Consider the following 53,260-nt stretch of genomic DNA (forward strand, 5'->3'; position numbering starts at 1 on the left):
CTCGAGCGCCGGGCGCGGTGCGGGTGGGGCGCCGTCCGGCCGCGTTGCGCGGGCGGGTGCCGGGGTCTCGCCAAGGGCGATCTCCCGTTCCTCGGGCGTACCGCGATCGAACTGCAGCACCACCAGGGTGGCCAGGCCCAGCACTGCCAGGCCGCCGAGGGCGCGCCAGCGCCAGGTCGTGTCGTTGGCGGCCGGTCGGGCCTGGGCCGCTGCGATGCGCGCCTGGGTCAGCACGTTCTCGCGCAGGGTCGGGCCGGGCCGCGCGGGGTCGTGCTCGTTGGCTTCGCTGTAGCGTTGCAGCAGGTCGTCGTCGGGCTTCATGCGAACGCCTCCAGGGTCTGGCGCAGGCGCTCGCGCGCGTAGCGCAGCCGGCTCTTGGCGGTCTCGGCGCTGACGCCGGTGGCCTGCGCGATCTCGGCCAGGCTCAGGCCGCCTTCGGCCTGCAGCAGGAAGGCCTCGCGTTGCGGCAGGGGCAGGGCGGCGAGGGCATCCAGCAGGGCCTGGGCCTGCTCGCGCGATTGCAACTGGCGCACCGGGCCGAAGCCCGAATCGGCCGCCAGCGTATCGGCCAGCGCCGCGCCGTCGTCGGTCTCGGCGTCGAGGCTGGCGTGGGCCTTGTGGGTGCGCCAGTGATCCACCACGCGGTGGTGGGCAAGCGTGAAGAGCCAGGTGCGGAACCGCGCGCGCGGTTCGTAGCGCGGGGCCTGGCGGATGAGCGAGAACCAGACGTCCTGCACCAGGTCGTCGGCCAGGGCGCGATCGTGCACGCTGCGCTGCACAAAGCGCCACACCGGCAGGGCGTGGCGGTCGTACAGGGTTTCAAAGGCGCGCGGATCGCCCGCAGCAAAGGCCTGCATCAGGGTTTCATCGGCGGGCACGGCCTCTTCGGACATGCCCGCGATTATGGGAGCCGGTGGGCCATCAGCTCGGGTCGGGCGCGTAGCCGGGGGGCACAGCGCCGGGAAAGGGGTTGGGCCGGGGTGGCACGGCCTGTGTCGGGATGATGCCCATGGCGATCAGGTTGTCGCGGCTGTCGTAGCGGATGCGGATGACCTCGTCGGGCCGGTCGCTGCGGCGCTCGAAGGTGGTGTGGGTGATGGGCGCGCTCTCGCGCGCACCGTGGCCGGTGCCCAGGCGCGGTGCCGGTGCAGCGGGTGCCATGCGGCGCGCGGCCAGCGATTCGGCCCGCTCTCGCGGGGCTTCGCTGTCGGCCTGCGCGTCGGCGGCGGAGCCGTTCTGCACGCTGCTCTGCTCGCGCAGCGAAGGCCACGGCACCACCGCCGGCGGTGGCGGGGGCAGGGGCTTTTCGCGGAACACGGCCACGCCGATCACGCCCACGTGGGCCGGGCGGCCTGTGCGTTCGGCGTAGGACGCGTCAGAGGCCGTGAAGTGGAAGGCCGCGACCTCGGCGTCGCTCTTGCGCCAGCCGGTGATGGCGTGCTGCTGCCAGGGCGAGAGCACGTAGCCGGTCTGTGGCCAGGCGGCCGTTTCGCCCGAGATCACGTTCACGCCGTCCACCGAAACCACGCCGAGCACGCGGCCCGGCGTGGCGTTGCGCACCGACACGGCGTAGCGCGCGCCGGGGCGCCCGGCGACCCAGTGCTCGCCCTGGTGCCGGTACACCGTGAGCGTCTCGCCGCTGTCGCGGTCGATCACCTGGATGTCGGTGAGGCGGCCCACGGCGTGGGCCGCCGGGGCGGTGAAGGCCGCGAGCACGGCGGCCAGTGTCAGGGCAAGGCGGGAGGAGGGAACGGGTTTCATGCGGGCTCCGCAGGCAGTGGATGGAGCCGGGTGAAACGAACGAGCCGCCTCAACAGGGTTGGGGCGGCCCCGGGTTTTGTGTAACGGCGTGCGTCAGCAGCTGTTGCAGGTGGCCAGCGCGCTGCTCACGCGGTTGCGGGTCTGCTCGATGAGGTAGTCCAGGAACACCTGGGTGCGGCGCGGCATGAACTTGCGGCTGGGCAGGGCCGCGTACATGGTGAGGCGGTCGGTGATCCAGGGGTTGAGCACGCGCACCAGGTCGCCGCTTTCGATCATCGGCGCGGCCAGTTCAATGGTGGTGGCGGTGATGCCTGCCCCGTCGAGGGCAGCGTGCATCAGGGTGTCGGTGTGGTTGGCCCACAGCACCGGTTGCACCTCGACGTCGACGAAGCGCGACTCGTCCGTCTCGTGCAACAGGCGCCAACCCAGCGTGCGACCGGCCGAGGGTTTGAAGCGCAGGCAGTCGTGCTGCGTCAGGTCTTCCGGGCGCACGGGCGTGCCCTTGCGCTTGAGATAGGCGGGCGAGGCCAGCAGCACGGTGACGCTGGAGAGCACCTTGCGCGCGATCACGTTGGCGTCGAACGAGGTCTGCGCGCCCATGAGCGTGATGTCGTAGTCCTGGATCGGCGGCTCGCGGGGCGAGTCCACATCGATGTCGAGCAGGATCTTGGGGTAGGCCTGCCGGAAGCCGCTGACCAGGGGCGCGAGCACGTGGGTGGCGAGCACGGGCGGCGCCAGCAGGCGCAGCACGCCCGCGAGCTCGCTGGTCTGCGAGCTCACCAGGGCGTTCGCTTCTTCCAGGTCCTGCAGGATCACGCGCACCCGGTCGAGGTAGTTCTCACCCGCGTCGGTGAGCGAGACGCGGCGGGTCGTGCGGTGCAGCAGGCGGGTGCCCAGGTGGTCTTCGAGGTCGGCCACCAGCCGGGTGACCACGGCGGGCGACATGTCCATGGCGCGCGCCGCGGCCGCGAAGCCCCCTTCGTCGATCACTTTCTGGAAGGCGCGCATCGAGGTCAGACGGTCCATGGAGAGGCTCCTTTAAAGGGTTTTCCCGTATGTCAGAACCCATATTATTGCTGAATCAGCAATTCAATAGTGGGTTGAGTGCTGTTTTTCTTCAGGATCAGAAACTTTACAGTTCATCCCATCGATGCACGCAAACCCCTCCGCAGAGGCATCGAAGCCGGTCAGACCGCACAACGGACCGACCGGCATGTTCAACCCTCTTAAGGAACTGTCATGAAAAAGCTGTCTGTTGTTGCCATCGCTCTCTCCACCCTCGTTGCCGGCCACGTCATGGCCGCTGACGCCTCCGTCGCCAAGACCCGCGAACAGGTTCGCGCCGAAGTGATCGCCGCCCAGCGCAGCGGTGACCTGGTCGCCGACGGCCAGACCGGTGCCAAGTTCAACCAGGTGTTCCCCGCCCAGTACGCCCAGCCTGTGGCCGTGCAAGGCAAGACCCGCGCCGAAGTGAAGGCCGAGTTGGCCGAAGCCATCCGCACGGGCGACATCGTGGCCGACGGCGCCACCGGCGCCAAGGCCAACGAACTGGCCCCCGCCCAGTACGCCGCTGCCCGCGCTGACAAGTCGGCCAACAGCGTCGCTGTGGGCAAGACCCGCGCTGAAGTGAAGGCCGAGCTGGCCGAAGCCATCCGCACGGGTGACATCGTGGCCGACGGCGCCACCGGTGCCAAGGCCAACGAACTGTTCCCCGCCCAGTACGAAGCCCAGCCCGTGCTGGCCGGCAAGAGCCGCGACGAAGTCCGCGCCGAGCTGGTCCAGTCGCGCCGCGCCAACGGCGGCTAAGTTGTCGATGCGGCGCTGAACATCACGCGCACGCTCAGACCGCCCGGGGGGCTGCTGGCCAAGGTCAGCAGCCCCCCGTTCTGTTGGGCGATCTGCGACACGATCGCCAGGCCCAGGCCGCTGCCGGTGGCCTCGTTTTGCGGGTTCAGGCGCACGAAGCGCTCCAGCACCCGCTGACGGTCGGACTCGGCAATGCCGGGGCCGTTGTCGTTGACGAACAGGCTCACGCGCCCGTCCTCCTGTTCCACGCGCAGGTCCACCCGGCTGCCGGGCGGGGTGTGGCGCAGGGCGTTGTCCACCAGGTTGTCGAGCAGCACGCGCAGGTCTTGCGCATCGGCCTGCACCGTCGCCACCGTGCTGGCGTCCAGCCCGAGGTCGATGCCGCGTGCCTCGGCCCGGGCCGAGAACGCGGCCACCACCTCGGCCGCCAGCTGATCCAGGCGCACCGGCTCTGGCCGGTGCTCGCGGCCATCCGCCTCCAGCCGCGCCATCTGCAGCAGCTGCGCCACCAGGTGCGTGCTGCGCGCGATGCCCCGGTCCAGCTCGTCCAGCGCGGCGTCGCGCTCGCTCTCCGGCGAGCGGCGCGCCAGCTGGGCCTGCAGCTTGACGGCGGCCAGCGGCGTGTTGAGCTCATGGGCGGCGTCGGCCAACACCTGCCGCTGGCGCGTGAGCAGCCGCGCCACGCGCTCCAGCAACTGGTTGAGCGCCTGTCCCAGGGGGGCGACCTCCTCGGGAAGGCCTTGCGTGGCGATCGGTTGCAGGTCTTTTTCGTCGCGCCGCCGGATGTCCTGGCCGAGCGCCTCCAAGGGGGCCAGCGCGCGGTTGACGGCGACGCGGATCAGCAGGCCGAGCAGCAGCACCAGCACCGCCACCGGCACCAGCAGCCAGGGCGCCATCTGGGCGAAGCTGCTGGCGCGGTCGCTGGCGGTCTTGGCGATCTGCACGATTTCCTCGTCGTCCACCAGCGTGTAGACGCGCCAGGCTTCGCCCGACCACTCGACGTTGTGAAAACCGGGCTCCTGCAAGGGTGGGCCAATGCCTTCGACCGAGGCGTACAGCAGCTCGCGGTCGGTGTTCCAGATCTGGCTGATGAAGCGGCCCAGGTCGTCCGTGACCCAGGGCGGCGGGTTGTCCTGCGGGGCATGCCGGGCCGCGGGCCGCGGAGCGGCGTGCTCAGGCGGCTCCAGGGCCCAGCTGTGGGGGCGCACCCCGTGCCGCACCACCGAATGCGCGATCTGTTCCATGCCGAAATCGCGCACCCGGTTGAAGGCCTGCCAGGCCAGGTGGTAGGTGAAGGCGCTGACCAGCACGCTGGTGACGATCAGCGCCGTGATCTGCCAGAACAGCAGGCGCTGGCGGATCGAGTTCATGCCGTGGCGACCAGCTTGTAGCCCACACCCCGCACGTTCTTGATCCAGGCCGCGCCCAGCTTGCGCCGCAGGTGGTGCACGTGCACCTCCACCGCGTTGCTGGCCACCTCTTCCTGCCAGCCATAGAGGCGGCTTTCCAGTTGCTCGCGCGAGAGCACGGTGCCCGGGTTCTCCATCAGGGCGAGCAGCAGGTCGTATTCGCGCGCGGCCAGGGCGACGGGCTGGTTGTCCAGCAGGGCTTCACGGCGCAGCGGCCGCATGGTCAGGCGGCCGAACTGCAGCTCGGGCTGGGCGCGCCCGCTGCCCCGGCGCGCGAGGGCGTGCACGCGCGCCACCAGCTCGTCGAGATCGAAGGGCTTGGTGAGGTAGTCGTCGGCACCGAGGTTGAGGCCGGCCACCCGGTCGCTCACCGCGTCGCGCGCTGAGACCACCAGCACGGGCACCGGGCGGTTTTCCGAGCGCAACCACTGCAGCAGTTGCAGGCCATCCAGCCCGGGCAGTCCGATGTCGAGCAGCAGCACGGCGTACGCCTGCTCGCGCAAGGCGGCCTGCGTCTGCGGGCCGTCCTGCGTCCAGTCCAGGGAGAAACCGGCCATGCGCAGTCCGCGCTCCATGCTTCGGCCCAGCATGACATCGTCTTCGGCGAGTAGAACCTTCATGGGGGTGTAGTGTCAGCGAAAAGCGCCGGCGCCTCTGGTACAAAGCAAAGCCCGATTCCGGAGATTCCTTTGAGCACATTCCAGCAGGTGATCCTGTTCACCGACACCGATGGCCGCGCGCGTTTTCGCGAAGCCGAGATTCCCCTGTCCGAAGGCTCACCCGCGGCCCGCCTCTCGGCGCTGTTGCCCGCCACGGCCTGCCAGTTGCGCCAGAGCCCTGTGGGTTTTCGCAGCGAGTTCCATTGCACCGGCGACGCGCAATGGCTGTTCGTGCTGCAGGGCTGCATGGAGATCGGCCTGCAGGACGGCAGCTGGCGGGCCTTTGGGCCCGGCCAGCACTTCTACTCGGCCGACACGCTGCCGCCCGGTGCGAGCTTCGACCCCGCGGTGCACGGCCACCGCAGCCGGCAGGTGGGCGACGAGCCGCTGGTGACCCTGTTCGTCAGGGGCTGAGCGGGCGCGCCGTCAGAGGAACCGGTCGAGCAGCCGGCGCGAATGGGCGTCGAGGGCGAAACGGTCGCGCACGCCGAAGCACACGCCCTGGCCGCTCTGGATCAGCAGGGCCTGGCCTTCGAGGCGGCGGATGTCGTCCTCGCTGCGCAGCACAAAACTGGTGGGGCCCCGGTCGGTGCTCACCTGCCAGGTGCTGGGCGTGGAGAAGGTGGACACCGATTCGATGCGCTGGATCATCGGTGTGAATTCGCGTTGCGCCAGCTCGTCCTGCAGCAGTTGTCGCAGTTCGGCGGGCAGGGCGGAGAGCTGCTCCACCCAGACCAGTTCATGGCCGTCGCTGCCCACCAGCGACAGGCCTTCGTCGGGTGCGCCGATTGGAAATGCCCGCACGGGCACCACGCCCACGTGGGCCTCGCCGGCCTCGTCGGTGAGCACGAGGCGGCCGAAGGGATTGCGCTGGAGTTGCCAGGCAGGGTGGGGGGTGTTCATGCGTCCTTGTCCTCGGGCGTGTCGGCATCCAGCAGGGCGGCGGCTTCCTGTTCCTTGCGCGCCTGCGCTTCGTACAGGCGCCAGTAGGCACCGCGCTGGGCCATCAGCTCGTCGTGGGGGCCGATCTCCACCACCTGGCCGCGGTCCATCACCACCAGGCGGTCGGCCTTGCGCAGCGTGGAGAGGCGGTGGGCGATGGCGATGGTGGTGCGGCCCTGCACCAGGTTGTCCAGCGCCTTCTGGATTTCCTTCTCGGTTTCCGTGTCGACGGAGGAGGTGGCCTCGTCCAGGATCAGGATGCGCGGGTCGATCAGCAGCGCGCGCGCGATGCTGATGCGCTGGCGCTCGCCGCCCGAGAGGCCCTGGCCGCGCTCGCCCACCAGCGAGTCGTAGCCCTGCGGCAACCGCAGGATGAACTCGTGCGCGTGCGCGGCGCGCGCGGCGGCCACGATTTCGGTGCGCGTGGCGCCGGGCCGGCCGTAGGCGATGTTCTCGGCGATGGTGCCGAAGAACAGGAAGGGTTCCTGCAGCACCAGGCCGATGTGGCGGCGGAAGTCGGCCACGCCGACGCGGCGGATGTCGGTGCCGTCGATGCGGATGCCGCCCTCGCTCACGTCGTAGAAGCGGCACAGCAGGTTGACCAGCGTGCTCTTGCCCGAGCCGCTGTGGCCGACCAGGCCGATCATCTCGCCGGGGCGGATGTCCAGGCTGAGGTTGCGGATGACGGTGCGGCTGCCGTAGCGGAAGCTCACGTTCTCCATCTGCAGGCCGCCCTGCACGCGGGTCAGGGGCACCGGTTGCGTGGGCTCGGGCACGTTGGAGACGTGGTCGAGGATGTCGAAGATGCGCTTGGCGCCGGAGGCGGCCTTCTGCGTCACCGAGACGATGCGGCTCATCGAGTCGAGCCGGCCGTAGAAGCGCCCGATGTAGGCAATGAAGGCGGTGAGCACGCCCACCGTGATCTCGCTCTGGCTGACCAGCCAGATGCCGAAGGCCCACACCACCAGCAGGCCGATCTCGGTGAGCAGGGTGACGGTGGGGGTGAACAGCGACCAGGTCTTGTTGATGCGGTCGTTGACGGCCAGGTTGTGCTCGTTGGCGCGCCGGAAGCGCCTGGCTTCCCGCGCTTCCTGGGCGAAGGCCTTGACCACGCGGATGCCCGGGATGGTGTCGGCCAGCACGTTGGTGACCTCACCCCAGACGCGGTCGATCTTCTCGAACCCGGTGCGCAGCCGGTCGCGCACGAGGTGGATCATCCAGCCGATGAAGGGCAGGGGCACCAGGGTGGCCAGCGCCAGCCAGGGGTTGATCGAGAACAGGATCACGGCCGTCATGCCGATCATCAGCACGTCGGTGAGGAAGTCCAGCGCGTGCAGGGACAGAAAGACGCTGATGCGGTCGGTTTCGCTGCCGATGCGCGCCATGAGGTCGCCGGTGCGCTTGCTGCTGAAGTAGTCCAGCGAGAGCTCCAGCAGGTGGTCGAAGGTGGTGGTGCGCAGGTCCGAGCTGATGCGCTCGGACACCAGGGCCAGCAGCCAGGTGCGCGCCCAGCCCAGGCTCCAGGCCAGCAGGGCCGAGCCCAGCAGGCCGCCGAGCAGGGCCAGCACCAGGCCGGTGTCGATGGCCTGGCCGTTCTGGAACGGGATCAGCACCCGGTCCATCAGCGGGATGGTCAGGTAGGGCGGTACCAGCGTCGCGGCGGTGGAGGCCAGCGTGAGCAGGAAGCCGGACAGCAGCGTCCACCGGTAGGGCCGGGCGAAGCGCCACAGGCGCAGCAGCACCCAGGTGGAAGGCGGGGGCTGGGGGGCTTCCTGGGCGCATTCCGGGCACTCGTCGCTGTCGGCCGGCAGGCTGGCCTGGCACTGGGGGCAGGTGCGGACGGCTTCCTCGACAACCTGGTCGGGCGCCTGGTCCCGCTGGGCCATCAGGCGCTGGAACTGCTCGACCATGCGCGCGGCGCGGTCCTGCAGGCCCATGGTGAAGCGCCAGATGGCAATACGCCCGTTGGTATCCAGCAGCTCCAGGCTACCGACGCCGGCGTGGTCGCTCAGCCGCAACTCCATACCCGGGTTCAGTATCCACTCCTGGTCCTCAAGCGTGAACTTTTGACGCGTTAACAACAGGGTGTGCGTACGGAAATGTAAATCGCTGTCCAAGTCCAGCGCCAACGCGGCGACAGCGCTATCATCGCCCCCCAGCTGGGTTGATGCGGGCCGCAAGGCGTCCTGTGCAGGGTCGGCTCCTGGGGCTGAGGATTCAGCTGGAAAGTGTGAAAGCATGGTGAAGATGACAGCGTGGCGTCGACCGCGAGAAATGGCATGCTCCCACGGGGGAGCCTTGCATTTTCACCGATGTCGGGCCCTCGATCGTTGATGGCATCGAAGTTCTTCTGAACCCCTGACCGGTCCTACACCAGGTCGCCTGTATCACGCGTCCCGCCGGAGACATGAGCTCGAAACACGACATCACGCTGCTGCGCATCAACTACCTGCGCGGCCCCAACATCTGGACCTACCGTCCGGTCCTCGAAGTCTGGCTGGATCTGGGTGATCTGGAGGACTTCCCTTCCAACAAGCTGCCCGGCCTCACCGAACGCCTGATCGAGTGGCTGCCCGCCCTCGAAGAGCACCATTGCGGCGTGGGTGAACGCGGCGGCTTCATCGAACGCCTGCGCGAAGGCACCTGGGCCGGTCACATCCTCGAACACGTCGTCATCGAGCTGCTCAACCTCGCGGGCATGCCCACGGGCTTCGGCCAGACGCGCGAGACCAGCCAGCGCGGGGTCTACCGCATGGTGTTCCGGGCCCGCGACGAGGCCGTGGCTCGCGCCGCACTCACCGAGGCCCATGCCCTGCTGCTTGCCGCCATCCGCCAGCGCGAGGGGGTGGCCAGTTTCGACGTGCCGGCCGCCGTGGCGCGCCTGGTCGAACAGATCGACCGCAGCTACCTGGGCCCGAGCACCGCATCCATCGTCGCCGCGGCGACAGACCGGGGTATTCCCCACCTGCGCCTGAACGAAGGCAACCTGGTCCAGCTGGGTCTGGGCCGGCGCCAGCGCCGCATCTGGACCGCCGAGACCGACCGCACCAGCGCCATCGCCGGCAACATCGCGCACGACAAGGACCTGACCAAGACGCTGCTGGCTTCCTGCGGCGTGCCCGTGCCCGAGGGGCAGGTGGTCGACAGCCCGCAGGCCGCCTGGGAGGCCGCGCAGGAGATCGGCTTGCCGGTGGTGGTCAAACCTTCCGACGCCAACCACGGCCGCGGCGTGAGCCTGGACCTGTCCGAACGCGCCGACATCGAAAAAGCCTTTTCGGTGGCGGAAACCGAAGGCAGCGAGGTCATGGTCGAGCGTTACGTGCTGGGCGACGAGCACCGGCTGCTCGTCGTGGGCGGCCGCGTGGTCGCGGCGGCGCGCGGCGAAAGCCTGTCGGTGGTGGGCGATGGCCGCTCCACCGTCGAGCAGCTCATCGACAGCCAGCTCAACAGCGACCCGCGCCGGGGCGAGGCCGAAGAATTCCCGCTCGAAACCATCCGCCTGGACCGCGAACCTGTCATGCGCCTGCTGCTGGAGCGCCAGGGCCTGTCGGGCGACGCCGTGCCGGCCGCGGGCCGGCGCGTGATGGTCCAGCGCAACGGCAACGTGGCCATCGACTGCACCGACGAAGTCCACCCCGAGGTGGCGCACGCCGTGACGCTGGCCGCCCGTGTGGTCGGTCTGGACGTGGCTGGTGTGGACCTGGTCGCCCAGGACATTGGCCGCCCGCTGCAGGCGCAGGGGGGCGCGGTGGTCGAAGTGAACGCCGGGCCCGGGCTGCTCATGCACCTCAAGCCGGCCACCGGCCTGTCGCGCCCCGTGGGGCGTGCCATCGTGGACCACCTGTTCGACGAAGGCGGCAACGGCCGCGTGCCCATCGTGGGCGTGGCCAGCTCGCGCCACGGCAATGCCATCGCCCGGCTGGTGGGCTGGCTGTTGCACCTGAGCGGCTACCAGGTCGGCCTGGCTTGCCAGGACGGCCTGTTCCTGGGCAACCGCAAGGTCGACGCCCGGCCCAGCGCCCATTGGGATGCCGGCCAGCGCCTGCTGATGAACCGGGAAATCGACGCGGTGGTGCTGGAGAACGGTCCGGCCGTCATCCTCGACGACGGCCTGGCCTACGACCGCTGCACCGTGGGTGTGGTGACCGATCTCGACGATGTCCAGGGCCTGGAGCGGCACGATGTGCGCAACACCGATCAGCTCTACCGCGTGCTGCGCACCCAGGTGGACGTGGTGCTGCCCGACGGCGTGGCGGTGCTCAACGCCGACGATGCCCGCGTGCTGGAGATGGCCGAGCTGTGCGACGGTGATGTGATCCTTTACGGCATGGACGCCGCCTCGCCCGCGCTGCAGAAACACCGCGAAGCGGGCTCGCGCACCGTGTCGGTGTTTGAAGGCCAGCTGGTGCTGGCCGAGGGCGTGCGCAAGGCGCACCGCGTGCGGCTGGACGCCCCCGTGGTGCAAGGCCTGCTGCAGTCGCTGGGTGCGCACACCCTGATGGCCGTGGCGGCTGCCGCGTGGGCGCTGGCGGTGTCGCCCGAGCTGATGGCTGCCGGTATCGAGACCGCGGGTCTCGACGTCGCTCCCCACCCCGAACGGTCAGAACCGGTTACCCTGGACGCCGCGCGCTGAGCGCCGGTCCTCTTTTCATTCATTCCCAGCTTACGTCATGGACGTTTCTCGCATCCGGCCCCTGCGCGGCCCCAATCTCTGGAGCCGCCACACCTGCATCGAGGCCATCGTCTCTTGCGAACCGCATGAGATGGACCTGCAAGCCCTGCCGGATTTTGAACGGCGGCTGCGCGAGCTCTTCCCTTCCGTGGGGCCCCTGGAGCCGAGCAACCCCCAGGAGCACCTGACCCTGGCCCATGTGCTGGAGGCCACCGCGCTGGCCCTGCAGGCCCAGGCCGGTTGCCCCGTTTCCTTCAGCCGCACGTCGGCCACGCTGGAGCCCGGTGTGTTCCAGGTGGTGGCGCAGTACAGCGAAGAGGTGGTGGGCCGGCTGGCCTTCGACATCGCCCGCGAGCTGCTGGCCGCCGCCGGCGCCACTGAGGCGCAGAGCTTCGACGTCGAGGCCGCCATCGGTCGCCTGCGCGCGCTCGACGAAGACGTGCGCCTGGGCCCCAGCACCGGCTGCATCGTGGACGCCGCCGTGGCGCGCAACATTCCCTACCGCCGCCTCACCACCGGCAGCCTGGTGCAACTGGGCTGGGGCTCGCGCCAGCGCCGCATCTGGGCCGCCGAGGTGGACAGCACCAGCGCCGTGTCGGAGTCGATCGCACAGGACAAGGACCTGACCAAGGCCCTGCTGGGAGCCGCCGGCGTGCCGGTGCCGGAAGGCCGGCCCGTGAAGGATGCCGACGACGCCTGGGTGGCCGCCATGGACATCGGCCTGCCCGTGGTGGTGAAGCCGCAGGACGGCAACCAGGGCAAGGGCGTGACGGTCAACATCGTCTCCCGCGAGCACATGGACATTGCGTTCCGCGCGGCCGCCGAGATCGGCGACGTGATGGTCGAGAAATACCTGCCCGGCAGCGACTTCCGCCTGCTCGTCGTGGGCGACAAGGTGGTGGCCGCCTCGCGGCGCGAGCCGCCGCACGTGATCGGCGACGGCGAGCACACCGTGCGCGAGCTGGTGGACCTGGTCAACGCCGACCCCCGGCGCGGCGATGGGCACGCCACCTCGCTCACCAAGATCCGGTTCGACGACATCGCCCTGGCGCGCCTGGACGTGCAGGGCCTGAAACCCGAATCCGTGCCCGAGATGGGCCGCCGCGTCGTGCTGCGCAACAACGCCAACCTGAGCACCGGCGGCACCGCCACCGACGTCACCGACGACCTGCACCCGGACGTGGCCGCCCGCGCCGTGGCCGCCGCGCAGACGGTGGGCCTGGACATCTGCGGTGTGGACGTGGTCTGCGAAAACGTGCACGTGCCGCTGGAGAAGCAGCACGGCGGCGTGGTCGAGGTCAACGCCGCGCCCGGACTGCGCATGCACCTGTCGCCGTCGTACGGCAAGGGCCGTCCGGTGGGCGAGGCGGTGATCGCGAACATGTTCGAGCCCGGTGACGACGGGCGCATTCCGGTGGTCGCCGTCACCGGCACCAACGGCAAGACCACCACCACGCGGCTGATCGCCCACCTCATGGCCACCAACGGCATGCGCGTGGGCATGACCAACACCGACGGCGTGTACGTGGACGGCCGCCAGATCGACAGCGGCGACTGCTCGGGCCCCAAGAGCGCGCGCAACGTGCTCCTGCACCCTGACGTGGATGCCGCCGTGCTGGAAACGGCCCGGGGCGGCATGCTGCGCGAAGGCCTCGGTTTCGACCAGTGCCAGGTCGCGGTGGTGACCAACGTCGGCACCGGCGACCACCTGGGCCTGAACTACATCACCACCGTCGAGGACCTGGCGGTGCTCAAGCGCGTGATCGTGATGAATGTGGCGCCCACGGGTTATGCCGTGCTCAACGCGGCCGATCCCATCGTCGCGGCCATGGCCGCCAAGTGCACCGGCGGCGTGGTCTTCTTCGCGCAGGACCACGACCACCCCGTGCTCGCCGCGCACCGCGTGCAGGGCAAGCGCACCATCTGCGTCGAAGGCGACCGCATCCTCGTCACCGAGGGCAGCTGGCGGGTGCAGATCCCGCTGCAGGGCGTGCCCATCACGCGCGGCGGCACCATTGGCTTCCAGAAGGACAACGTCATGGCGGCCATCGGCGCGGCCTGGTGTGCCGGCCTGGACTGGGACACCATCGCACGCGGTCTGGCCAGCTTCTCCAACGACGCCGATAACGCGCCCGGCCGCTTCAACGTGATGGACTACCGCGGCGCCACCGTGATCGCCGACTACGGCCACAACCCGGACGCGATGCGGGCCCTGGTCGAGGCGGTGAATGCCATGCCGGCGCGCCGCCGCAGCGTGGTCATCAGCGGCGCGGGCGATCGCCGCGACGAAGACATCCGCGAGCAGACCGCGATCCTCGGCAAGGCCTTCGACGACGTGCTGCTGTTCCAGGACGCCTGCCAGCGCGGGCGCGAGGACGGCGAGGTGCTCACGCTGCTGCGCGAAGGGCTCTCCGGCGCAAGCCGCACGAAGGAAGTGTTCGAGATCCGCGGCGAGTTTGTCGCCATCGATGCCGCGCTCGAGCGGCTCAAGCCCGGCGACCTCTGCCTTGTGCTGGTGGACCAGGTGGAAGAAGCGCTCGCGCACCTGGCGCAGCGCATCCGCGAAGCGGGCGGCTCAGCCGGCTGACAACCGCGGCGGTGCTTCGGGCAGGCGCAGCCGCAGCAGCGCCCGCACGAAGCCGTGGTCGCTGCGGCTGCGGTCGCGGCCCTCGAAGAGGTGGTCGTTGAAGACTTCGACGCGCCGCACGTCGCCGATCGATTCCCGGCTGGTGGCCACGAACTGCTCGCTCACCAGCACCTGGTCCAGCACCTCGGGGTAGCCCTGGTGGATGTGCGAGTAGGCCACGTCGCGGCGCATCGCTGCTTCGCCCTGCACGTCCCAGGCGCTGAACAGCGCATGGTCGAGCGCGCCCTTGTCGTACGCGACCTGCGAGGTCGCTGCGATCAATTGTGTGGTCACGCTGTGCGGGCCGTCGTTCAGATCGCCCATGAGCACCAGTGGCAGGTGCGTGCGGTGCAGCAGTTCGACCACCTTCAGGCGCAGCGCCAGGGCTTCGCTGGCGCGCATGACCAGCGAGCGCAGCGAGGCCAGCGCCTGCACCGCCGGATCGGCCGTGTCTTCGATGCCCACCCCGTTCGCATCCTCCAGGAACTTCGGCCGCTTGCTCTTGAGGTGCGCGGTGATGACGCACACCGGCTGGCCGTGCTTGAGGCGCAGCATCGCGAGCAGCGGCGGGCGCTCGAAGCGGGTGTGCAGGCCCAGGCCGGGCACCTGCACGCGGGCGGCCTCGGGGAAGTCGGCCAGCGACTGCACGGAATCGACCTTCAGGCGCGTGACGATGCCCACCCGGGGTGTGCCTTGCGCACCGGCCTGGCCGGGGCCGTTCTCGGCGCCGGGCACCGCGACGAAGCCGTATTGCAGCCCGCTGCGCGCCACGGCCGCGCGCAGGGCGTTCTCGTCCCACACCTCCTGCACGGCCAGCACGTCGGCGTTGAGCGCCCTGAACCGGTCGCCCAGCCAGCTCACCTTGCGTTCGAATTCGGTCTCGGTGTAGGGGTCTTGCCCCGCGTAGAAAGGGCGGCCCGCCTGAGCCAGGTTGAGCACGTTGCAGGTGGCCACCATGAGGGTGGCGTAACGTGCCGACGCCCCGTTGCCGGCGAAGGCAGACGGGGCGCCGTTGGGGGTGGTGCGGTCATGGGGCATGACCGCACTGTAGTGGGGAAACCGCTTCAGCGGATCCGACCGTAGCTGGTGCGCAGGGGATCGGCCGGGCCGCCGGCGTTGCCGCCGCGCTGACCGCCACCACCACCGCCGCCCTTGCCCTTGCCGCCGCGGTTGCCGGTGCGCATCGCGTCGATGCTGGTGCGCAGCGGATCGGGCTGGCCGCCGGGGTTGGCCGCGCGGGGGCGCGGCTCACGGATGCGCAGGCTGCCCAGATGGGCATTGGGGCCGGGCTGGCGCTCGGCACCGGGTTCGCGCTCCTCGCGCGGGCCCCGGTCTTCACGGAAGCCGCGGTCTTCGCGCGGCGGGCGCTGGCCTTGCTGGCCACCACCGTGGCGTTGGCCCTGGCGCTGGCCGTTGCCACCGCCGCCATTGCCATTGGCGCGCTGGCCACCGCCGTTGCCACGCCGACCTTCGCCGCGCGGGCCGTCGGCCTGGCTGCCGTCACCGGCCGGGCGCTGGCGTTGGCCGCCACCGCCACCGTTGCCACGGCCTTGCGGCTCGTTGGCCTTCTTCTCGCGCACGCGCTGCAGCATCTCGGTGCGCGCGGCCTTGGCGGCGGCCGCCATCACTTCGCGGCTGGGCGGCTTGCCCGCACCGCCCCAGATGGTCTGGCGGCCCATGGCGATCGGCTCGGCCTTCTCGCCGGGTTCGGGCATGAACTCGGGGAAGATCTGCACCGGGATCTGCTGCTTGGTGAAGCGCTCGATCTCCATCATGAAGCCTTCTTCGTCCAGGCTCACGAGGTTGACCGCCTCGCCGCTGTTGCCCGCGCGGCCGGTGCGGCCGATGCGGTGCACGTAGTCTTCGCTGATGTTGGGGATCTCGTAGTTCACGACGTGCGGCAGCTCGTCGATGTCGATGCCGCGCGCGGCGATGTCGGTCGCCACCAGGGCGCGGATCTCGCCGCTCTTGAAGCCGGCCAGCGCCTGGGTGCGGGCACCCTGGCTCTTGTTGCCGTGCAGTGCCATCGCGTGGATGCCGTTCTTGGTGAGGTACTCGGCGACGTTGTTGGCGCCGAACTTGGTGCGCGTGAACACCAGCACCTGGCTCCAGTTGTGCTGGTTGATGATGTGGACCAGCAGCGCCTTCTTCTTGCCGCGGCCCACGGGGTGGATCACCTGCGTGATGCGCTGTACCGTGGTGTTGCGCGGGGTCACCTGGATGTGCAGCGGGTCCTTGAGCAGGGCGCTGGCCAGGTCGCGGATCTCGTCGCTGAAGGTGGCCGAGAACAGCAGGCTCTGCTTTTCCTTGGGCACCAGGGCGAGGATCTTCTTCACGTCGTGGATGAAGCCCATGTCGAGCATGCGGTCGGCTTCGTCCAGCACCAGCATCTGCACGGTGGAGAGGTCGAGGAAGCCTTGCTGCTGCAGGTCGAGCAGGCGGCCGGGCGTGGCCACCAGGATATCGACGCCGCGCTTCATGGCGTTGATCTGCGGGTTCATGCCGACGCCGCCGAAGACGACGGTGGAGGTCAGCGAGAGGTGCTTGCCATAGACGCGCACCGACTCTTCGACCTGGGCGGCGAGTTCGCGGGTGGGCGTGAGCACCAGGGCGCGGATGCCGACGCCGCCGAAGCGGCTCTTGGCGCGCTCGCTGTTGGCGAGGCGGTGCAGCATGGGGAGGGTGAAGGCGGCGGTCTTGCCGGTGCCCGTCTGGGCGCCACCGAGCAGGTCGCGGCCGGCCAGCACGGCGGGGATGGCTTCCACCTGGATCGGGGTGGGGGTTTCGTAACCGTGCTCGCGCACGGCTTGCACGATGGCCGGGGCCAGGTTCAGATCGTCAAAGGTCATGTAGAAGAGGCGCCCGTCCAGGGCGCTGGGGGCATCGGCCACTCCGGATGTCGCGGCCTGTCTGGCTGCGGCGCCCGGTCAGTCTGGGGCAGATGGATTCAGGAAGTCGGTGGCCGCAAGCGGGTTGCGCACACCCCGGCGAAGTGCCGGTGCCGAGCCAACTGAAGTGCCCGACAGGGTCTATTGTCGCACGATAAGGCCCCGGTCGCCGCCAATGGCCGCTCAAAAGCGGTCCCGGCGCCTCTGAGGGGATAATCATGGGTTGCGCGGCCGCCCTGGCTGCAGATTTCTTCAGGCAGAACATCCCAATGGCTCAATACGTCTTTTCCATGAACCGGGTCGGCAAGATCGTGCCGCCCAAGCGCCAGATCCTCAAGGACATCTCGCTGTCGTTCTTCCCGGGCGCCAAGATCGGCGTGCTGGGCACCAACGGTTCGGGCAAGTCCACGCTGCTCAAGATCATGGCCGGCATCGACAAGGAGATCGAGGGCGAAGCGATCCCGATGCCGGGCATCCGCATCGGCTACCTGCCCCAGGAACCCCAGCTCGACCCCGAGCAGAACGTGCGCGAGGCGGTCGAGGCGAGCATGAGCGGCGTGCGCGCCGCGCAGAAGCGGCTGGACGAGGTCTACGCGGCCTATGCCGAGGAAGACGCCGACTTCGACGCCCTGGCCGCCGAGCAGGCGCAGCTCGAAGCCATCATCGCGACCTCGGGCACCGACGGCGAACACCAGCTCGAAATCGCGGCCGACGCGCTGCGCCTGCCGCCCTGGGACGCCAAGATCGGCGTGCTCTCCGGCGGTGAGAAGCGCCGCGTGGCGCTGTGCTGCCTGCTGCTGTCCAAGCCCGACATGCTGTTGCTCGACGAGCCGACCAACCACTTGGACGCCGAATCGGTGGACTGGCTCGAACAGTTCCTACAACGTTTCCCCGGCACCGTGGTGGCCATCACCCACGATCGCTACTTCCTGGACAACGCAGCCGAGTGGATTCTCGAACTCGACCGCGGCCACGGCATCCCTTACAAGGGCAACTACTCCACCTGGCTGGAGCAGAAGGAAGCGCGCCTGGAGCAGGAGCAGCGCACCGAAGACGCCCGCACCAAGGCGATGAAGAAGGAACTGGAGTGGGTGCGCCAGAACCCCAAGGGCCGCCAGGCCAAGAGCAAGGCGCGTCTGGCCCGCTTCGAAGAGCTGAGCGACGTCGAGTACCAGAAGCGCAACGAAACCAACGAGATCTTCATTCCCGTGGCCGAGCGCCTGGGCAATGAGGTGTTCGAGTTCAAGAACGTCAGCAAGTCCTTCGGTGACCGCCTGCTGATCGACAACCTGAGCTTCCAGATCCCCGCGGGCGCCATCGTCGGCATCATCGGCCCCAACGGCGCGGGCAAGTCCACGCTGTTCAAGCTCATCAGCGGCAAGGAACAGCCGGACTCCGGCGAAGTGAAGATCGGCCAGACTGTGAAGATGGCCTTCGTCGACCAGAGCCGCGAAGGCCTGGACGGCGACAAGACCGTGTGGGAAGACATCTCGGGCGGCCTGGACATGATCACTGTGGGCAAGTTCCAGATGCCCAGCCGCGCGTACTGCGGCCGTTTCAACTTCTCCGGCGGCGACCAGCAAAAGCGCGTGGGCAGCCTCTCGGGCGGTGAACGCGGTCGCCTGCACCTGGCCAAGACGCTGGCCGAGGGCGGCAACGTGCTGCTGCTGGACGAACCCTCGAACGACCTGGACGTGGAAACCCTGCGCGCGCTCGAAGACGCGCTGCTCGAGTTCGCCGGTTGCGCGCTGGTCATCAGCCACGATCGCTGGTTCCTCGACCGCATCGCCACCCACATCCTGGCCGCCGAAGGCGACAGCCAGTGGGTGTTCTTCAACGGCAACTACCAGGAGTACGAGGCCGACAAGAAGAAGCGCCTGGGCGAAGAGGGCGCCAAGCCCAAGCGGATGCGCTTCAAAGCCTTGAAGTAAGCCCACCCCCGCGCCGGCCCGATGCTCGGGCCGTCACCCCCTCAAGGGGGCAATGCCTGCGGGCCGGGGGACCCGGACCCGCGGCATTCTGGACTCAACTTCCTCTCGCTCCGACCACCCTCATGGACATCTCATCCGACACCGTTCTCGCCGCCACGCGCCACTGGATCGAGAAGGCCGTCATCGGCCTGAACCTGTGCCCGTTCGCGCGGGCGGTGTACGTGAAGAACCAGGTGCGCATCGTGGTGAGCACGGCGCGGCACCTCGACGCCTTCCTGGACGACCTCGACCGCGAGCTCGACCTGCTGGTGAACACGCCCGCCGAAGAGATCGACACCACGCTGCTGGTGCACCCCACGCTGTTCCCCGATTTCGAGGTGTTCAACGACTTCCTCAACGTGGTGGACGACGTGGTGGCCGAGCACGAGCTGGAAGGTGTGATCCAGGTGGCGCCTTTTCACCCCTTGTTTCAATTCGAGGGCACGGCGCCGGACGACGTCACCAACGCCACCAACCGCGCCCCGTTTCCCATCCTGCACCTGTTGCGCGAAGACAGCGTCGAGCGCGCGATCGAGACCACCGGTGGCGATGCGGACGCCATTGTCGAACGCAACCTGCAGACCCTGCGCGAGCTGGGGTCCGATGGCTGGCGCGCGTTGATGGCTGAACGGTGAGCACCGGGCTTTTCCGGGTTTCTTTTTTGCTATGGTGGTCGTACCTTCCTGCCGATAATGTGCTGAACCCCTTCTGCACATCCGTTCACGAAAGACACCGGCTGCATGGACGCCAGCAACACCCAGGCTTTCGACGCCTGCCTCCGCGAAGCCCTCGCCCAGACCCGCGAATGGGTGCCGCGCTGGCTGGGCAAGCTGCACAGCACCCTCAAAGACCGTGAGCTGTCGGCCGGTCAGCTCAGCGAGAAGCAGGGCATGCTGCAGGCCCGCACCACGCTGGAATCGCACCGAGAGCTGATCGCCACCCGTTTTCTCGCCGCGTTCGCCGAATCGATGGAGAACGCACTGCCCCTGACTGGCACCGGTTCGCGCCGCTCGCCCACCGTGAGTTTCGACGAGCTCGAACTCATGGGTGACGACCAGGTCCAGGAAACCGTCGAGCTGGCCCGCGTGCAGCAGGTCGTCAAGATGGCGGTGGACGAGGAATTGGTCACGCTGACCTCGCGCTTGAACGGCGCCCAGGGCCTCACGGTGGTGAACCCCGAGGCCAACCCCCTGCGGGTCGAAGTGGTCGTGGCCGCGCTGATGACCGCGCTCAAGGGCTTGCACGTGGAAGCGGCCGTGCGCACGCGCTGGCTGCAGGTGGGCGCCATCACGCTGGGTGATGAGCTGCGCAACCTGTATGCCGATCTGAGCCGGCAACTCGATCGCGCGGGCGTGAAGCCGGCCGGCTACGTGGTGACGCAGACCGCGACCTCCCGCAAGGTGGCCGCACCGTCCAGCCAGCGAGACGAGGCGGTCTCGGTGCAGGAGGTGCTGGGCAACGACAACCTGCTCACGCTCGACCATCTTCACCAGCTGCTGGTCGGCAACCTCGATCTGAACGAGAAGTCCAACAGCAAGACGGCGGTGTCGGACAACGTCATGGGCCGCACGCTGGCCAGCGAGGTGGTCGGCCTCATGCTCAAGCGCATCGCGGCCGACGAGCGACTGCTCGCGCCCGTGCGGACCATGGTGCAGGACATGAAGCCCGCGCTGTTGCAACTGGCCCGCAGCGAGCCGCGCTTCTTCGCCGACAAGCAGAACCCCGCGCGCCGCCTGCTCGACGCCATCACCGAGCGCAGTCTGGCCTTCACCAGCGAGATGGACCCGGGCTACAACCCGTTCTCCAACCAGGTGCGCGGCATCGTGCGCACCTTGCTCAAGCCGGGCGAGGACCTCGCCGAGCGCTTTCCCAGCCTGCTGGCCGAGCTGCACCGCTCGCAGGTCGAGGCCGTGGCGCCCGCGCAGGTGCAGGCCCGCGGCCTGGCGGTGCAGACGCTGGTGCGGGTGGAGCAGCGCAACCTGCTGGCCGAGCGCGTGGCGGCCGAGATCCGCGCGCGCAACGATTTCGAGAAGGCGCCCGGTGTGGTGAGGCGTTTCCTCACCGGCCCCTGGTCGCAGGTGGTGGCGCAGGCGCGCCTGGAGGTGTCGGAGTCATCGACGGCGTCGCCGGTCGACTCGCCCGCGCGGCGCTACAGCGACATCCTGCCCGACCTGCTGTGGTCCAGCCAACTCGCGCTGGCCAGCCTGAACCGGCCGCGCCTGGTCAAGGTCATCCCCGGCGTGCTGCGCACCTTGCGCGAAGGCCTGGACGCCATCGACTACCCGCGCGAGCAGACCGAGGCCTTTTTCCAGGCGCTCATGGGCCTGCACGAGGCCGCCTACAAGACCCAGCGCAGCAGCCACGAGCCGCCGGCCGAAGAAGAACAGCCCAGCATCCAGCCGGAGATGGACGACGAGCCCTGGATGCAACGCACCGAGGCGCGCGACTCCTGCCTCATGGACGACGTGCTGCTTGACTCGCAGACTTCCACCCAGCCCGCGTTCCTCGAAACCCGGCCGATGCAGCGGCAGCGCGACTGGGCCGATGTCAAGGCCGAAATGGCGGTCCAGCGCACCTCGGACCTGCCGGTGGGCACCTGGGTCGATGTGCTCCAGGACGGCCAGGCCATGCGCTGGCAGATCACCTGGGCCAGCCCGCACGGCACGCTGTTCCTGTTCACCGGGGCGAACGGCCGCTCACTGTCCATGACCAAGCGCGGGCTCGAACGCCTGCTGGAGCAGGACCGCCTGCGCGTCGTGGCCGACCACGGTGTGGTGGACGAGGCGCTCGACGAAGTGGCCCGTCAGGCCTGGCTCAACAGCGCCATGGCGCAGGACAAAAAAGGCCCCTGAGGCAAGGCCCTCAAGCCTTGCGCAGGAGCTTCTTGCGCACCAGGTGGATGTTGTTGCGCAGCGCGTAGAGCTCGTCGGTGTACGACAGCGGCACCACCACCTTTTCCACCTTGGCTTCCATCGCGTCCAGCTGCTCCAGCAGGTCCTGCGCGCTCTCGCTGTTGCTTTCGCTGCGCTGCTCCACGTCGCGCAGCTCGGCGTACCAGCGGAACACGCGTTTGCGGATTCGGAAGGTGTAGAGCGGCGGCACGATGCGCGAGAGCGGCAGGGCCAGCGCGATGATCAGACCCATGGCCAGCCACATGCGTTCGATCAGGTTGGCCAGCCAGAACGGCAGGTAGCGCTGCAGGAACGGCTGGCTGCCGCCCTTGATGGCGCGTTGCGCTTCGGGGGCGATGGGGACCTCGCTGTGTTCCAGGCTGGGGTATTCGCGCGCCCGGCTGAACCAGCTCGCGCCGCTGTGCAGGCTGGTGGCGGTCTGCGCGAACAGCTGCAGGATGGCCGGGTGCGTGTTCGCCTGCGCCAGCAGGCTGGTGGTGGAGGCGACCAGCCGCACATTGCGCGGCGGGATGTTGTGGGCCAGATCCACCACGCCTTGCGGCATCACGACCGGTGTGAGGTACCCGAAGCGGCGCGAATACGCCTCGCTCTGCGCGAAGTCCAGCAGCTTCACGCCGGGCGTCTGCAGCAGCATCTGCACCATCAGGGACTCGGGCGCCGACGCGAACACCACGGCATCGAGTTCGCCATTGAGGAAGGCCACCGTGGCCGGCGTCTGCTCCAGCTGGCTGAGGTGCATCTCGGCGTCGTTGAGGCGGTTGACTTCGAGCAGCGTGGAGAACAGGCGCGGCACGCCGCTGCCCGGCGTGCCCACGTTCACGCGCCAGCCCTTGAGCTCGGAGAGCTTGCTCACCGTGGCCGTCTTGCGCAGGCGCTTGGCCGCGTCCTCGCGGTAGAACAGCCACAGCGGCTCCACGAACAGGCTCCCCAGGGAGGTGATCGAGTCCTCGTCGTCGTAGCCGATGTCGGCCGTGCCGCCCTGCACGAAACCCAGGTCGGCCTGGCCGGTGCGCAGCAGCTCCAGGTTGGCGGACGAGCCTTCGGACGGCAGCAGCTCGACCGTGATGCCGTTGCGCGCGAGCGCTTCTGCATAGCGCTTGCCGAAGGCTTCGTAGGCGCTTTGCGCGGGGCCGGTGGCCAGCACCACCCGGTCCGGCGGGTTGGGTTTGAGCCACCAGTAGGTGAAGCAGAGCAGGGCGACCGTGAGGATGGCGAACGGGCCGGCAGACAGCAGCATCTCGCGCAGGGAGAGCAGGGTGTATCGCAGGGTCTTGGGCATGGCGCGACATTAGCATGCCGACCCACCGCGCCCGCTGTGACAGGATGTTCGACCGGCGCCCGCTTTTCTCCTGGCGGAATCCGCCCAATCTCGCTTTGACGCCCCGGAACGCGCTTCCTACGATGGCTCCATCGCTGCCTGTGGCGAAGATTCCAATGGAGACACCATGAAGACCCTTGCCTGCGGCGCATTCGCCGCGATCCTTGCCTGCGGTGCCGCCCAGGCGCAGCAGGATTTCCCCAACCGGAATGTGACCCTCGTGGTCGGCTACGCCGCCGGTGGCGCGATCGACCAGTCGGCCCGGCTCGTGGGCCAGGCGCTGGCCGCCAAGTGGGGGCAGTCGGTGATCGTCGAGAACCGTGCGGGCGCCAACGGCACCATCGCGGCGGCGGCGGTCGCCAACGCCAAGCCCGACGGCTATACCCTGCTGGTCACGGCCACCAGCCACACGCTCAACAAGTTCGTGGTCAAGGGCCTGCGCTACGACGTCGAAAAATCGTTCGCCCCGATCGCGCTCACCGTCGACGTGCCCAACGTGCTGGTGGTCAACGCCGCTTCGCCCTACCAGAACGTGGGCCAGCTCGTGGCCGCCCTGCGCGCGAAGCAGAAGGAATTCAGCTATGCGTCCCAGGGCATCGGGGGCATCCCGCACCTGGCCGGCGAGATCTTCAAGCTGCGCACCGGCACCGACATGCTCCACGTCCCCTACAAAGGCGCGGCGCCGGGCATGACCGACCTGGTGGGCGGCGTGGTCGACATGTCGTTCCCCTCGCCGGGGTCGATCACGGCCTTCGTCACGGCGGGCAAGCTGCGGGCGCTGGCGGTGACGTCGAGCCAGCGGTTTCCCTACCTCAAGGATGTGCCCACGTTCGCCGAGGCCGGCATCGCCGACTTCACCATCGGCACCTGGCACGGCGTGCTCGCAACGGCGGGCACGCCGCCGGCGATCGTCGCGAAGATCAATGCCGACATCAATGCGGTGATCCAGACGCCCGAGTTCCGCGAGGCCCTGGTGAAGCAAGGCAACGTTGCGGCCCAGCCGGTGACGCCGGCGCAGTTCTCGGCCAAGCTCTCCAGCGAGCTCAAGGCCTTCGAGGCGGTGGCGGCCAAGATCGACCTGAGCGCCAACTGAGCCGCAGGTCCGGCCCCGGCCGGATCAGGCCCGCGCGACCACCGCGCGTTGCTGCAGGCGGAAGACGCGCACCGCGTCGTTCATGACCTGGGCCTGGGCCTGCAGGGAGCCCGCAGCGGCGGCCAGTTGCTCGACCATGGCCGAGTTCTGCTGGGTCACCGAGTCGAGCTGGCCCACGGCCTGGTTGATCTGGCCCAGGCCCAGGGCCTGTTCCTGCGTGGCATGGGTGATGTCGGCGATCAGGCCGTTGACCTGTTCGACCGACTGCACCACCTCGGTCATGGTCTTGCCGGTGCTGTGCACGAGCTCGCTGCCGGCGGCCACCTGACCGGTCGATTCGTCGATCAGCGCCTTGATCTCCTTGGAGGCGGTCATGGTGCGCTGCGCCAGGCTGCGCACCTCACCCGCGACCACCGCGAAGCCGCGGCCCTGTTCGCCCGCCCGGGCCGCTTCCACGGCCGCGTTCAGGGCCAGGATGTTGGTCTGGAAGGCGATGCCGTCGATCACACCGATGATCTCGCCGATGCGGTTGGACGAGCGGCTGATGTCGTCCATGGTGTGGATCACGCGGGCCATGGCATCGTTGCCCTCGCGCGCCACGCTGGCCGAGCGTTGCGACAGCACCGAGGCTTCGCGCGACGCGTTCGCGCTCTGCTGCACCGTGCTGCTGAGCTCTTCCACCGAGGCGGCGGTCTGCTCCAGGCTGCTGGCCTGCGACTCGGTGCGCGAGGACAGGTCCTGGTTGCCGGCGGCGATCTGGCTGGAGGCCACCTGCACGCCCTCGACCTCGTGGCGCACGTCGGCCACGACGGCCTGCAGGTTCACGTTGAGCTGGTTGAGGGCTTTCGTGAGCTCGCCGAATTCGCCGTTGGCATGGCCCTGGAAACGGGCCGACAGGTCGCCCGCGGCCATCTGGTTGGCGAAGGCCACCGCCCGTTGCAGCGGCGTGAGCATCTGCTGGCGCAGCAGCAGGGCCGCCGCCGAGGCCACGGCCAGCAAGGCCGCGCCGGCACCGACGTGCGCCGCGGCGCCGTAGGGGGCGGCCAGTTCGCCCGTGACCAGGCCCGCCGCCGCCATGCCGACCGAGCACAGCGCCACGCGCTTGCCCAGCGTGAGCCGGGCCATGTCGCGCAGGCGGCCGATGGTGCCGCTCTGGACCACACGGCCCTGCCGCAGCGACAGCGCGACCCGGCCCTCGCCCTGTTCGCCCCGCATGCGGGCATACAGGGCCTCGGCCTGTTTCACCTGGTCGCGGGTGGGCGCGGTGCGCACCGACATGTAGCCCACCGTCTGGCCGTTCTCCAGCACGGGCGTGGCATTGGCTTCGACCCAGTAGTGGTCACCGTTCTTGCGCCGGTTCTTCACCAGGGCCGACCACGGCGAGCCGCTGGCCAGGGTGGCCCACATGTCGCGGAAGGCCTCGGCGGGCATGTCCGGGTGGCGGACGATGTTGTGCGGTTGCCCCAGGAGCTCGTCGCGCTCGAAACCGCTCACGGCCACGAAAGCCGGGTTGCAGTAGGTGATGCGACTTTGCAGGTCGGTGGTGGAAACCAGCGTGACCCCCTCGGGGATCACGAATTCGTTGTGTGTGACAGGCAGGTTGTTGCGCATGCCCCCCTTTTCGGCAATTGCTGCCAAAACCGAAGCAGAAAATCGCACCCACGCGCCTGTACTGTGGCCGGTTTGACATAGATCAAGCCGGCCGCAGCCCGGTTCAAGGCGCCGGTTCGAGGCTCAGCACGGTGTAGGCGCCGTTGAGCTTGTCGGCGGTGAAGCGCACCCTGTCGCCCGCCTTGACCTTGGCCAGCAGGGCCGGGTCGTGCGCCTGGAACACCATGGTCATCGGCGGCATGTCCAGGTTCTTGATCTCGCCGTGCTTGAGCGTGATCTTGCCCGCGGCGGTGTCGACCTTGCGCACCTCCGCCTCGCTGAACGGCAGCGCGCCGGCGGCATCGCCCGAAGTGGGCTTGAAGCCGCTGGCGGCCGTGCCCGCGTGGTGCTGGAACACGCGCGAGCTGCCGTCGCGCTGCACCAGCAGCACGTCGTAAGCATCGCGACGATCGCCGTACACCGGGCCGTCCATGCCCGGGCTGCCCACCGGCATGCCGGGCACGGCCAGACCGATCGCCTGGGGCTTCTCGGTCAGCAGGCGGCGGATCTCGCCGGCCGCCACATGGCCCTCGATCACGTAGCCGCCGACCAGGGCGGTGTGGCAGGAGCCGTACTTCGCGGGCAGGCCCAGGCGCTGGCGCACGGCGGTGTTGCCGGTGTCGAAGACCTGGACCTGGAAACCGTCGGCGCGCATGAGCGCGACCCAGTCGTTGCAGCAGCCGCAGTTGGGGTCTTTCCAGACCTGCAGCGCAGGGAGGGCCGGTTGGGCGAAGGCGCCCGCGCCGGCCAGGGACAGGCCGATCGCGGCGCTGAGCAGATGTCGTCTTTGCATGGGGTGCTCCTGGCAGAAGGCCGTCAGGCCTTGGGCTTGACGCGAATCGTGCCGCGCATGCCGGCCTCGAAGTGGCCGGCGATCAGGCAGGCGAACTCGAAATCACCGGGGCGGTTGAAGGTCCAGACGATGTCGCCGGTCTTGCCGGCGGGCACGTGGGCCATGTAGGGTTCGTCGTGCTCCATGCCGGGGTGCTTCTTCATCATCTCGGCGTGTGCCCTCAGTTCCGCGCCGGTGCCGAGCACGATCTCGTGCATCACCTTGCCCTTGTTGACGGCGCGCAGGCGCAGTGTCTCGCCCTCGCGCACCTCCAGGTGGTTGGGGCTGAGTTTCATGTCGTCGGTCATGCGGATCTCCACCGTGCGCGTGGCGGCGCCGGGCTCGCCGGCGATGCCCCAGGGCTTCTGTTCCTTGACCACCGTGCCGGCGGCTTTGCCGTGCTGGTCGCCGTGCGCGTGCGCGGCGGGCAGGGACAGGGCCCAGGGCAGGGCGAGCAGGCCGAGCTGGAACTGGCGGCGGTTGGTGTTGCGGGTTGTCATGGGGTGTCCTTTCAGTGGTGTGAGTGAGATGGGTTGGCTTCGGCGGCCGGTTTGCGCACCGTGGCGCCGGCAGGCTGGGCGGAGGGCGTCGGCCGGGTGGCGGCGGGGGCCGCACCGGTCTCGACCAGCCGGGCCTGCGTGCCCGGCGGCATGGCGTAGGGGCCGGGGTCGCTGTAGTCACCGGCCTTCTGGTCGGCGCGCACCTTGAGCGTGGTGAACATGCCGCCCATCTCGATCGGGCCGTAGGGGCCGGTGCCGGTCATCATGGGGAAGGTGTTGGCGGGCAGCTCCATCTGCATCTCGCCCATATCGGCCATGCCGCGTTCGCCCATCACCATGTAGTCGGGCGCGGCGCGCTGCAGGGGTTTCACCAGGCCCCGGTGGTCGGCACCGATCATGGTCGGCACGCTGTGCCCCATCGCGCCCATGGTGTGGTGGCTCTTGTGGCAGTGCATGGCCCAGTCGCCCGGCTCGTCGGCCACGAACTCGATCTGCCGCATCTGGCCCACGGCCACGTCGGTGGTCACCTCGGGCCAGCGCGACCCCTTGGGCGTGGGGCCGCCGTCGGTGCCGGTCACCTCGAACTCGATGCCGTGGATGTGGATCGGGTGGTTGGTCATGGTGAGGTTGCCCACGCGCACCCGCACGCGCTCGCCCAGGCGCGCCACCAGCGGCGTGATGCCGGGGAACACGCGGCTGTTCCAGGCCCAGATGTTCTGCTCCAGCATGGTGTTGACCTGCGGCGTCATGCTGCCGGGCTCGACGTCGAAAGCGTTGAGCAGGAAGCAGTAGTCGCGCTGCACGTCGTCGATCTGCGGGTGCTTCTGCTTCGGGTGCGTGACCCAGAAGCCCATCATGCCCATGGCCATCTGCACCATCTCGTCGGCGTGCGGGTGGTACATGAAGGTGCCGGGCCGGCGCGCGGTGAACTCGTAGACGAAGGTCTTGCCGGCCGGGATGGCGGGCTGGTTCAGCCCGCCCACGCCGTCCATGCCGTTGGGCAGGCGCTGGCCGTGCCAGTGGATGGTGGTGTGCTCGGGCAACCGGTTGGTGACGTAGAGGCGCACGCGGTCGCCTTCCACCACCTCGATGGTCGGTCCCGGGCTCTGGCCGTTGTAGCCCCACATGTTGACCAGGAAACCGGGCGCGACCTCGCGCACCACGGGTTCGGCCACCAGGTGGAACTCCTTCACGCCGTTGTTCAGGCGCCAGGGCAGGGTCCAGCCGTTGAGCGTGACCACCGGGTTGTAAGGCCGGCCCGCGCCGGTCACGCCCGGGGGCGTCCAGGGTGCGGCGGTGTCGGCCGAGGTCTGCTGCACGGCTTCGGGCAGGGCGGCGAGCGCCACGCGGCTGACGCTCGCGGCGGCGACCGCCGTGGCGGCCGCGCCGGCAAAAAAGTGTCGTCGGTTGAGGGATGGGGTCATGTCAGTGTCCTGCGGCAGCGGCCGTGCCGTTGCCGGATGAAGAGGAGGGGGTGTCGGGGCCGGCGTAGTCGGCGCCCGCGAGCAGGGCCTGCCAGTCGGCCTGGGCGAGCCAGTAGCCGCGGCGCGCCTGCAAGGCGGCGTCGAGCGCGCCCAGGCGCTCGCGGGCGCTGGCCAGCAGCTCCCAGGTGCTTTGCAGCATGCCGTTGTAGCGCAGCTGGGTTTCCTGCTCCAGGGCGGTCTGCAGCTGGGTCACCACGGTCTGCGCGTGCCGGGCGCTGGCATGGCGGATCTGCAGCGCGGTCCAGGCCTGGCGCGCCATGGAGCGCCGTTCGACGGCCTGCCGCAGCAGCGCCGCTTCGGTGCCCACGGCGCGCTCCAGCGTGTGGTCGCGCAACAGGCTCAGGTTGTCGATGTGGGGGGGGGCCGACGCGGTGCCGGGCAGGGCGGCGAGGGCGGTCTCGACCGCTTCGCTCCAGGCCTGCCGGCGCGCGTCCGATGCGGGGGCGATGTCGCGCCCCGCGAGCAGCCGGGCCTGCGCCAGCGTGGGGTGGCTGCGCAGCACGGCGGCCTCCAGCGTGGTCTCGTTCGCGCCTTCGCCGGGCGAGGGGTTCGCTGGCAGCTCGGGCAGGCTGGTGGGCAGTTGCTCGCCGAGCTGCGCCACGGCCTGCGCGTCCCACAGGCCCAGCAGGCGGGCCAGCCGTTCCTGGGCGCTCAGGGTGGCGCTGCGCGCGTTCACGCTGGCCTGCCAGGCGCTGGCCTCGATCAGCTGCTCGCGCATCTGCCGGGCCTGGCTCCAGTTGCCGGCCGCCACCATGCGCCGGCCCAGTTCGCTGCCGGTTCGGGTGGCGTCCAGCGCCTCGGCGAGCAGGCGCTCGCTCTGGCGCGCGGCCACGGCATCGATCCAGGCGCGCTGGAGGTCTCGCACATGCGCGGCATAGGCCACGGCCACCTGGCGTTGGGCCAGGGGGTTCATGTCGGCGTGGGTGAAGAGCTCGGGCCGGTGCCGCAGCGAAAGCCGCAGCGCCTGGGTGAGGTCCAGGGTCGGCCCGCGCCGGGGCTCGGTGCGGGCTTCACCCGCCTGGGCCGATTCCCAGCGCAGCAGGTCGGCATGGCCGCGCGGGAACTCGGCCACGCGCTGGTTGGCGCGCTGCCAGATCGCCCGCGCGGCCGCGATGTCGGTCGGCAGCGCGGGCAGGTCGGTGTGGCCCGTGGGCGGCAGCACCAGGGGCGCTGCGGTGGTGGGGCGGGCCGGATCGGCCGCGCCGAGGGCGTCGGAAGACTGGGCGTGGGCCGAGGCCAGGGCCAGGGCGCAGCCGATGAAGAGGCCGGCCCGCGCGCGGGTGGGCCCAGGTGGCGACATTCGCCAGAAAAGGGACATGGAAATCTCCTGAAGACACAAACCAGCGCCCACGGCGCGCCCTCATCGGGCGGCTGCGGACGCACCTCGGGTGTGTGCGCTCAGGAAATGGGTGGCTTGATGCTCCGGTGCGGTTCGGAGCTGACGAAGCGCTCGGCCGGGGGCGCGAGCAGGCCGTGCTGCGGCGGCAGCGCGGGCACGGCGGGCACCGAGAGTGCCATCGCCGGGCCGTTGCAGACCTCGCAGCTTTTGTGGGTGTGTTCGCCGCCGCTGTCTTGCTGGCTGGCGTTGTGCTCATGGCCCTGGGCGTGGTCGCCGGCCATGGTGTGGTCTGTGCCGGACGCCGCGTGGTGCATGGTCTGCGCCGGTGCGGCCAGCATGGCCACCGCCATGGCGTCGCCCATCCAGCCGCGAATCGGCAGCAGGGCGATCATGAGGGCGAGCAACAAGTGGCGCATGGCCTGGAATGATACGGCCTGACCCGATTTGGTTCCCGGGGTCAGGGCAGTTGCGGCGCGACGCCGAAGCGCGGCGGCGGCGGAGGCAGGATCTCTTCCACCGGCTCGGCGGCCTTCGCCGCGCGCGGCAGCACCTGGGGCGGCAGGGCCATGCCGCGCCGCTGCATCACCGTGCGCAGGCGGTCCGGGTAGTCGGTGATGATGCCGTCCACGCCCCAGTCGATCAGGCGCGCCATGTCCTGCGTTTCGTTCACCGTCCAGGGGATCACGCGCAGCTCCAGCGAGCGGGCCCGCTGCAGCAGGTGCTGGTCGATGTCGTTGAAGTTGGGCGACCAGAGCTTGCCGCCGGCGGCGGCCACCATGCCCGGCGCGTCTTCGTGGTCGGCCAGCCGCAGGCCGGCCGTCCATTCGGTGTTCTTCAGCGTGTTGCGGGACGACAGGTAGGACAGCGGCATGCCCGGCGCGAGCTGGCTGGCCACCTTCTGGATGCGCCAGTCGAAGCTCTGCAGGCTCACGCGCTGGCTCATGCCGTGGGCCTTGATCACCGCCAGCACCGCGCGCACGAAAGTCTCCGGCGGAGGCGATTCGTCCGGCTTGCCGGGATGGATCTTGAGCTCGATGTTGAAGCGCACCTGATGGGCACCGAGCTGGCGCACGCGCTCGAACAGCGCGGCCAGGGTCGGGATGCGCTGGCCGTCCTGGGCCTGCTGTTCGGCGAAGTCGCGCGCGTAGCGGCTGGCCGGGTTGATGCGGCCCACGTCCCAGGCGGCGATCTCGGCCAGCGTGAGGCGGTGGAAGGGCTGGCCGCGCGACTGCAGCCAGCGCCCGTCGGCGTCGCGCGTGAGGTCGGGGTTGGGTGCGATGTCGTGCGAGATCACCGGCACGCCTTCGGCACTGAGCACCACGTCGAGTTCGAGCGTGCTCACGCCGACGGCCAGGGCGCGCTCGAAGGCGGCGAGCGTGTTCTCGGGGGCCAGGCCGCGCGCGCCGCGATGACCCTGCAGGTCAAAGGCCAGCGCGGCGCTGGCGCACCAGAGCGAGAGCCCGAGGGCGGTGGTGCAGCTCCAGCGGATCCAGGTCAGGCGTTGAACGCCCTGCACAGCGTGTTCGTTCATGGGGCGCAGTCTGACAGCCTACGATGACCGATGCAAGACAGCCCGGGGAGACCTTCGCCCGCGGTCTCTCGCGCGACAAGCGCGGGTTTCGGGGGCTCGGGGCGCCCCGTATGCTTGTTCCACAACACCTCTGACGGAGACAAGTGATGAGCAGCACCACCGAGGGAGGGCGTGCCACGTCCACGCCCGATCCGCACGCGCACCACCGCTTCTGGCCCACGCGGCTGCCTCACCGCATCACGACGCCGGCCACCTCGCTCTGGCAGAACCTGGTGGTGAGCGCGCAGCGCTATCCCGACAAGCCCGCGCTGGTGTTCTTCGACCGTGTGCTCACCTACCGCGATCTGCACGCGCAGGCCGAGCGCCTGGCGGCGCATCTGCGGCAGCAAGGTGTGCAGGACGGCGACCGGGTGATCCTGTTCATGCAGAACTGCCCGCAGTGGGTGGTGGCGCATTTCGCCATCCTGCGCGCCAACGCGGTGGTGGTGCCGGTCAACCCGATGAACCGGGCCGAGGAGCTCAAGCATTACATCCTCGACCCCGACGCGCGCGTGGCGGTGGCCGCCGCCGACCTGGCCGGTGAGCTGCTCAAGGCCAACAACGATGTGCGCGAGGGCGACCGCCTGCGCCACCTGGTCGTGTCGCACTACAGCGATGCGATCGGCCCGCAGGCCGAGATACCGCCCGCCTGGGGCGATTGGCTGGGCACGCGCCACCCCACGCCCGAGCTGCCCGGCGGCACGGTGAGCGACTGGGCCGAGGCGCTGGCCTGCAGCGGCACCGCGCCCGCGCACAACCGCGGGCCGGACGACCTCGCGGTGCTGCCTTACACCAGCGGTACCACGGGCCTGCCCAAGGGCTGCATGCACCCGCACCGCACGATCATGCACAACGCGGTGGGCGTGGGCCTGTGGACGCACAGCACCTCGGAGAACGTGGGCCTGCTGGTGGTGCCGATGTTCCACATCACCGGCATGGTGGCCGGCATGCACGCGGGCGTGTACAACGGCTCGACGATGGTGGTGATGCCGCGCTGGGACCGCGAGCTCGCCGGCCGGCTCATCTCGCGCTGGCGCTGCACCCACTGGACCAACATCCCCACCATGGTGATCGACCTGCTCGCCAGCCCGAACTTCGCGCAGTACGACCTCTCCAGCCTGGTGCTGGTGGGGGGCGGCGGCGCGGCCATGCCGCAGGCCGTGGCGCAGCGGCTGCTCGATCAGTACGGCCTGCGCTATTCGGAGGGCTATGGCCTGACCGAGACCGCCGCGCCCTCGCACAACAACCCGCCCGACCACCCCAAGCAGCAATGCCTGGGCATCCCCTTTCTGGGCACCGATGCGCGTGTGGTGGACCCGATCACGCTGCAGGAGATGCCGCAAGGCGAAACCGGAGAAATCATCATCCACGGCCCCGAGGTGTTCGACGGCTACTGGAAGCGCCCCGAGGCCACCGAGGCCGCCTTCATCACCTTCGAGGGCAAGCGCTTCTTTCGCTCGGGCGATCTCGGCCGCGTGGACGAGGACGGTTACTACTTCATCACCGATCGCCTCAAGCGCATGATCAACGCCAGCGGCTTCAAGGTCTGGCCGGCCGAGGTCGAGGCGCTGATGTTCAAACACCCGGCGATCGCCGAGGCCTGTGTGATCGCGACCATGGACGCTTACCGGGGCGAGAGCGTGAAGGCGGTCGTGGTGTTGCGCGAATCGGCGCGCGGCACGACCAGCGAGCAGGCCATCGTGGACTGGTGCCGCGAGAACATGGCGGCCTACAAGTGCCCGCGCACGGTCGAGTTCGTCAGCGCGCTGCCCAAGAGCGGCAGCGGCAAGGTGATGTGGCGCCTGCTGCAGGAGCAGGAGGTCATGAAGGCGCAGGGCGGTTGAGCCGGCGTCCCCCGGTCAGGCCTGCGACCACATCCGCAGCAGGTTGTGGTACGTGCCCGACAAGGGGGCGAGACCCGGGTCTTCCGGGTGCCGCACGCCGAGCTGTTGAATCTGCTGATCGAGGTCGAACAGCAGGCGACGCTGCTCCGCCGACGCGACCAGGCTGTGGGTCCAGAAGAAGCTGCCGTAGCGTGTGCCCCGGGTCACGGGGTTGACGCGGTGCAGGCTGGTCCCGGGATAGACGATGGCGTCCCCGGCCGGCAGCTTGATGCTCTGCTGACCGAAGCTGTCTTCCACCACGAGTTCACCGCCGTCGTACTCCCCGGGGTCGCTCAGGAAGACGGTGGTGGACACGTCCGTGCGCACCTTGATGGCGCTGCCCGGAATGGTGAAGAAGGCGTTGTCGATGTGGCTGCCGTAGTTGCCGCCACCCTCGTAGCGGTTGAACCGCGGCGGCAGCACCTTGAGCGGCAGCGTGGCCGAGATGAACAGCGGGTTGCTGCCCAGCTTGTCCAGGATCAGATTCCCGAGCTGCTGGGCCACCGGACTGTCCAGCGGCAACTGAAGGTTTTCCTTGACCTGGGCGGCCAGGCTGCCGGCCGTCGCGCGCCCGTCCTGCCACGGCGCCGGTTCGAGCGCCTCGCGGCATTGGCGAACTTCGTCCGGGGTGAGCAGGGCGGGGATGCGGAGCATCATGGCGCGAGCGGCGTGGCCTCAGTAGGTGAACTTCATCGATGCGACGGCCGAGCGGCCTGCCGCGATGTTGGCGTAGTGCGGCGAACGGACACCGGTGTAGTAGACCTTGTCGCCCAGGTTGTACAGGTTGAGCTGGGCGGTGAGGTTGCGGTTGATCTGGTAGGCCACCATCGCATCGTAGCGCGCATAACCGCCCTGGCCCTTGGTGACGATGCCACCGTCGACCGTGGAGCGGATGTAGCCCTGGTTCACCTGGCTCTGCGCATAGACGCCGAAGCCCACGGTGAGTTGCGGCATGGGGTTGTAGCTGGTCCACAGGCTGACGCTGTGGCGCGGCGTGTTCGGGAACGGCATGCCGTTGGCGACGTTGCCCGCGCCCATGTTCGTCTGCTCGCTGTCCATGAAGGTGTAGCCGCCGAACACGCTCAGGCCCGGCATGACGCGACCCGAGAAGCCCAGCTCGATACCGTTGACCACCTTGTTGCCACCCATGTAGGTGATGCCGTTCTCGGTGATGCGCACGTTGGTGACTTCGTTGCGGAACAGCGCGGCGGTCAGGGCCAGCTTCTTGTCCATCACGTCCCACTTCGTGCCGATCTCGATGGAGCGGGTCTTTTCAGGGTCGAGGTCCGCCAGCACCGGGGTGGTGATGGTGAGGTCTTCGTTGCCGTTGCCCAGCGCGGCGCCGCCCGGCCGGGAGGAGGTGCCGATGCTGGCGTAGACGCTGCCGTTCTCGGCCGGCTTGAACACCACGCCCAGCTGGTAGTTGAGCAGGGTGTCGGCGCTGGCGAGGCTGGTGGTCGGCGTGATGGCGGTCACCTTGTAGTGGTCGGCCCGCACCCCTGCGTTGACCAGCCATTGCTCGCTCAGCTTCAAGGTGTCGAAACCATACAGCGCCGTGGTGTCGATGCTGTTGACGGTGGCCAGCGGCAGCGTGTATGGGTAGCTCCAGGCCACCGAGCTGTCCGGGTTGTTGAGCGAGGCGCACCACATGGTCACAGCCGTGCAGTTGCTGGTCGCGTTGTTCTGAACCGCCGTCGAGCGCACCGCCGAGCGTTCCTTGGCGAGCTCCAGGCCGAGGGCGTAGGTGTGGCCCACGGAGCCGGTCTGCGCCTTGCCGCTGAATTCGGAGACGTTCTGCAGCGTGTTCACTTCCGACACCCGTGCATTGCCGCGCCGCCACACATAGCCCTTGATCGCGTTGCCCTTGCTGTCGTCCGGCTGCGTCCACAGGTAGTCCTGGGACGACTTGCTTTGGCGCGTGGTGTTGCGGAACGTGTTGGTGTCGCTGAACTTGTGCTGGATGGACGCGGTGAACAGGTCGCTCTCTTCCTTCTGGTAGTCGCGCGCCTTCACGCCGTACCAGTTCTCGCGGTTCGTGCCGTACGTGGGGCGCACTTCGCTGCCGCCGGGCAAGGTCGCCGCCGCGGCGTTGGAGTACAGGTAGGGCACGCCGCCGTCGGGGATGTCATTGGTCTGGAGGTGTTGCCAGGACAGCGAGACCTCGGTGGGCGTGCCCATGCCGAAGGTCACGGTAGGAGCGATGCCCCAGCGCTTGTTCTCAGGGCCGTTGCGCCCGGCCACATCGGCCTCGTGCACCATGGCGTTGAGGCGGATGCCGGTGGTTTCACCCACCACGCGGTTCAGATCCAGCGTGCCCCGGCGGTACGCATCGGTGCCCACGCCCACGGAGCCGGCAATGAAGTTTTCGTTCTTGGCCTTCTTGGCCGTCAGGTTCACCGAGCCGCCGGCGCCGCCACGGCCGGCGTAGGCCGAATCGGCACCCTTGATGACTTCCACGGACTCCAGGTTGAAGACTTCGCGGTTGCCGGCGGCGATGTCGCGCATGCCGTCCACGAAGGTGCTGGCCTGGGCGTCCATGCCGCGAATGAAGGGCTGGTCGCCGGTCGGGTTGCCGCCTTCGCCGGTGCCGAAGGTGATGCCCGGCACGGAGCGCAAGGCGTCCTGCAGGGAGGTGGCACCCGTCTGCTGCAGCAACTCCTCATTGATGATCTGGACGGTTTTCGGCGTATCGACCAGTGGCGCCGTGAACTTGACCGAGGGGGCCGCGTCCGTCTTGAGCGGGGCTTCCTGGGTGGACGTCACCGTGACGGTGCTCAGGGTGGCGGACTGCTGCGCGAAGGCGGTGGCGCCGGCCAGGCACAGGCCCGCGGCGAGCGGCCAGGTGACGACGGTTTGCGAGGGAGCGAAAGCGGGCGGTTTCTTCATTTGCGTAGAAAGGTAAGTACAAGTTGCAATGGCAACCGGGATTCTTTTCTGCAAATGAGAATGATTCGCTTAACGAATTCTTAAGACGATCTTAAGTCACATTGTTTCCTTAATTCAGTGGACTGATTGCAACATCGGCCGGCGCCGTGCCTGCCCGTTCGGCGCCGGCACAATAGGCCAATGCCTTCCCCGTCCGAGACCCTTCGCCGCCTCTGGCAACCCCACCGGGGCCTGTTCTGGCTCATGGTCGGTTTGCAGCTGCTGTCGTCCTGCATCGTGCTGTTCGTGCAGATCACCGATCCGCCCGACGCGTTGCGCCTCGTGCTCGGCCTGATGGCATTGACCGACTCCCTGCTGGCCTGGTGGCTCACGGTGCGGCTGTGGCGCGAGTCGGCCCCCGCCCCCAACCCTTAGGAGATGACCATGTTCCAGGCCCTCTTGATCACCAAGCCCGAATCGGGCTACCGCTGTGAGCTCGCGCAGCTCGACGAATCACAGTTGCCCGCCAACGGCGACGTGACCGTGCGCGTGGACTACTCGACCGTCAACTACAAGGACGGCCTGGCCATCACCGGCCGGTCGCCCGTGGTGCGCAGCTTTCCCATGGTGCCCGGCATCGACTTCGCCGGCTCGGTGACGCAGAGCGACCACCCGAAATGGAAAGCCGGCGACCGCGTGTTGCTCAACGGCTTCGGCGTGGGCGAAACGCATTGGGGTGGGTTGTCGCAGATGGCGCGCGTCAAGGGCGACTGGCTCGTGGCCTTGCCCGACTCGCTGAGCGAGCGCGACGCCATGTCGCTGGGCACGGCGGGCTACACCGCCATGTTGTGCGTGCAGGCGCTGCAGAAGCACTGGGCCGAGGCGGGCGTGGCCGCCGGCAGCGGCGAGGTGCTGGTGACCGGCGCGGGTGGCGGCGTGGGCAGCGTGGCGATCTCGCTGCTGGCCGGCCTGGGCCACACCGTGGTGGCCTCCACCGGCCGGCCGCAGGAAGCTGATTATTTGAAGGCGCTCGGCGCAGCCAGCGTGATCGATCGCAACGAACTGAGCGCGCCGGGTAAACCGCTGCAGAAGGAACGCTGGATCGGCGTGGTGGATTCGGTGGGCAGCCACACGCTGGCCAACGCCTGCGCGAGCACGCGCTACGGAGGTGCGGTGGCGGCCTGCGGCCTGGCCCAGGGCATGGACCTGCCCGCGAGCGTGGCGCCTTTCATCTTGCGGAGCGTCACGCTCTGCGGCATCGACAGCGTGATGGCGCCCATGGCCAGGCGCGAGGCCGCGTGGGACGCGCTGGCGAAAACGCTCAACCGCGAACAGCTCGCGTCGATCACGAAGGAGATTTCGTTGCCCGACGCGATCGCCGCCGGCAGCGAGATCCTGGCCGGCCGGGTGCGCGGTCGCCTCGTGGTGAACCTCAAGTCCTGAAGCTCAGCGCGGGGGCACCACCTGGCGGTAGGCGTGCCAGGTGGCGTGCCCCACCACCGGCCCGACAACGATCAGGCCGAGAAACCAGGGCAACATCGCCAGCACCACCAGCAACGTGATCAGGGCGCCCCACCAGGCCATCACCCCCGGGTTCTGCAGGCAGGCGCGGATGCTGGTGAGGCCGGCGGACACCGCGTCGACCTCGCGGTCCAGAATCATCGGAATCGAGATCGCGCTGGTGACGAAGATCAGACCCGCGAACACGCCGCCCACCAGCGTGTAGGTGATCAGGAATTCCAGGTTCTCGGGGGCCAGCAGCTGCGCGACCAGGTTGGCCGTGTCGGGCATGGTGCTGAAGGTCACCGCAAACACCACCAGCGAAGCGCGGCCCCACAGCATTTCCAGGATGAGCAGCACGCCCGCAAAGATGGCGATCGAGCCCTTGGTCTGTTCCCAGGCCAGCAAAGAGTCCGGCAGCGAGGGCTCGCGGCCTTCCTCCAGGGCACGGCTCACGTGGTACAGGCCCAGGCAGAGGAAGGGCCCCAGCAGCAGGAAGCCTGCGGAGAGCGCCAGCACATAGGCCGGTGCGGCGCGGAACACCGCCATCAGCGCGTGTCCCATGAGAAAGAAACACAGACCGTAGAACAGGCCGACGCGGCTGCGCAGGAAGTCGTTCCAGCCCAGGCGCAGCCAGCGCAGCGGGTCGCCGGCCTTCAGCTCCGCCAGGGGCAGGTCGAACACCGACGGCGGTGGTGGCGGTGGGGATTCTTCGGCCATGTCTTGTCTCCTCGGGTGATGGCGCGCCACCTCGTGGGTGGGTGGCTGTGGCGCCCGGAAATGTAGCGGATCAGGCGAGCGCGTGCCGTCGCAGGTGCAGCGCCAGTGCGGCGTCGAACGCGTGCGTGTGCTTGGCGAACCACGAGCCCAGCTCGCGCGACATCTGGCGCACCGGCTCCAGCTGGCCGTTGCGGAGCTGCCCCAGGCCATCGCGCAGCAGGTTCAACACCACACGGTGTTGCAGCGCGTGTGCGTCCGCCTGGCCGTGGCCGGTCTCCTGCATCCAGGTGTCTTCCCGGCCGAAATGCGCGGCCACATGCGACACGAGCTCGGCCCAGGCCTGCGGCAGTTCCGCATCGCTCGCCGCCTGGGCGCGTGCCAGCCGCGCCATGAGTTCGCGGTTCATGCTGTCCAGCGGGTCGAAGTCCAGCCAGAGGGCCGGGGTCCATTGCGCGGTGCTTTCCATCGGGTGCTGCTCCTTGGGCCGTAGCTTGGCAGCGGGGGCGCGCCGGCGTCTTGATCCAGCGCAAACGCCGGCCTCGCCCAAGGCCCGACGGGCCGTGGGTTTGCCGGCACGCCGCTACACTGACCGGCCATATGACCAGCGAATTCCAGCCCCCTTACGTGCCGCTGTCCGATGTGCACAGCGCCTTGCAGACCACCGGCTTTGCCTTGCTGAGCGCCGAAGCCGTGGGCGAGTGGCTCGCCGCGCGCCCGGTGGATCTGGCCGAATTGCACACCGGCTGGAACCAGCTGCCGCCCGATGCGTACCTGAAGGACGGCGGGCGCTACCGCAGCCGCCGCCACAGCTGCTTCGTGGTGGACGAAGACCGCGTGCGGCAGGTGCCGCATCGCGCCCACTGGCAACCGCTGGAATACAACGCCCTGCACGGCGGCATGCAGCGCTGGTTCGAGCCCATGGAACCGGCCACCGTTGCTTTGCCCGTGTGGAGCCGCCTGCTGGCACGGCTGGGCGAGGCCGCCAGTGCGCTGCGCGGCGCACAGCCCTGGAGCGTGGAAGCCCACGTGTTCCGCATCGACACCACCGACGGCATCGGCCGGCCCACGCCCGAAGGTGCGCACCGCGACGGTGTGGACCTGGTGGCCGTGTTCATGGTGGACCGCCACGCCATCAAGGGCGGGGAGAGCCGCGTCTTCGAGGCCAACGGCCCGAGCGGCCAGCGCTTCACGCTGCGCGAGCCGTGGTCGCTGCTGCTGATCGACGACGCGCGCGTGATCCACGAAAGCACACCGATCCAGCCGCTGGAGGGTGATGCCCTGGGCTGGCGCGACACGCTGGTGGTGACGTACCGCAGTGGGGCGTTCCAAGGAGGCTGATACTTTCCGGGGTGATGGTTAACTTTTGACTTAATATTTGGTCTGGTTTGCCATCTGAGAAAGGAAATGTGATGCAGCGTCGTGGCGCTCTTCTTGGGCTTTGTGCGTGTTTGATGGCGTGTGCGGAGAACAAGCCGCCGAGCTACTACGCTCCGCCCCCGGTGCAGTCTTTGCAAGACCCTTTGCCAGGCCATGCTGTGTTGTACCTGTTTCGAGTGCCGCACGATCGTGCAAGTTTGTCGATCCGGATCGCGCCGAAACTTGCGTTCCTGATGGAACCCTCCACCTACACCGTGCTCTCGCTGTTGCCAGGGGACTACGCGCTCACGAGTGGAGATGCTTCAAACGCCTTTGCCCCGATGTCCCTTCGCCTTCAGGAGGGACAGCGGGTGTTCATGTACGTGTCCGGCGTGAATGACGCGTCCTTTTCGCTGGACAACCTTCTGGCATTGACGGTGGATCGGGACCGAAGCCGTGACCAGCCGTTTCCGAGCTTCGTGCCGTCCGTGGCAAGGGGCTCTCGCTCTTGGAAGCTATGCAATGAAATTGATGCCCAAGGTTTCATGTCCGTTTCCAAATTGAAGATGGTCGACTGACTTTCAGAACCCCTGGAACCTTGTCCTGGCACCACGCCGCTCAAGTTGCGGGAGCGATTGTCTCTGGCCGATAGAGCTGGTCATTCTGCCAACTGGTTGCAACGCCATTCATTGCGACCAGACCAAAAACCGTGAAGCTTTGATCCGAAATTCGGATGGTTCCTTGCCCCAGGTGATCAACCAAGTACTGTGCGAGTTCAGTTGTCGGGATGAGGCCTCCTTGCTTTCGATGGACCTCGACCATCACCTCTTCAATGTGTTGCTTTTCAAACGGGCGAATAACGGCTGCGTATACCTTCTCACGGGACAGGAGGCCATTCTCGTCAGCGATATTGACCCAATCCAGGCGGGCCAGATCCACGGCGGGAAATTGGTTTTTCATGAGGGCGTGCACGCGGCGCGGGTTCATTGGGAGGAACGGTCGCTTCTTTCAGAGTGGTCGTTCGTGCCCGCGCACTGACGAAATGCAATCGCTCAGATTCACAGGCTCACCCAGCCCCTGAACCCCCGCGCGGCGTAGTACGACTGCGCCCCGTTGTGGTATACGAAAACCTGGCCGTAGCGCCGGTCGCAGAAGAGGGCGCCACCGAGCTTGCGGATCTCGGGCGGCGTGGCCACCCAGCTGGACGTTTTCAGGTCGAACTCGCCGAAGGTCTGCAGGTGACGGTACTGCGCCTCCGTCAGCAGCGACACGCCCATGGCCTGGGCCATGTCGACGGCGCTGCCTGCCGGCTTGTTCTCCTTGCGGGCGGCCAGGGCTTCACCGTCGAAGCACAGGCTGCGGCGCCCCGCCGGGGTTTCGGCGGCGCAGTCGCAGAACAGGTAGGCACCGTGGTCGTCCGGGGGGCCGATGACGTCGGGCTCACCGCCCGTGCGCTCCATCTCGAAAAGCGTTTTCAGCTTGTCGGGGTGGCGCTGAAGGCGGCTCAACACGTCGGCCCAGTCGGCCTTGGCGTGCCGCTTCATGTGCTTGTCGAACCGCTGCTTCAGGGTGCGCAGGAGTTCGTCGTGTTGTTCTGCCTTCATGGGACGCCCTTTCGGATTCAGACCCGCTCGAAGATCGCGGCGATGCCCTGGCCGCCGCCGATGCACATCGTCACCAGCGCGTAGCGGCCCTGGATGCGCTGCAGTTCGTGGATCGCCTTCACGGTGATCAGGGCACCCGTGGCGCCGATCGGGTGGCCCAGCGAGATGCCCGAGCCGTTGGGGTTGACCTTGGCCGGGTCCAGGCCGAGGTCGCGCGTGACCGCGCAGGCCTGGGCGGCGAAGGCCTCGTTGGCCTCGATCACGTCCAGGTCCTTGACCGTGAGGCCGGCCTTCTTCAGCACGGCCTGCGTGGCCGGCACCGGGCCGATGCCCATGTACTTCGGGTCCACGCCTGCGTGCGCATAGGCCACCAGGCGGGCCAGCGGCTTCGCGCCGCGTGCCTTGACCGCATTGCCGTCCATCAGCACCACGGCGGCCGCCGCGTCGTTGATGCCCGAGGCGTTGCCGGCGGTCACGGTGCCGTTTTCCTTCAGGAACACGGGTTTGAGCTTGGCCATGTCGTCCAGCGTCGCGTTGGTGCGGAAGTGCTCGTCGGTGGCGTAGGCCACGTCGCCCTTCTTGCTCTTGAGCATCACCGGCACGATTTGGTCCTTGAAGAGGCCGGCCTCGGTGGCGCGCTGCGCGCGGTTGTGGCTTTCCACGGCGAGCTTGTCCTGGTCTTCGCGCGTGATGCCCCACTTGGCTGCGATGTTCTCGGCGGTCACGCCCATGTGGATGGTGTGGAAGGGGTCGTGCAGCGCGCCGATCATCATGTCCACCATCTTGGTGTCGCCCATGCGGGCGCCCCATCGCATGTTGAGGCTGGCGAAGGGCGCGCGGCTCATGCACTCCGCGCCGGCACCGATGGCCACATCGGTGTCGCCCAGCAGGATGCCCTGCGCGGCCGAGACGATGGCCTGCAGGCCCGAGCCGCAGAGGCGGTTGACGTTGAAAGCCGGCGTGCCTTCGGCGCAGCCCCCGTTGATGGCCGCGACGCGGGAGAGGTACATGTCCTTGGGCTCGGTGTTGACCACGTGGCCGAACACGACGTGGCCCACGTCCTTGCCATCGACACCGGCGCGCGCGAGCGACTCGCGCACGACGAGTGCGCCGAGTTCGGTGGGGGGCTGGTCCTTCAGGCTGCCGCCAAAGGTGCCGATGGCGGTGCGCACGGCGCTGACGACAAAAACTTCTCGCTGGTTGCTCATGGGGGTCTCCGGGGTGATGAGGGGATCACCCGCCATGGTAGCGGCCCGAATGGTCGGAGTGAGGCAGGCGAGAGGGAGCGCATTGCGGCGGACCTTGATGAGTTAAGGCGTTGTTCGTGCTGGGAACATTTTCTAAACGATTAAGAAAAAATAGCTACTTCAAAGAGAATGCGCGCACCCCAGCTGAGATCGCATCCGATTTCTGGGGGAACCGGAGATGACCATGGACCACAAGCACGCGATTCTTGATGAGCTGCACCTGTTCCGCGCGGACATGCTGCTCAATGAGGTGCCCTACCGGAACCACCTGCGATTGACTGTATGGCGACCCATCAGGGACATCGTGATGGATTGGAGCCTCATCCTGCTTGCCGTCGCCGCCGTTCATTGGGCCGGTTGGTGGTGGGCGCCAATGGCCATTGTCGTGATCGGCAATCGACAAGTGGCGCTGGGCAACATCCTGCACGACGCAGGCCACCGCAGCCTTCATCCTTCGGCGTCGGTCAACGACTTCCTGGCGGTCTTGCTGGTGGCGCCCTTGCTCTTCGTGTGCCTCAGAACATACCGCGTCACGCACCTGCGGCATCACATCCATCTCGGGGACCCGAAGCGAGACCCTGACTACCTGGCACCGCCCTCTTCGAGCGATCGGAAATGGACCACCAGCTTTGCGCGCAATCTGTTCTCCTTTCGCTCTTGGTGGGAGTCGCTGGCCGGGCATCTGGGCGCAAGGAGGGTACCCGTTGAGAGCCTGTGCACCATCGTTGGTTGGTGGGCCATTCTGAGCACCTCTGTGTGCATCTTCTTTGGTGCGAAGTTCGCGGCCTTGTTTGCGCTGCTCTGGCTCACGGCGAGAGCGACTGTGTTCCACGTCATCACGGTCTTTCGCGAGATGTGCGACCACTACGGTCTCGAACAAGGCGGTGTGATCTCCTTCACTCGCGACATCGTGCAGCACGGCCTATGGGGTCTCTTCTTCCATCCCAGAAACAATGGCTACCACCTGACGCATCACCTTCTGCCGACGATCCCGTACTACCGCTTGCCTGACGCCTGTCGGCTGGTTTCAACCATGCCAATGTACCGGCGCTTCAATCACGCCTACACCTCGTACTTCGATGGATCCAAACCGGTTGTTCAAGGTTGGATTGGCAAGAAGGGGGGCGCATGACGCGAACACTGGGTGCTTTGCAAGTGGCGGCGCTGTTGGTGTCCAGCAGTTACGGCATCGGATTTCTGCTGGGATCGGGCGAAATGGCTGTGAGCCATGGAATGGCGGGCAGCATCTACGGCTTGGCCACTGCTGCAGGCATGCTCATGCTCGGGCTCTTCGCCGCCCGGGTGTGGAAAGGCGGCGTGGCCATCTGGGACTTCTTCGGCGCTGCTTTTGAAGCGCGCACCAAAAGGGCGGTTGCCTTCCTGTCCGTGGTCTGGATGGCGGGTGTTCTGGCCGCACAGATCCATGGCGGCGTGGCCATTGTCAAGCTGCTCGGACTCCAGACGGTGCTTGCTCATCTGCTCGTCCTGAGCGGAATCTTCGTGGCTTCCAGGCTGGAGCTCAGAACCGCATCCACCGTGTTCTCCATCTTCCTGTTTGCCAGCGGTGCGGTTCTGGTGCTTGCGCTGATCCATGGACCTGGCGGAGCTATCTACATGGAGAGCCCGCGACGATTCATCGCTGACACGCCGCTGCTGGGTACCGGCGCTCTGATTTCCATCTCCATCGCTGTGGCCGCGTTGGTCTGTACGGGCGCTGACTACCACCAGTTTCTGCTCGCCGCACAACGGCCCTCTGCCGCTGTCTGGGGGTGTGTGCTGGCATGCGGGTGCTTGGTGGCCGTCAGCTTTCTGCCCGCATCGGTTGTGCTCGGATTCAAGGAGAGCGGGGGGCTAGCGAACCTTCGCGACACCAAGCAGATCATCCCGTTCATCCTGGCCCAGGAAGTCGGTCATCTTGGTGCGGCCGTCGGCCATCTGCTGCTGGTCGGATTGTCTGCCGCTGCATTGGGATCGGGCGCGGCGATCACACGGGCCATGGCTGACGCGCTGAGATCCGCAATGGATGGCATTCCCCATGTGGCCGGTGATACGGGTGGAATTCTTCTCGCCCTCGGCATCGCCGCCGCATTGGCCGCCCGCGGACAAGGCATCATCGCCACGATGGTGTCCGTGAACGTGATCTACATCGGCAGCATTTCAGTGGTCTTTGCCACACTGCTAGCCGGTTGGCGGCTGACCACATCGCATGCCTTGCTCGTGATCGGAGCCGGATTTTTGGCGTCATCGGGTGTCTATCTGGCCGCGTGGGCCGGTCGGCGATTTTCCGATGGGGACCTCTTCTCTCTGATAGCCGGGTTGGTCGCTTCGGGAGCGGTGTGGTGTGTGTTGGCCATTGCGGGGAGGAGCCGCAAGCTGCTGTCTGAAGGCCGCTAAGCAGGCACCGGCAACAGCGCCGAGCGCGCCGTGTTGACGACGAATCTCGTGACTTCCTGAAAAATCGGCAGCTCGACGCTCCACCGATGCCAGTAGAGAGCGACCCGCATCACCTGATCGGGTGCCAACTCAATCAGAGCGCGTTGCTCGACCTCCCGTGTGACATGTTGCGAGGGCAGTACACCATATCCCACACCCATGAGAATGGCGTCTCGCAACGTGTTGGGTGCAGGAAGGTAGTGCTTGAGGTAGCGTGCGACGGGGAAGCCGAATACCCGTTCCAGGAACTCGTCATGAAGCGAGTCCTTTCGATTGAAGACCACTGCAGGCGCGTCCAGTGCTGCCTGCAACGTGAATCCTTTTGAGAAGTGCCGGTCTGCGAAACCCGGGCTGGCATAGCATCGATACTCCATCTCACCCAACGGCTCGCCGACAAAGCCGGGCATGGGCTCCACCTGTGTGGAAATGCAGCCAATGACTTCGCCCTTGGCGAGTCGATTCAAGGTGTGATCCTGGTCATCCACCAACAATTCCAAGGCTATCCGCTGGGACAGAAGAAATGGCCACAGCGACGGAGCCAGCCAGGTCACCAAAGAGTCGGCATTGACTGCGATCGCGACAGGCATCAGTTTCTTTTCGTGGCCCTTGGGCGCAAGCTCGGCCAACACGGATCCTTCGGTCAGTCGAAGGATCTTGACATGGCGCATGAGCAGTTCGCCGGAAGCCGTGGGGACCACGGGCTTTGCTCGGACCAGGAGAACGGTTGAAAGTGATTCTTCCAATGCCTTGATCCGCTGCGAGATGGCTGCGCGGGTCACATTCAGCGCCACGGCGGCGCTATCGAAACTTCCTCCTTCCACCACAGACGCAAAGGTTTCCAGTTGCTCTCTGTTCAGCATGCCATATTCCTTCTTCTCGTTGTTGTCGCAGGTAAAGTCGCTTGCCTTTAACTCGATGTATGGAGCTCTTCATGTCAGGCGAAAGCAATCTCGAGCAGTTGCTGCAAACGATGGCTCCCGTGGTTCACGCCGAGACCTTCGTCTATTGCACCTTTTCGTCTTTTTCTCTCCCCAGCGGACTTGAACCGCTATCAACGGTTCGGGAATCGGAAGGTTTGACCGCTATCGTGCCCCTGTCCCAGGCGCAAGCGCTCGGCCTCGACTTTCAGTTCGAGTCGGCCATGATCACCTTGTCTGTGCACTCTTCGCTGACGGCCGTGGGCCTGCTGGCTCGTGTGTGTGGGGCGCTGGCCGCGTCAGGGATTCCCTGCAATGTCGTCTCGGGTTTCTATCACGACCACCTTTTTGTGCCGCCAGACGAGTTGCCGGCGGCGCTTCTGGCCTTGGAGCGGTTGGCCGTGAAAACACCATAAGGGTGTCCCGCCGAATCGAACGGGCGCCTAAAACATCTGCCGCGCCACCACCCGCAGTTGCGTGCCGCTGCCGTCCTTGCCCGGTCGGGTGAGCAGGATCTCGCCCATGGCCGGCGTCTGGCCGGTGAGGGCGGCGATGTTGATGTGGTGCGTCACCAGCACCAGGTTGCGAGGAGCCGACCAGCCTTGCACGGCATCGAGCACGTCGCGCGTCTGTTCGTCGCGATCGTCAGGGCTGAAGAAGGCATTGAGCGGTGGCCACACGGTGTTCTTCTTGAAGGCGAGCATGGCGGTGTCCACGCAGCGGCACCACGCGCTGGATCGCACCTCGTTGATCTTCACGCGTTCGCGCAGGAAGGCCGCGTCCATCTTGCGTGCCTGTTCGCGCCCGGCTTCGCTGAGCAGGCGTTGCGTGCTGCAGTCACCGAGCGTGAAGTTCGGCGGGTCACCCGCGCCGGGCTGGGTCTGCGCGTGGCGCATCAGCAGCACGCAGCCGCCTTCGCGCAGCAAGGTCCAGAAGCCTTTGTCCTGCGACAAAGCAAGGGCCGGCAAAGTGGTCAGCGCGAAAGCGGCGGCTTTGTTGAACTGGCGTCGTTGCATGAGGTTCCTTGGCGCTTCAGTCGCGCACGTCGGCAACAGGGTTGTTGCCGAAGTCGGGCCGATCCAGCCAGGCCAGCACGCGCCTGGCGGCTTCGTCGGGGGCGCTGAGCTGGCCTTGTTGTTTGAGGTCCTGGAAGCGCCCGACGTCGGGGAAGGCCGCCGGGTCGCCCGCGCGCAGTTGCTGTTGCATGTCGGTGTCGATCACGCCCGGGGCCAGGGAGACCAGGCGCGCGCCGTGCGGGCGTTGGGCTTCGTCGAGTGCGCTGCAGCGGGTGAAGTGGTCCATGCCGGCCTTGGCGGCGCAGTAGGGCGCCTGGGCGGCCATGGCGCGCCGGCCCAGGCCGGACGAGATGTTGAGCACCTTGCGCGGCCCGCGCCAGCCGGCGTCCACCCAGGCGCCCGTGGCGCGCAGGAAGGCGGCGGTGAGTTGCATCGGCGCCTCCAGGCCCACGCGCAGGGCGTTGGCGAGTTCGTCGGGTGGGCACGCATCGAGCGGGCCGATGCGCGGGATCACGCCGGCGTTGTTGATCAGGGTGGCGCTGGCGAAGCCGGCGGCGCCTTGTTCCTGCAGCCAGTCTTCCAGGCGCTGGGCGGCGCCGGTGGTGTCGGCGAGGTCCTGCGTCCATTGGGTCAGGGTGGCGTCGAGCCGGTGGGCTTCGTCGGCCAGTCGGGTGTTGACGTGGCGCGAGAGGCAGAGCAGGTGACCGTCGGGGCGCAGCGATTGCAGGGCCATGGCGAGGCCCATGCCGCGTGAGCCGCCGGTGAGGATGGTGAGGTGGAGGAGGGTGGTCATGGTGAGGGCGTCAGAAAGGGCTGGTGCTGTGGAAGTCCATGGTCGCCCCGTGTTGCGGGTGCGGCAGCGAAAGCTGGTGGGCGTGCAGCAGCAAGCGGGGCGCGCGGGCCTGTTGTTCGGGGGTGGCGTACAGCATGTCGCCGAGTATGGGGTGGCCGATGGCCTGGAGGTGCACGCGCAGCTGGTGGGTGCGCCCGGTGACGGGTTCGAGTTCGAGCCGGGTGGTGTGGTCGTCGGTGGCGGGGCCGGCGAGGCGCCAGCGGGTGACGCTGGGTTTGCCGAGTTCGGCGCTCACGATGCTGCGGGGTCGGTTGGGCCAGTCGATGGTGAGGGGCAGGTCGATGGTGTTCCAGCCGTTGTCGTGCACGGGGTTGTGCAGGGTGCCGGCGACGACGGCGGTGTAGCGTTTGTGGACTTGCCGTTGTTCAAAGGCGCGGCTGAGCTGGCGTTGGGCTTCGATGCCTCGGGCCATGACGACGAGGCCAGAGGTGGCCATGTCGAGCCGGTGGACCACCAGGGCGTCGGGCCATCTTGCCTGAGCCCTGGCGCTGAGGCAGTCCTGCTTGTCGGGGCCCCTTCCGGGGACTGCCAGCAGGCCTGCGGGTTTGTCTAGGACGATCATCTGGTCGTCTTCGTGGATGGTGTTTAGGGTGCTCACTTGTGGCACCTCGCGGGCGCGTGGGCGCACGGCACTCTGCTCCGCGGGTGTCCCCCGGCGGCTGGTGCCGCCTCCTCCTTTACCCCGCTGCGCAGAGCGCCATGCACCCACGCGCCAGAAGGAATCTGGGCGCGCAGCGTTTCGTTCACCTTTGAGACCCTTGGTGAGCGGAGCCGGCCCCCTCGGTCGCCAAGGGCCGGGCCAGCCGGAGAAAAAGCGCAAGACATCCAGACATTCTCCAGGCAAAGGACAATACGCAGCATGCTGCTGCTGGCCCCCATGGAAGGATTGCTCGACGCCACCCTGCGCGATGTGCTCACGCGCACGGGCGGGATCGACCGTTGCGTGAGTGAATTCATCCGCGTGACCAACACCGTGCTGCCCGAGCGTGCCTTCATCCGCGTGGTGCCCGAGCTGCTCAACGGCGGTTACACCCGCGCCGGCGTGCCCGTGCGCGCCCAGCTGCTGGGCTCGAACCCGACCCTGCTGGCGGAAAACGCCGAACGCCTGGCCGGTCTGGGGCCGCAAGGCATCGACCTGAACTTCGGCTGCCCGGCCAAGACCGTCAACCAGAGTCGGGGTGGCGCCGTGCTGCTGGACGAGCCCGAGCTGGTCGGTCGCATCGTGGCGGCCGTGCGCCGCGCCGTGCCGGCCCACATGCCCGTGTCGGCCAAGATGCGGCTGGGCTACAACGACGACGAACGGGCCGAAGAATGCGCCCACGCCATCGCCGAGGCCGGCGCGGACGAGCTCGTCATCCATGCCCGCACCAAGGCCCACGGCTACCGGCCCCCCGCCTACTGGGACCGCCTGGCCGAGGTGCGCGCCTCGCTGCCCGCCCACCTCCGTCTGCCGGTGATCGCCAACGGCGAAATCTGGACCGTGGCCGACGCCGCCCGCTGCCGCGAGGTCACCGGCTGCGAGCACCTCATGATCGGCCGTGGCATGGTGACCGACCCGGGCCTGGCCCTGGCCATCAAGGGCCTGGGCGGGGTGCCCTGGTCGGTGCTGCCCCCGCTGTTCGAGATCTTCTGGCGGCAGGTGAGCGCCCGCGTGGAGCGCCGCCACCGCTCTGGCCGGCTCAAGCAATGGCTCAATTACCTGCGCAAACGCTACCCCGAGGCCCAGGTGGCGTTCGACGAACTGCGCCTGATCAACGAACCCGAGGCCATCGAGGCCTGGCTGCGGCGGGCTCAGGGCCCGGAAATGCTTACCACAGAGTCGATCCGGGCGCTGCCAGCAGAATTGGCGCAGGCGTGTTAACTTCCGGCCCCGGACCCGAACCACGACGCCTGTATGACCTCTCTCGAACAACGCCTGGACGCCCTCAGCGGAGACCGTCTGCGAGGCATGCGTCGCGGCATTGAAAAGGAAAGCCTGCGCGCCCAGCCCGACGGCAGGCTGGCGCCCACGCCGCACCCGGCCGCCCTGGGCAGTGCGCTCACGCACCCCCACATCACCACCGACTACAGCGAGTCCCAGCTCGAACTCATCACCGGCGTGCATGGCAGCATCGAGGCCTGTCTGGCCGAGCTGACCGAGGTCCACCAGTTCACCGTGCGCAGCCTGCGCGCGCTGGGCGACGAGATGATGTGGGCGTCCAGCATGCCCTGCGGCCTGCCCCCCGACGAGACCATTCCCATCGGCCGCTACGGCTCGTCCAACGTGGGCCGGGCCAAGAGCGTCTACCGCATGGGTCTGGCGCACCGCTATGGCCGGCGCATGCAGACCATCTCGGGCATCCACTACAACTGGTCGCTGCCGGGCGTGGACAACGACGGCTATTTCGCGCTGATCCGCAATTTCCGCCGCCACGCCTTCCTGCTGCTCACCCTGTTCGGCGCTTCGCCCGCGCTGTGTTCCACCTTCGTCGAAGGCCGGGAACACGAACTGCAGAAGCTGGGCGACACCGGCACGCTGTACATGCCCCATGGCACCTCGCTGCGCATGGGCCGCCTGGGCTACCAGAGCGAGGCGCAGGCCACGCTGGCGGTGAGCTACAACGGCCTGGAAGGCTATGCCGCCTCGCTGCACGACGCGCTCACGCGGCCCTGGCCCGCCTATGAGGCTGTCGGCATCCGCAACCCGGGGGGCGACTACAACCAGCTCGCCACCACGCTGCTGCAGATCGAGAACGAGTTCTACGGCACCATCCGCCCCAAGCGCGTGATCTACCCCGGCGAGCGCCCGCTGCATGCATTGCGCGAGCGCGGGGTCGAGTACATCGAGGTCCGCTTGATGGACCTCAACCCCTTCGAGCCCATCGGGATTGGCGCGCCCACGCTGCGTTTTCTCGACGTGTTTTTGCTGCACTGCCTGTTGTCGGACAGCCCGCCCGACACGCCGGCCGAGATCCGCGAGCTCGCGCACAACCAGCACCTGACCGCCGCGCGCGGCCGCGAACCCGGCCTGAACCTGATGCGCAATGGCCAGAGCGTGCCGCTGATGCAGTGGGGCGCGGAGATCCTGGCGCAGCTCGTGCCGATCGCCGCGATGCTGGACGAGGCCCAGGGCGGCAACGAGCACGCCCTGGCCGTGGCCCTGGCGCAAGGCCACCTGCAGGACCCCGACAAGCTGCCTTCGGCCCGCGTGCTGCAGGCCATGCACAAGCACCATGGCGATTCCTTCGTCGCGTTTGCACGCGCACAGTCGCGCGTGACGCACCAGCACCTGGCGGGCCTGCCCTGGGCCAGCGAGCAGCAGGCGAAGTACGAGGCGATGGCCACCAAGTCGGTGGAGGACCAGCGCGCCATCGAGGCAGCCGACTCCATGCCGTTCGAGGTCTACCGGCAGGAATACGTCTCGCCCGCCCGGCTGGGCCGTCCGCAGGCGCAGGCCACTTCCCTCGCGGCCTGACGCCGGGTCTGTAAATCCCGCCTGGCGGGATGGGCAATCGGCTGCCCTGTGCCGATAGGGACCTATGCTGGCCGTTTTTTTGCCGGAGATGTCCATGCCCCGTCTGACCGCCGCCGATTTTGATCAGGAACTGCTGATCCTGTTTGACGCCTATGTGCATGGCGACATCGACCGCCGCGCCTTCCTGGACCGCGCGTCGAAGTTCGCGGTGGGCGGCATGACGGCGGCGGGCCTGCTGGCCGCCCTCAGCCCGAACTTCGCGGCCGCCCAGGTGGTGCCGGTGAACGACCCGCGCGTCAAGACCGAGACGGTGAGCGTGCCCTCACCGATGGGCCACGGCACCATCAAGGCCTATGTGGCCAAGCCGGTGGCGCCGCCGGCTGGTGGTCGCCTGCCGGCCGTGCTGGTGGTGCATGAGAACCGGGGCCTGAACCCGCACATCGAGGACATCGCGCGCCGCCTGGCGCTCGACGGCTACCTGGCCTTCGCGCCCGATGCGCTCACGCCGTTGGGGGGATACCCGGGCGACGAGGACAAGGCGCGAGCCCTGTTCGCCCAGCTCGACCAGGCCAAGACGAAACAGGATTTCCTGGCCTCGGCCGCCACGCTCAAGGCGCGGCCGGACGGCAACGGGCGCATCGGCGTGGTGGGGTTCTGCTACGGCGGCGGCGTGGCCCACACGCTGGCCACCGAGCTGCCAGACCTCGCCGCGGCCGTGCCGTACTACGGCAACCACCCGCCGGCGGAGGCAGCGGGCAGGGTGAAGGCGCCGCTGCTGATCCATTTCGCGGGGGTGGACGAGCGCATCAACGCGGCCTGGCCGGCCTACGAGGCGGCGCTCAAGGGGGCGGGTGTGCGCTATGCCGCGCACCAGTACCCGGGCACCCAGCACGGCTTCAACAACGACACCACGCCGCGCTTCGACGCCGCCGCGGCCAAGCTTTCCTGGGACCGCACGCTGGCGTTCTTCAGGCAGCACTTGGTGTCGTGAGCCGTTCGCCGCCGGCTGACGGAGCGCTTTCCGCGAACGCATGGCCGCCAAGGGCCCGTGCCGTGATCACATGGGACGCCGCAGCCTGCCCATTCACATCGAGCAGGAACTCCGAGGTGACGACCCGCGCGCCGCAGAAATCGAAGATGCCGTGGTCGATCTGGGTGCGCATCGCCTTGTCGTAGCCGTGCCGCGCATAGGTGCCGCCGTCCGCGCCGCCGATGCCGATGAGGTGGACCGCGAGGCGGCCCAGCCGCTTGCCCAGCGTGCCGTCGGGCGCTTCGTCGTAGGCCCATCCATTGGCGAACACGCGATCGATCCAGCCTTTGAGCTGGCCCGGGAACGACCACCAGTAGACGGGATAGACGAGCACGAGCGCGTCGGCCCGGTCGATGCGCGCCTGCTCGCGCACGATGTCCGATGGCAAGGGCTGCTGGAGAAAGTAGGCGCTTCGGTCGGCCTGATTGAAGGCCGGGTCGAAGCCTTCCGCGGCGATGTCGGCGATCTCGGTGGTGTGGTCGCCGGCGGCCGAAACGCCCTCGGCAAACGAGCGCGCGACGGCGTGCGTGAGGGACTGGGCATCGGGATGGCTGACGACGATAAGGGCGTGCATGGTGGTTCCTTGGAGGTTTGGATGTAAACTACCTTTGGTAATCTACTGTTTGTAGGTTACCTTTGGTAGGTTAAAGATGTCAAGCGACCCGACGAAACCGGCTGTGCAGGCCACCCCAAAGAAGCGCCTTCCCAAGGAGGACCGCAACCGCCAGCTCATGGAGGTCGCGTGGTCCATCGTGCGCAGCGAAGGCACCGATGCACTCACACTGGGCTACCTGGCGGAGCGCGCGGGGGTGACGAAGCCCGTGGTGTACGACCACTTCGGCACGCGCACCGGCCTGCTCAGCGTCCTGTACGAGGAATACGACAACCGGCAGCACGCGCTGATGGACGAGGCCCTGCGGGCATCGGGCAAGTCGCTCCTGGCCGTGGCGA

The 53,260-nt window shown here is 68.1% G+C and carries 49 protein-coding genes and 1 pseudogene (1 of these 50 cut by a window edge); 20 read left to right on the top strand and 30 right to left on the bottom strand.

What is annotated here, in order from left to right; genetic code table 11:
* The 4 genes and pseudogenes from AC07ZS_RS08915 to AC07ZS_RS08930 all read right to left on the bottom strand — a co-directional run.
* Window positions 1–321, bottom strand: a pseudogene (locus AC07ZS_RS08915) (hypothetical protein); the annotation flags it as partial.
* Window positions 318–893, bottom strand: coding sequence for an RNA polymerase sigma factor (locus AC07ZS_RS08920; RefSeq protein WP_494798236.1), 576 nt, complete (start codon window positions 891–893; stop codon window positions 318–320). The pseudogene AC07ZS_RS08915 and the gene AC07ZS_RS08920, both read right to left, overlap by 4 nt.
* A gap of 28 nt (window positions 894–921) precedes the next feature.
* Window positions 922–1,761 (bottom strand): hypothetical protein, encoded by an 840-nt coding sequence (locus tag AC07ZS_RS08925; protein WP_494798237.1) that lies wholly within the window; start codon window positions 1,759–1,761, stop codon window positions 922–924.
* 93 nt (window positions 1,762–1,854) lie between these two features.
* A complete protein-coding gene (locus tag AC07ZS_RS08930; protein WP_494798238.1) occupies window positions 1,855–2,787 on the bottom strand; it encodes a LysR family transcriptional regulator in 933 nt (310 codons plus the stop codon).
* 213 nt (window positions 2,788–3,000) lie between these two features.
* Here AC07ZS_RS08930 and AC07ZS_RS08935 point away from each other — a divergent pair, with 213 nt between their 5' ends.
* The gene (locus AC07ZS_RS08935; RefSeq protein ID WP_494798239.1) at window positions 3,001–3,567 is read left to right on the top strand and encodes a DUF4148 domain-containing protein; all 567 of its coding nucleotides are present in this window, start codon (window positions 3,001–3,003) and stop codon (window positions 3,565–3,567) included.
* Here the strand turns inward: AC07ZS_RS08935 and AC07ZS_RS08940 are convergent.
* Both AC07ZS_RS08940 and AC07ZS_RS08945 read right to left on the bottom strand, forming a co-directional pair.
* Window positions 3,564–4,937: a sensor histidine kinase gene (locus AC07ZS_RS08940; protein WP_494798240.1), complete on the bottom strand. Its 1,374-nt coding sequence runs from the start codon at window positions 4,935–4,937 to the stop codon at window positions 3,564–3,566. The two genes, AC07ZS_RS08935 and AC07ZS_RS08940, sit on opposite strands and share 4 nt — an antisense overlap.
* The gene (locus tag AC07ZS_RS08945) at window positions 4,934–5,596 is read right to left on the bottom strand and encodes a response regulator (protein WP_494798241.1); all 663 of its coding nucleotides are present in this window, start codon (window positions 5,594–5,596) and stop codon (window positions 4,934–4,936) included. The genes AC07ZS_RS08940 and AC07ZS_RS08945 overlap by 4 nt, the downstream gene beginning before the upstream one ends.
* Before the next feature lie 69 nt (window positions 5,597–5,665).
* On the opposite strand from AC07ZS_RS08945, the gene AC07ZS_RS08950 reads away from it, so the two are divergent.
* Entirely contained in the window at window positions 5,666–6,049 is a 384-nt protein-coding gene (locus AC07ZS_RS08950; protein ID WP_494798242.1) for a cupin domain-containing protein, read from the top strand.
* Between the two features lie 12 nt (window positions 6,050–6,061).
* Here AC07ZS_RS08950 and AC07ZS_RS08955 read toward each other — a convergent pair whose 3' ends face one another.
* Together AC07ZS_RS08955 and AC07ZS_RS08960 are read right to left on the bottom strand one after the other, a co-directional pair.
* Window positions 6,062–6,538: a cyanophycin metabolism-associated DUF1854 family protein gene (locus tag AC07ZS_RS08955; protein ID WP_494798243.1), complete on the bottom strand. Its 477-nt coding sequence runs from the start codon at window positions 6,536–6,538 to the stop codon at window positions 6,062–6,064.
* The gene (locus AC07ZS_RS08960; protein ID WP_494798244.1) at window positions 6,535–8,817 is read right to left on the bottom strand and encodes a cyanophycin metabolism-associated ABC transporter; all 2,283 of its coding nucleotides are present in this window, start codon (window positions 8,815–8,817) and stop codon (window positions 6,535–6,537) included. The genes AC07ZS_RS08955 and AC07ZS_RS08960 overlap by 4 nt, the downstream gene beginning before the upstream one ends.
* A 167-nt stretch (window positions 8,818–8,984) precedes the next feature.
* Here AC07ZS_RS08960 and AC07ZS_RS08965 point away from each other — a divergent pair, with 167 nt between their 5' ends.
* Window positions 8,985–11,210: a cyanophycin synthetase gene (locus tag AC07ZS_RS08965; protein ID WP_494798245.1), complete on the top strand. Its 2,226-nt coding sequence runs from the start codon at window positions 8,985–8,987 to the stop codon at window positions 11,208–11,210.
* A gap of 37 nt (window positions 11,211–11,247) precedes the next feature.
* Window positions 11,248–13,836 carry a cyanophycin synthetase gene (gene cphA, locus AC07ZS_RS08970; protein WP_494798246.1) on the top strand — a complete coding sequence of 863 codons (2,589 nt, stop codon included), beginning with the start codon at window positions 11,248–11,250 and terminating at the stop codon, window positions 13,834–13,836.
* Here cphA and AC07ZS_RS08975 read toward each other — a convergent pair.
* Together AC07ZS_RS08975 and AC07ZS_RS08980 are read right to left on the bottom strand one after the other, a co-directional pair.
* Complete coding sequence (locus AC07ZS_RS08975; RefSeq protein WP_494798324.1) at window positions 13,825–14,832, bottom strand: endonuclease/exonuclease/phosphatase family protein; 1,008 nt, start codon at window positions 14,830–14,832, stop codon at window positions 13,825–13,827. The genes cphA and AC07ZS_RS08975 overlap by 12 nt on opposite strands.
* Before the next feature lie 107 nt (window positions 14,833–14,939).
* Window positions 14,940–16,724, bottom strand: coding sequence for a DEAD/DEAH box helicase (locus AC07ZS_RS08980; protein WP_494798325.1), 1,785 nt, complete (start codon window positions 16,722–16,724; stop codon window positions 14,940–14,942).
* Between the two features lie 308 nt (window positions 16,725–17,032).
* Here AC07ZS_RS08980 and ettA point away from each other — a divergent pair, with 308 nt between their 5' ends.
* The 3 genes from ettA (at window position 17,033) to AC07ZS_RS08995 (ending at window position 21,585) form a co-directional block, all read left to right on the top strand.
* On the top strand, window positions 17,033–18,694 hold the full coding sequence (ettA, locus tag AC07ZS_RS08985; protein ID WP_291121668.1) for an energy-dependent translational throttle protein EttA: 1,662 nt from the start codon (window positions 17,033–17,035) through the stop codon (window positions 18,692–18,694).
* 122 nt (window positions 18,695–18,816) lie between these two features.
* Entirely contained in the window at window positions 18,817–19,368 is a 552-nt protein-coding gene (locus tag AC07ZS_RS08990) for a DUF1415 domain-containing protein (protein ID WP_494798247.1), read from the top strand.
* A 105-nt stretch (window positions 19,369–19,473) separates the two neighbouring features.
* Window positions 19,474–21,585: a DUF1631 family protein gene (locus tag AC07ZS_RS08995; protein WP_494798248.1), complete on the top strand. Its 2,112-nt coding sequence runs from the start codon at window positions 19,474–19,476 to the stop codon at window positions 21,583–21,585.
* Between the two features lie 10 nt (window positions 21,586–21,595).
* Here the strand turns inward: AC07ZS_RS08995 and AC07ZS_RS09000 are convergent, their stop codons facing one another.
* Window positions 21,596–22,924 carry a TAXI family TRAP transporter solute-binding subunit gene (locus AC07ZS_RS09000; protein ID WP_494798249.1) on the bottom strand — a complete coding sequence of 443 codons (1,329 nt, stop codon included), beginning with the start codon at window positions 22,922–22,924 and terminating at the stop codon, window positions 21,596–21,598.
* Window positions 22,925–23,090: 166 nt separating this feature from the next.
* On the opposite strand from AC07ZS_RS09000, the gene AC07ZS_RS09005 reads away from it, so the two are divergent.
* Window positions 23,091–24,056, top strand: a complete 966-nt coding sequence (locus AC07ZS_RS09005; protein ID WP_494798250.1) for a Bug family tripartite tricarboxylate transporter substrate binding protein — start codon at window positions 23,091–23,093, stop codon at window positions 24,054–24,056.
* Between the two features lie 24 nt (window positions 24,057–24,080).
* On the opposite strand, the gene AC07ZS_RS09010 is transcribed toward AC07ZS_RS09005, so the two are convergent.
* From AC07ZS_RS09010 to AC07ZS_RS09040, 7 genes are all read right to left on the bottom strand, one after another.
* Window positions 24,081–25,667 (bottom strand): methyl-accepting chemotaxis protein, encoded by a 1,587-nt coding sequence (locus tag AC07ZS_RS09010; protein ID WP_494798251.1) that lies wholly within the window; start codon window positions 25,665–25,667, stop codon window positions 24,081–24,083.
* A gap of 103 nt (window positions 25,668–25,770) precedes the next feature.
* Window positions 25,771–26,499 (bottom strand): copper-binding protein, encoded by a 729-nt coding sequence (locus AC07ZS_RS09015; protein WP_494798252.1) that lies wholly within the window; start codon window positions 26,497–26,499, stop codon window positions 25,771–25,773.
* A 23-nt stretch (window positions 26,500–26,522) separates the two neighbouring features.
* Complete coding sequence (locus tag AC07ZS_RS09020) at window positions 26,523–27,038, bottom strand: cupredoxin domain-containing protein (RefSeq protein ID WP_494798253.1); 516 nt, start codon at window positions 27,036–27,038, stop codon at window positions 26,523–26,525.
* Window positions 27,039–27,049: 11 nt separating this feature from the next.
* A complete protein-coding gene (locus tag AC07ZS_RS09025) occupies window positions 27,050–28,462 on the bottom strand; it encodes a multicopper oxidase family protein (RefSeq protein WP_494798254.1) in 1,413 nt (470 codons plus the stop codon).
* Window position 28,463: 1 nt separating this feature from the next.
* Window positions 28,464–29,840 (bottom strand): TolC family protein, encoded by a 1,377-nt coding sequence (locus AC07ZS_RS09030; protein ID WP_494798255.1) that lies wholly within the window; start codon window positions 29,838–29,840, stop codon window positions 28,464–28,466.
* 80 nt (window positions 29,841–29,920) lie between these two features.
* Window positions 29,921–30,277, bottom strand: coding sequence for a DUF2946 family protein (locus AC07ZS_RS09035; protein WP_494798256.1), 357 nt, complete (start codon window positions 30,275–30,277; stop codon window positions 29,921–29,923).
* Between the two features lie 41 nt (window positions 30,278–30,318).
* Window positions 30,319–31,392: a glycerophosphodiester phosphodiesterase gene (locus tag AC07ZS_RS09040; protein WP_494798257.1), complete on the bottom strand. Its 1,074-nt coding sequence runs from the start codon at window positions 31,390–31,392 to the stop codon at window positions 30,319–30,321.
* A gap of 146 nt (window positions 31,393–31,538) precedes the next feature.
* Between AC07ZS_RS09040 and AC07ZS_RS09045 the strand changes: the two genes are divergently transcribed.
* Window positions 31,539–33,275 (top strand): long-chain fatty acid--CoA ligase, encoded by a 1,737-nt coding sequence (locus tag AC07ZS_RS09045; RefSeq protein ID WP_494798258.1) that lies wholly within the window; start codon window positions 31,539–31,541, stop codon window positions 33,273–33,275.
* Between the two features lie 15 nt (window positions 33,276–33,290).
* Here the strand turns inward: AC07ZS_RS09045 and AC07ZS_RS09050 are convergent, their stop codons facing one another.
* Both AC07ZS_RS09050 and AC07ZS_RS09055 read right to left on the bottom strand, forming a co-directional pair.
* The gene (locus tag AC07ZS_RS09050) at window positions 33,291–33,971 is read right to left on the bottom strand and encodes a Fe2+-dependent dioxygenase (protein ID WP_494798259.1); all 681 of its coding nucleotides are present in this window, start codon (window positions 33,969–33,971) and stop codon (window positions 33,291–33,293) included.
* Between the two features lie 18 nt (window positions 33,972–33,989).
* Window positions 33,990–36,200, bottom strand: a complete 2,211-nt coding sequence (locus AC07ZS_RS09055; RefSeq protein ID WP_494798260.1) for a TonB-dependent receptor — start codon at window positions 36,198–36,200, stop codon at window positions 33,990–33,992.
* Window positions 36,201–36,380: 180 nt separating this feature from the next.
* Between AC07ZS_RS09055 and AC07ZS_RS09060 the strand changes: the two genes are divergently transcribed.
* Both AC07ZS_RS09060 and acuI read left to right on the top strand, forming a co-directional pair.
* Window positions 36,381–36,614, top strand: coding sequence for a hypothetical protein (locus AC07ZS_RS09060; protein WP_494798261.1), 234 nt, complete (start codon window positions 36,381–36,383; stop codon window positions 36,612–36,614).
* A gap of 9 nt (window positions 36,615–36,623) precedes the next feature.
* Window positions 36,624–37,622, top strand: coding sequence for an acrylyl-CoA reductase (NADPH) (gene acuI / locus AC07ZS_RS09065; RefSeq protein ID WP_494798262.1), 999 nt, complete (start codon window positions 36,624–36,626; stop codon window positions 37,620–37,622).
* Window positions 37,623–37,625: 3 nt separating this feature from the next.
* On the opposite strand, the gene AC07ZS_RS09070 is transcribed toward acuI, so the two are convergent.
* Window positions 37,626–38,399, bottom strand: a complete 774-nt coding sequence (locus AC07ZS_RS09070; protein ID WP_494798263.1) for a DUF2189 domain-containing protein — start codon at window positions 38,397–38,399, stop codon at window positions 37,626–37,628.
* A 70-nt stretch (window positions 38,400–38,469) separates the two neighbouring features.
* Complete coding sequence (locus AC07ZS_RS09075; RefSeq protein ID WP_494798264.1) at window positions 38,470–38,865, bottom strand: bacteriohemerythrin; 396 nt, start codon at window positions 38,863–38,865, stop codon at window positions 38,470–38,472.
* Window positions 38,866–38,996: 131 nt separating this feature from the next.
* On the opposite strand from AC07ZS_RS09075, the gene AC07ZS_RS09080 reads away from it, so the two are divergent.
* A complete protein-coding gene (locus AC07ZS_RS09080) occupies window positions 38,997–39,737 on the top strand; it encodes a 2OG-Fe dioxygenase family protein (RefSeq protein WP_494798265.1) in 741 nt (246 codons plus the stop codon).
* 71 nt (window positions 39,738–39,808) lie between these two features.
* The gene (locus AC07ZS_RS09085) at window positions 39,809–40,333 is read left to right on the top strand and encodes a hypothetical protein (protein WP_494798266.1); all 525 of its coding nucleotides are present in this window, start codon (window positions 39,809–39,811) and stop codon (window positions 40,331–40,333) included.
* Window positions 40,334–40,373: 40 nt separating this feature from the next.
* On the opposite strand, the gene AC07ZS_RS09090 is transcribed toward AC07ZS_RS09085, so the two are convergent.
* The 3 genes from AC07ZS_RS09090 to bktB form a co-directional block, all read right to left on the bottom strand.
* A complete protein-coding gene (locus tag AC07ZS_RS09090) occupies window positions 40,374–40,742 on the bottom strand; it encodes a hypothetical protein (protein WP_494798267.1) in 369 nt (122 codons plus the stop codon).
* Between the two features lie 71 nt (window positions 40,743–40,813).
* A complete protein-coding gene (locus AC07ZS_RS09095; RefSeq protein ID WP_494798268.1) occupies window positions 40,814–41,359 on the bottom strand; it encodes a DUF4256 domain-containing protein in 546 nt (181 codons plus the stop codon).
* Window positions 41,360–41,376: 17 nt separating this feature from the next.
* Complete coding sequence (gene bktB, locus AC07ZS_RS09100; RefSeq protein ID WP_494798269.1) at window positions 41,377–42,567, bottom strand: beta-ketothiolase BktB; 1,191 nt, start codon at window positions 42,565–42,567, stop codon at window positions 41,377–41,379.
* 223 nt (window positions 42,568–42,790) lie between these two features.
* Between bktB and AC07ZS_RS09105 the strand changes: the two genes are divergently transcribed.
* Entirely contained in the window at window positions 42,791–43,738 is a 948-nt protein-coding gene (locus AC07ZS_RS09105) for a fatty acid desaturase (RefSeq protein WP_494798270.1), read from the top strand.
* Window positions 43,735–45,000, top strand: a complete 1,266-nt coding sequence (locus tag AC07ZS_RS09110) for an SLC5/6 family protein (RefSeq protein ID WP_494798271.1) — start codon at window positions 43,735–43,737, stop codon at window positions 44,998–45,000. Before AC07ZS_RS09105 ends, AC07ZS_RS09110 begins: the two co-directional genes overlap by 4 nt.
* On the opposite strand, the gene argP is transcribed toward AC07ZS_RS09110, so the two are convergent.
* Window positions 44,997–45,899, bottom strand: a complete 903-nt coding sequence (argP, locus tag AC07ZS_RS09115; RefSeq protein ID WP_494798272.1) for an HTH-type transcriptional regulator ArgP — start codon at window positions 45,897–45,899, stop codon at window positions 44,997–44,999. The two genes, AC07ZS_RS09110 and argP, sit on opposite strands and share 4 nt — an antisense overlap.
* 71 nt (window positions 45,900–45,970) lie before the next feature.
* On the opposite strand from argP, the gene AC07ZS_RS09120 reads away from it, so the two are divergent.
* Entirely contained in the window at window positions 45,971–46,372 is a 402-nt protein-coding gene (locus tag AC07ZS_RS09120) for an ACT domain-containing protein (protein ID WP_494798273.1), read from the top strand.
* Window positions 46,373–46,399: 27 nt separating this feature from the next.
* Here AC07ZS_RS09120 and AC07ZS_RS09125 read toward each other — a convergent pair whose 3' ends face one another.
* The 3 genes from AC07ZS_RS09125 to AC07ZS_RS09135 are packed head-to-tail and all read right to left on the bottom strand — an operon-like array spanning window position 46,400 to window position 48,387.
* Entirely contained in the window at window positions 46,400–46,972 is a 573-nt protein-coding gene (locus tag AC07ZS_RS09125; protein WP_494798274.1) for a histidine phosphatase family protein, read from the bottom strand.
* 16 nt (window positions 46,973–46,988) lie between these two features.
* A complete protein-coding gene (locus AC07ZS_RS09130) occupies window positions 46,989–47,765 on the bottom strand; it encodes an SDR family NAD(P)-dependent oxidoreductase (RefSeq protein ID WP_494798275.1) in 777 nt (258 codons plus the stop codon).
* 10 nt (window positions 47,766–47,775) lie between these two features.
* Window positions 47,776–48,387 carry a pseudouridine synthase gene (locus tag AC07ZS_RS09135; RefSeq protein WP_494798326.1) on the bottom strand — a complete coding sequence of 204 codons (612 nt, stop codon included), beginning with the start codon at window positions 48,385–48,387 and terminating at the stop codon, window positions 47,776–47,778.
* A gap of 297 nt (window positions 48,388–48,684) precedes the next feature.
* Here AC07ZS_RS09135 and AC07ZS_RS09140 point away from each other — a divergent pair, with 297 nt between their 5' ends.
* The 3 genes from AC07ZS_RS09140 (at window position 48,685) to AC07ZS_RS09150 (ending at window position 52,270) form a co-directional block, all read left to right on the top strand.
* Window positions 48,685–49,686 carry a tRNA dihydrouridine synthase gene (locus tag AC07ZS_RS09140; protein WP_494798276.1) on the top strand — a complete coding sequence of 334 codons (1,002 nt, stop codon included), beginning with the start codon at window positions 48,685–48,687 and terminating at the stop codon, window positions 49,684–49,686.
* A 33-nt stretch (window positions 49,687–49,719) separates the two neighbouring features.
* Entirely contained in the window at window positions 49,720–51,279 is a 1,560-nt protein-coding gene (gshA, locus tag AC07ZS_RS09145) for a glutamate--cysteine ligase (RefSeq protein ID WP_494798277.1), read from the top strand.
* A 94-nt stretch (window positions 51,280–51,373) separates the two neighbouring features.
* Window positions 51,374–52,270, top strand: coding sequence for a dienelactone hydrolase family protein (locus tag AC07ZS_RS09150; protein WP_494798278.1), 897 nt, complete (start codon window positions 51,374–51,376; stop codon window positions 52,268–52,270).
* Here the strand turns inward: AC07ZS_RS09150 and AC07ZS_RS09155 are convergent.
* Window positions 52,248–52,883 carry an NAD(P)H-dependent oxidoreductase gene (locus tag AC07ZS_RS09155; RefSeq protein ID WP_494798279.1) on the bottom strand — a complete coding sequence of 212 codons (636 nt, stop codon included), beginning with the start codon at window positions 52,881–52,883 and terminating at the stop codon, window positions 52,248–52,250. The two genes, AC07ZS_RS09150 and AC07ZS_RS09155, sit on opposite strands and share 23 nt — an antisense overlap.
* Window positions 52,884–52,959: 76 nt before the next feature.
* Here AC07ZS_RS09155 and AC07ZS_RS09160 point away from each other — a divergent pair, with 76 nt between their 5' ends.
* On the top strand, window positions 52,960–53,260 hold the 5' end (the start) of the coding sequence (locus AC07ZS_RS09160; RefSeq protein WP_494798280.1) for a TetR/AcrR family transcriptional regulator. The gene runs 308 nt beyond the window's last position; 301 of the gene's 609 nt are visible here — the first part of the coding sequence; it begins with the start codon at window positions 52,960–52,962; its stop codon lies beyond the right edge, outside the window.

The sequence above is a fragment of the Hydrogenophaga sp. GW456-12-10-14-TSB4 genome (assembly GCF_059424305.1).

What these genes read in the sequence shown, in the direction of transcription:
- AC07ZS_RS08920 (WP_494798236.1), bottom strand. Translation starts at nt 893, where the DNA reads ATGTCCGAAGAGGCCGTGCCCGCCGATGAAACCCTGATGCAGGCCTTT.
- AC07ZS_RS08925 (WP_494798237.1), bottom strand. Translation starts at nt 1,761, where the DNA reads ATGAAACCCGTTCCCTCCTCCCGCCTTGCCCTGACACTGGCCGCCGTG.
- AC07ZS_RS08930 (WP_494798238.1), bottom strand. Translation starts at nt 2,787, where the DNA reads ATGGACCGTCTGACCTCGATGCGCGCCTTCCAGAAAGTGATCGACGAA.
- AC07ZS_RS08935 (WP_494798239.1), top strand. Translation starts at nt 3,001, where the DNA reads ATGAAAAAGCTGTCTGTTGTTGCCATCGCTCTCTCCACCCTCGTTGCC.
- AC07ZS_RS08940 (WP_494798240.1), bottom strand. Translation starts at nt 4,937, where the DNA reads ATGAACTCGATCCGCCAGCGCCTGCTGTTCTGGCAGATCACGGCGCTG.
- AC07ZS_RS08945 (WP_494798241.1), bottom strand. Translation starts at nt 5,596, where the DNA reads ATGAAGGTTCTACTCGCCGAAGACGATGTCATGCTGGGCCGAAGCATG.
- AC07ZS_RS08955 (WP_494798243.1), bottom strand. Translation starts at nt 6,538, where the DNA reads ATGAACACCCCCCACCCTGCCTGGCAACTCCAGCGCAATCCCTTCGGC.
- AC07ZS_RS08960 (WP_494798244.1), bottom strand. Translation starts at nt 8,817, where the DNA reads ATGCTTTCACACTTTCCAGCTGAATCCTCAGCCCCAGGAGCCGACCCT.
- AC07ZS_RS08965 (WP_494798245.1), top strand. Translation starts at nt 8,985, where the DNA reads ATGAGCTCGAAACACGACATCACGCTGCTGCGCATCAACTACCTGCGC.
- cphA (WP_494798246.1), top strand. Translation starts at nt 11,248, where the DNA reads ATGGACGTTTCTCGCATCCGGCCCCTGCGCGGCCCCAATCTCTGGAGC.
- AC07ZS_RS08975 (WP_494798324.1), bottom strand. Translation starts at nt 14,832, where the DNA reads ATGGTGGCCACCTGCAACGTGCTCAACCTGGCTCAGGCGGGCCGCCCT.
- AC07ZS_RS08980 (WP_494798325.1), bottom strand. Translation starts at nt 16,724, where the DNA reads ATGACCTTTGACGATCTGAACCTGGCCCCGGCCATCGTGCAAGCCGTG.
- ettA (WP_291121668.1), top strand. Translation starts at nt 17,033, where the DNA reads ATGGCTCAATACGTCTTTTCCATGAACCGGGTCGGCAAGATCGTGCCG.
- AC07ZS_RS08990 (WP_494798247.1), top strand. Translation starts at nt 18,817, where the DNA reads ATGGACATCTCATCCGACACCGTTCTCGCCGCCACGCGCCACTGGATC.
- AC07ZS_RS08995 (WP_494798248.1), top strand. Translation starts at nt 19,474, where the DNA reads ATGGACGCCAGCAACACCCAGGCTTTCGACGCCTGCCTCCGCGAAGCC.
- AC07ZS_RS09000 (WP_494798249.1), bottom strand. Translation starts at nt 22,924, where the DNA reads ATGCCCAAGACCCTGCGATACACCCTGCTCTCCCTGCGCGAGATGCTG.
- AC07ZS_RS09005 (WP_494798250.1), top strand. Translation starts at nt 23,091, where the DNA reads ATGAAGACCCTTGCCTGCGGCGCATTCGCCGCGATCCTTGCCTGCGGT.
- AC07ZS_RS09010 (WP_494798251.1), bottom strand. Translation starts at nt 25,667, where the DNA reads ATGCGCAACAACCTGCCTGTCACACACAACGAATTCGTGATCCCCGAG.
- AC07ZS_RS09015 (WP_494798252.1), bottom strand. Translation starts at nt 26,499, where the DNA reads ATGCAAAGACGACATCTGCTCAGCGCCGCGATCGGCCTGTCCCTGGCC.
- AC07ZS_RS09020 (WP_494798253.1), bottom strand. Translation starts at nt 27,038, where the DNA reads ATGACAACCCGCAACACCAACCGCCGCCAGTTCCAGCTCGGCCTGCTC.
- AC07ZS_RS09025 (WP_494798254.1), bottom strand. Translation starts at nt 28,462, where the DNA reads ATGACCCCATCCCTCAACCGACGACACTTTTTTGCCGGCGCGGCCGCC.
- AC07ZS_RS09030 (WP_494798255.1), bottom strand. Translation starts at nt 29,840, where the DNA reads ATGTCCCTTTTCTGGCGAATGTCGCCACCTGGGCCCACCCGCGCGCGG.
- AC07ZS_RS09035 (WP_494798256.1), bottom strand. Translation starts at nt 30,277, where the DNA reads ATGCGCCACTTGTTGCTCGCCCTCATGATCGCCCTGCTGCCGATTCGC.
- AC07ZS_RS09040 (WP_494798257.1), bottom strand. Translation starts at nt 31,392, where the DNA reads ATGAACGAACACGCTGTGCAGGGCGTTCAACGCCTGACCTGGATCCGC.
- AC07ZS_RS09045 (WP_494798258.1), top strand. Translation starts at nt 31,539, where the DNA reads ATGAGCAGCACCACCGAGGGAGGGCGTGCCACGTCCACGCCCGATCCG.
- AC07ZS_RS09050 (WP_494798259.1), bottom strand. Translation starts at nt 33,971, where the DNA reads ATGATGCTCCGCATCCCCGCCCTGCTCACCCCGGACGAAGTTCGCCAA.
- AC07ZS_RS09055 (WP_494798260.1), bottom strand. Translation starts at nt 36,200, where the DNA reads ATGAAGAAACCGCCCGCTTTCGCTCCCTCGCAAACCGTCGTCACCTGG.
- AC07ZS_RS09060 (WP_494798261.1), top strand. Translation starts at nt 36,381, where the DNA reads ATGCCTTCCCCGTCCGAGACCCTTCGCCGCCTCTGGCAACCCCACCGG.
- acuI (WP_494798262.1), top strand. Translation starts at nt 36,624, where the DNA reads ATGTTCCAGGCCCTCTTGATCACCAAGCCCGAATCGGGCTACCGCTGT.
- AC07ZS_RS09070 (WP_494798263.1), bottom strand. Translation starts at nt 38,399, where the DNA reads ATGGCCGAAGAATCCCCACCGCCACCACCGCCGTCGGTGTTCGACCTG.
- AC07ZS_RS09075 (WP_494798264.1), bottom strand. Translation starts at nt 38,865, where the DNA reads ATGGAAAGCACCGCGCAATGGACCCCGGCCCTCTGGCTGGACTTCGAC.
- AC07ZS_RS09080 (WP_494798265.1), top strand. Translation starts at nt 38,997, where the DNA reads ATGACCAGCGAATTCCAGCCCCCTTACGTGCCGCTGTCCGATGTGCAC.
- AC07ZS_RS09085 (WP_494798266.1), top strand. Translation starts at nt 39,809, where the DNA reads ATGCAGCGTCGTGGCGCTCTTCTTGGGCTTTGTGCGTGTTTGATGGCG.
- AC07ZS_RS09090 (WP_494798267.1), bottom strand. Translation starts at nt 40,742, where the DNA reads ATGAACCCGCGCCGCGTGCACGCCCTCATGAAAAACCAATTTCCCGCC.
- AC07ZS_RS09095 (WP_494798268.1), bottom strand. Translation starts at nt 41,359, where the DNA reads ATGAAGGCAGAACAACACGACGAACTCCTGCGCACCCTGAAGCAGCGG.
- bktB (WP_494798269.1), bottom strand. Translation starts at nt 42,567, where the DNA reads ATGAGCAACCAGCGAGAAGTTTTTGTCGTCAGCGCCGTGCGCACCGCC.
- AC07ZS_RS09105 (WP_494798270.1), top strand. Translation starts at nt 42,791, where the DNA reads ATGGACCACAAGCACGCGATTCTTGATGAGCTGCACCTGTTCCGCGCG.
- AC07ZS_RS09110 (WP_494798271.1), top strand. Translation starts at nt 43,735, where the DNA reads ATGACGCGAACACTGGGTGCTTTGCAAGTGGCGGCGCTGTTGGTGTCC.
- argP (WP_494798272.1), bottom strand. Translation starts at nt 45,899, where the DNA reads ATGCTGAACAGAGAGCAACTGGAAACCTTTGCGTCTGTGGTGGAAGGA.
- AC07ZS_RS09120 (WP_494798273.1), top strand. Translation starts at nt 45,971, where the DNA reads ATGTCAGGCGAAAGCAATCTCGAGCAGTTGCTGCAAACGATGGCTCCC.
- AC07ZS_RS09125 (WP_494798274.1), bottom strand. Translation starts at nt 46,972, where the DNA reads ATGCAACGACGCCAGTTCAACAAAGCCGCCGCTTTCGCGCTGACCACT.
- AC07ZS_RS09130 (WP_494798275.1), bottom strand. Translation starts at nt 47,765, where the DNA reads ATGACCACCCTCCTCCACCTCACCATCCTCACCGGCGGCTCACGCGGC.
- AC07ZS_RS09135 (WP_494798326.1), bottom strand. Translation starts at nt 48,387, where the DNA reads ATGATCGTCCTAGACAAACCCGCAGGCCTGCTGGCAGTCCCCGGAAGG.
- AC07ZS_RS09140 (WP_494798276.1), top strand. Translation starts at nt 48,685, where the DNA reads ATGCTGCTGCTGGCCCCCATGGAAGGATTGCTCGACGCCACCCTGCGC.
- gshA (WP_494798277.1), top strand. Translation starts at nt 49,720, where the DNA reads ATGACCTCTCTCGAACAACGCCTGGACGCCCTCAGCGGAGACCGTCTG.
- AC07ZS_RS09150 (WP_494798278.1), top strand. Translation starts at nt 51,374, where the DNA reads ATGCCCCGTCTGACCGCCGCCGATTTTGATCAGGAACTGCTGATCCTG.
- AC07ZS_RS09155 (WP_494798279.1), bottom strand. Translation starts at nt 52,883, where the DNA reads ATGCACGCCCTTATCGTCGTCAGCCATCCCGATGCCCAGTCCCTCACG.